Origin of the sequence: Neobacillus novalis NBRC 102450, from assembly GCF_001591805.1 — a bacterium.
In the GTDB taxonomy this organism is placed as follows: domain Bacteria; phylum Bacillota; class Bacilli; order Bacillales; family Cytobacillaceae; genus Neobacillus; species Neobacillus novalis.
Window position 1 is genome coordinate 1 of the sequence record NZ_BCVP01000012.1, and the last position, 56,581, is coordinate 56,581.

At 39.4% G+C, this 56,581-nt stretch carries 63 protein-coding genes, 2 tRNA genes and 1 other annotated feature (1 of these 66 cut by a window edge); of the genes, 20 read left to right on the top strand and 45 right to left on the bottom strand.

Annotation, left to right across the window (positions count from 1 at the left end; all coding sequences use genetic code 11):
• Window positions 1–31: 31 nt before the first annotated feature.
• A complete protein-coding gene (locus tag BANVL01_RS26710) occupies window positions 32–163 on the bottom strand; it encodes a YuzL family protein (protein ID WP_082804946.1) in 132 nt (43 codons plus the stop codon).
• 99 nt (window positions 164–262) lie between these two features.
• Here BANVL01_RS26710 and BANVL01_RS10230 point away from each other — a divergent pair, with 99 nt between their 5' ends.
• Entirely contained in the window at window positions 263–502 is a 240-nt protein-coding gene (locus BANVL01_RS10230; protein WP_066088744.1) for a YkuS family protein, read from the top strand.
• A 220-nt stretch (window positions 503–722) separates the two neighbouring features.
• On the opposite strand, the gene BANVL01_RS10235 is transcribed toward BANVL01_RS10230, so the two are convergent.
• Entirely contained in the window at window positions 723–1,130 is a 408-nt protein-coding gene (locus BANVL01_RS10235) for a hypothetical protein (protein ID WP_066088748.1), read from the bottom strand.
• A 94-nt stretch (window positions 1,131–1,224) separates the two neighbouring features.
• A complete protein-coding gene (locus BANVL01_RS10240; protein ID WP_066088751.1) occupies window positions 1,225–1,713 on the bottom strand; it encodes an Hsp20/alpha crystallin family protein in 489 nt (162 codons plus the stop codon).
• 174 nt (window positions 1,714–1,887) lie between these two features.
• Here BANVL01_RS10240 and BANVL01_RS10245 point away from each other — a divergent pair, with 174 nt between their 5' ends.
• Entirely contained in the window at window positions 1,888–2,145 is a 258-nt protein-coding gene (locus BANVL01_RS10245) for a hypothetical protein (RefSeq protein ID WP_066088754.1), read from the top strand.
• A 38-nt stretch (window positions 2,146–2,183) separates the two neighbouring features.
• Here the strand turns inward: BANVL01_RS10245 and BANVL01_RS10250 are convergent, their stop codons facing one another.
• Window positions 2,184–3,353: a D-alanyl-D-alanine carboxypeptidase family protein gene (locus tag BANVL01_RS10250; protein WP_066088759.1), complete on the bottom strand. Its 1,170-nt coding sequence runs from the start codon at window positions 3,351–3,353 to the stop codon at window positions 2,184–2,186.
• A gap of 144 nt (window positions 3,354–3,497) precedes the next feature.
• Window positions 3,498–6,023 carry a bifunctional lysylphosphatidylglycerol flippase/synthetase MprF gene (gene mprF / locus BANVL01_RS10255; protein WP_066088762.1) on the bottom strand — a complete coding sequence of 842 codons (2,526 nt, stop codon included), beginning with the start codon at window positions 6,021–6,023 and terminating at the stop codon, window positions 3,498–3,500.
• A gap of 265 nt (window positions 6,024–6,288) precedes the next feature.
• Between mprF and BANVL01_RS10260 the strand changes: the two genes are divergently transcribed.
• The 4 genes from BANVL01_RS10260 (at window position 6,289) to yidC (ending at window position 11,403) form a co-directional block, all read left to right on the top strand.
• A complete protein-coding gene (locus tag BANVL01_RS10260) occupies window positions 6,289–6,741 on the top strand; it encodes a cupredoxin domain-containing protein (RefSeq protein ID WP_066088765.1) in 453 nt (150 codons plus the stop codon).
• Between the two features lie 335 nt (window positions 6,742–7,076).
• Window positions 7,077–9,302, top strand: a complete 2,226-nt coding sequence (gene pflB / locus BANVL01_RS10265) for a formate C-acetyltransferase (RefSeq protein WP_066088767.1) — start codon at window positions 7,077–7,079, stop codon at window positions 9,300–9,302.
• A 67-nt stretch (window positions 9,303–9,369) separates the two neighbouring features.
• Window positions 9,370–10,122, top strand: a complete 753-nt coding sequence (pflA, locus tag BANVL01_RS10270) for a pyruvate formate-lyase-activating protein (RefSeq protein ID WP_066088770.1) — start codon at window positions 9,370–9,372, stop codon at window positions 10,120–10,122.
• Between the two features lie 489 nt (window positions 10,123–10,611).
• Complete coding sequence (yidC, locus tag BANVL01_RS10280; protein WP_066088775.1) at window positions 10,612–11,403, top strand: membrane protein insertase YidC; 792 nt, start codon at window positions 10,612–10,614, stop codon at window positions 11,401–11,403.
• Window positions 11,404–11,447: 44 nt separating this feature from the next.
• Here the strand turns inward: yidC and crcB (BANVL01_RS10285) are convergent, their stop codons facing one another.
• Window positions 11,448–11,807: a fluoride efflux transporter CrcB gene (crcB, locus tag BANVL01_RS10285; RefSeq protein WP_066088778.1), complete on the bottom strand. Its 360-nt coding sequence runs from the start codon at window positions 11,805–11,807 to the stop codon at window positions 11,448–11,450.
• Window positions 11,804–12,193, bottom strand: coding sequence for a fluoride efflux transporter CrcB (gene crcB / locus BANVL01_RS10290; RefSeq protein WP_066088781.1), 390 nt, complete (start codon window positions 12,191–12,193; stop codon window positions 11,804–11,806). Before crcB (BANVL01_RS10290) ends, crcB (BANVL01_RS10285) begins: the two co-directional genes overlap by 4 nt.
• A 144-nt stretch (window positions 12,194–12,337) precedes the next feature.
• Between crcB (BANVL01_RS10290) and BANVL01_RS10295 the strand changes: the two genes are divergently transcribed.
• The gene (locus BANVL01_RS10295; protein ID WP_066088784.1) at window positions 12,338–12,946 is read left to right on the top strand and encodes a YhcN/YlaJ family sporulation lipoprotein; all 609 of its coding nucleotides are present in this window, start codon (window positions 12,338–12,340) and stop codon (window positions 12,944–12,946) included.
• Between the two features lie 54 nt (window positions 12,947–13,000).
• Here the strand turns inward: BANVL01_RS10295 and BANVL01_RS10300 are convergent, their stop codons facing one another.
• Both BANVL01_RS10300 and BANVL01_RS10305 read right to left on the bottom strand, forming a co-directional pair.
• Window positions 13,001–13,204: a DUF6501 family protein gene (locus BANVL01_RS10300; RefSeq protein ID WP_066096684.1), complete on the bottom strand. Its 204-nt coding sequence runs from the start codon at window positions 13,202–13,204 to the stop codon at window positions 13,001–13,003.
• A 91-nt stretch (window positions 13,205–13,295) separates the two neighbouring features.
• Entirely contained in the window at window positions 13,296–14,933 is a 1,638-nt protein-coding gene (locus BANVL01_RS10305) for an AMP-binding protein (RefSeq protein ID WP_066088787.1), read from the bottom strand.
• Between the two features lie 238 nt (window positions 14,934–15,171).
• Between BANVL01_RS10305 and sda the strand changes: the two genes are divergently transcribed.
• Window positions 15,172–15,297 (top strand): sporulation histidine kinase inhibitor Sda, encoded by a 126-nt coding sequence (sda, locus tag BANVL01_RS10310; RefSeq protein WP_425311864.1) that lies wholly within the window; start codon window positions 15,172–15,174, stop codon window positions 15,295–15,297.
• Between the two features lie 63 nt (window positions 15,298–15,360).
• Here sda and odhB read toward each other — a convergent pair whose 3' ends face one another.
• The 10 genes from odhB to trpE form a co-directional block, all read right to left on the bottom strand.
• Complete coding sequence (odhB, locus tag BANVL01_RS10315) at window positions 15,361–16,620, bottom strand: 2-oxoglutarate dehydrogenase complex dihydrolipoyllysine-residue succinyltransferase (protein ID WP_066088793.1); 1,260 nt, start codon at window positions 16,618–16,620, stop codon at window positions 15,361–15,363.
• A gap of 2 nt (window positions 16,621–16,622) precedes the next feature.
• Window positions 16,623–19,475 (bottom strand): 2-oxoglutarate dehydrogenase E1 component, encoded by a 2,853-nt coding sequence (locus BANVL01_RS10320; RefSeq protein WP_066088796.1) that lies wholly within the window; start codon window positions 19,473–19,475, stop codon window positions 16,623–16,625.
• A 262-nt stretch (window positions 19,476–19,737) separates the two neighbouring features.
• Complete coding sequence (mnmH, locus tag BANVL01_RS10325; RefSeq protein WP_066088799.1) at window positions 19,738–20,811, bottom strand: tRNA 2-selenouridine(34) synthase MnmH; 1,074 nt, start codon at window positions 20,809–20,811, stop codon at window positions 19,738–19,740.
• Between the two features lie 109 nt (window positions 20,812–20,920).
• Window positions 20,921–21,706 carry a tryptophan synthase subunit alpha gene (gene trpA / locus BANVL01_RS10330; RefSeq protein WP_066088802.1) on the bottom strand — a complete coding sequence of 262 codons (786 nt, stop codon included), beginning with the start codon at window positions 21,704–21,706 and terminating at the stop codon, window positions 20,921–20,923.
• Window positions 21,703–22,908, bottom strand: coding sequence for a tryptophan synthase subunit beta (trpB, locus tag BANVL01_RS10335; protein WP_066088805.1), 1,206 nt, complete (start codon window positions 22,906–22,908; stop codon window positions 21,703–21,705). Before trpB ends, trpA begins: the two co-directional genes overlap by 4 nt.
• 12 nt (window positions 22,909–22,920) lie before the next feature.
• On the bottom strand, window positions 22,921–23,535 hold the full coding sequence (locus tag BANVL01_RS10340) for a phosphoribosylanthranilate isomerase (protein ID WP_066088808.1): 615 nt from the start codon (window positions 23,533–23,535) through the stop codon (window positions 22,921–22,923).
• Complete coding sequence (trpC, locus tag BANVL01_RS10345) at window positions 23,532–24,323, bottom strand: indole-3-glycerol phosphate synthase TrpC (protein WP_066088809.1); 792 nt, start codon at window positions 24,321–24,323, stop codon at window positions 23,532–23,534. The genes BANVL01_RS10340 and trpC overlap by 4 nt, the downstream gene beginning before the upstream one ends.
• Window positions 24,324–25,349 (bottom strand): anthranilate phosphoribosyltransferase, encoded by a 1,026-nt coding sequence (trpD, locus tag BANVL01_RS10350; RefSeq protein ID WP_066088812.1) that lies wholly within the window; start codon window positions 25,347–25,349, stop codon window positions 24,324–24,326.
• Window positions 25,321–25,932, bottom strand: coding sequence for an anthranilate synthase component II (locus BANVL01_RS10355; protein ID WP_066088816.1), 612 nt, complete (start codon window positions 25,930–25,932; stop codon window positions 25,321–25,323). Before BANVL01_RS10355 ends, trpD begins: the two co-directional genes overlap by 29 nt.
• Before the next feature lies 1 nt (window position 25,933).
• On the bottom strand, window positions 25,934–27,319 hold the full coding sequence (gene trpE, locus BANVL01_RS10360) for an anthranilate synthase component I (protein WP_066088818.1): 1,386 nt from the start codon (window positions 27,317–27,319) through the stop codon (window positions 25,934–25,936).
• A gap of 62 nt (window positions 27,320–27,381) precedes the next feature.
• Window positions 27,382–27,630, bottom strand: a binding site (T-box leader).
• 189 nt (window positions 27,631–27,819) lie between these two features.
• Here trpE and bcbE point away from each other — a divergent pair.
• The 3 genes from bcbE (at window position 27,820) to BANVL01_RS10375 (ending at window position 29,418) form a co-directional block, all read left to right on the top strand.
• Window positions 27,820–29,097, top strand: a complete 1,278-nt coding sequence (gene bcbE, locus BANVL01_RS10365; protein WP_066088821.1) for a bacillibactin exporter BcbE — start codon at window positions 27,820–27,822, stop codon at window positions 29,095–29,097.
• A 148-nt stretch (window positions 29,098–29,245) separates the two neighbouring features.
• Window positions 29,246–29,316, top strand: a tRNA-Gly gene (locus BANVL01_RS10370).
• Between the two features lie 13 nt (window positions 29,317–29,329).
• Window positions 29,330–29,418 (top strand) — tRNA-Ser (locus BANVL01_RS10375).
• 51 nt (window positions 29,419–29,469) lie between these two features.
• Here BANVL01_RS10375 and BANVL01_RS10380 read toward each other — a convergent pair.
• From BANVL01_RS10380 to BANVL01_RS10395, 4 genes are all read right to left on the bottom strand, one after another.
• Complete coding sequence (locus BANVL01_RS10380; protein WP_066147861.1) at window positions 29,470–30,372, bottom strand: 4Fe-4S dicluster domain-containing protein; 903 nt, start codon at window positions 30,370–30,372, stop codon at window positions 29,470–29,472.
• Window positions 30,373–30,435: 63 nt separating this feature from the next.
• Window positions 30,436–31,032 (bottom strand): DMSO/selenate family reductase complex B subunit, encoded by a 597-nt coding sequence (locus BANVL01_RS10385; protein ID WP_425311831.1) that lies wholly within the window; start codon window positions 31,030–31,032, stop codon window positions 30,436–30,438.
• Window positions 31,033–31,035: 3 nt separating this feature from the next.
• Window positions 31,036–33,429, bottom strand: coding sequence for a DMSO/selenate family reductase complex A subunit (locus BANVL01_RS10390; protein WP_066088828.1), 2,394 nt, complete (start codon window positions 33,427–33,429; stop codon window positions 31,036–31,038).
• Window positions 33,408–34,094 carry a TorD/DmsD family molecular chaperone gene (locus tag BANVL01_RS10395; protein WP_066088831.1) on the bottom strand — a complete coding sequence of 229 codons (687 nt, stop codon included), beginning with the start codon at window positions 34,092–34,094 and terminating at the stop codon, window positions 33,408–33,410. The genes BANVL01_RS10390 and BANVL01_RS10395 overlap by 22 nt, the downstream gene beginning before the upstream one ends.
• 246 nt (window positions 34,095–34,340) lie before the next feature.
• Between BANVL01_RS10395 and BANVL01_RS10400 the strand changes: the two genes are divergently transcribed.
• Window positions 34,341–34,634, top strand: coding sequence for a DUF6509 family protein (locus BANVL01_RS10400; protein ID WP_066088834.1), 294 nt, complete (start codon window positions 34,341–34,343; stop codon window positions 34,632–34,634).
• A gap of 40 nt (window positions 34,635–34,674) precedes the next feature.
• On the opposite strand, the gene BANVL01_RS10405 is transcribed toward BANVL01_RS10400, so the two are convergent.
• Window positions 34,675–34,878 carry a cold-shock protein gene (locus BANVL01_RS10405; protein ID WP_066088837.1) on the bottom strand — a complete coding sequence of 68 codons (204 nt, stop codon included), beginning with the start codon at window positions 34,876–34,878 and terminating at the stop codon, window positions 34,675–34,677.
• 275 nt (window positions 34,879–35,153) lie between these two features.
• The gene (gene ku / locus BANVL01_RS10410) at window positions 35,154–35,984 is read right to left on the bottom strand and encodes a non-homologous end joining protein Ku (RefSeq protein WP_066088840.1); all 831 of its coding nucleotides are present in this window, start codon (window positions 35,982–35,984) and stop codon (window positions 35,154–35,156) included.
• 129 nt (window positions 35,985–36,113) lie between these two features.
• Here ku and BANVL01_RS10415 point away from each other — a divergent pair, with 129 nt between their 5' ends.
• Window positions 36,114–37,952 (top strand): DNA ligase D, encoded by a 1,839-nt coding sequence (locus BANVL01_RS10415; protein WP_066096686.1) that lies wholly within the window; start codon window positions 36,114–36,116, stop codon window positions 37,950–37,952.
• A gap of 8 nt (window positions 37,953–37,960) precedes the next feature.
• Here BANVL01_RS10415 and dapF read toward each other — a convergent pair whose 3' ends face one another.
• The 6 genes from dapF to BANVL01_RS10450 form a co-directional block, all read right to left on the bottom strand.
• Entirely contained in the window at window positions 37,961–38,944 is a 984-nt protein-coding gene (gene dapF / locus BANVL01_RS10420; RefSeq protein WP_066088843.1) for a diaminopimelate epimerase, read from the bottom strand.
• Between the two features lie 77 nt (window positions 38,945–39,021).
• Window positions 39,022–39,813, bottom strand: coding sequence for a hypothetical protein (locus BANVL01_RS10425; protein ID WP_066088846.1), 792 nt, complete (start codon window positions 39,811–39,813; stop codon window positions 39,022–39,024).
• Between the two features lie 107 nt (window positions 39,814–39,920).
• On the bottom strand, window positions 39,921–40,700 hold the full coding sequence (locus BANVL01_RS10430; protein ID WP_066088849.1) for an ABC transporter permease: 780 nt from the start codon (window positions 40,698–40,700) through the stop codon (window positions 39,921–39,923).
• On the bottom strand, window positions 40,697–41,605 hold the full coding sequence (locus BANVL01_RS10435) for an ABC transporter ATP-binding protein (RefSeq protein ID WP_066088852.1): 909 nt from the start codon (window positions 41,603–41,605) through the stop codon (window positions 40,697–40,699). The genes BANVL01_RS10430 and BANVL01_RS10435 overlap by 4 nt, the downstream gene beginning before the upstream one ends.
• Window positions 41,605–41,802 carry a PLD nuclease N-terminal domain-containing protein gene (locus BANVL01_RS10440; RefSeq protein ID WP_066088855.1) on the bottom strand — a complete coding sequence of 66 codons (198 nt, stop codon included), beginning with the start codon at window positions 41,800–41,802 and terminating at the stop codon, window positions 41,605–41,607. The genes BANVL01_RS10435 and BANVL01_RS10440 overlap by 1 nt, the downstream gene beginning before the upstream one ends.
• A gap of 360 nt (window positions 41,803–42,162) precedes the next feature.
• Window positions 42,163–42,486 (bottom strand): DUF4870 domain-containing protein, encoded by a 324-nt coding sequence (locus tag BANVL01_RS10450; protein ID WP_066088860.1) that lies wholly within the window; start codon window positions 42,484–42,486, stop codon window positions 42,163–42,165.
• A 188-nt stretch (window positions 42,487–42,674) separates the two neighbouring features.
• Here BANVL01_RS10450 and BANVL01_RS10455 point away from each other — a divergent pair, with 188 nt between their 5' ends.
• A complete protein-coding gene (locus BANVL01_RS10455; RefSeq protein WP_066088863.1) occupies window positions 42,675–43,802 on the top strand; it encodes an amidohydrolase in 1,128 nt (375 codons plus the stop codon).
• 301 nt (window positions 43,803–44,103) lie between these two features.
• On the top strand, window positions 44,104–44,664 hold the full coding sequence (locus tag BANVL01_RS10460) for a GNAT family N-acetyltransferase (protein WP_066088867.1): 561 nt from the start codon (window positions 44,104–44,106) through the stop codon (window positions 44,662–44,664).
• A 34-nt stretch (window positions 44,665–44,698) separates the two neighbouring features.
• Here BANVL01_RS10460 and BANVL01_RS27755 read toward each other — a convergent pair whose 3' ends face one another.
• Entirely contained in the window at window positions 44,699–44,857 is a 159-nt protein-coding gene (locus tag BANVL01_RS27755; RefSeq protein ID WP_169803166.1) for a hypothetical protein, read from the bottom strand.
• 77 nt (window positions 44,858–44,934) lie between these two features.
• Window positions 44,935–45,723, bottom strand: coding sequence for an SDR family oxidoreductase (locus BANVL01_RS10465; RefSeq protein ID WP_066088870.1), 789 nt, complete (start codon window positions 45,721–45,723; stop codon window positions 44,935–44,937).
• A 201-nt stretch (window positions 45,724–45,924) separates the two neighbouring features.
• Here BANVL01_RS10465 and BANVL01_RS10470 point away from each other — a divergent pair, with 201 nt between their 5' ends.
• Both BANVL01_RS10470 and BANVL01_RS10475 read left to right on the top strand, forming a co-directional pair.
• Window positions 45,925–46,401, top strand: coding sequence for an Hsp20/alpha crystallin family protein (locus tag BANVL01_RS10470; protein WP_066088873.1), 477 nt, complete (start codon window positions 45,925–45,927; stop codon window positions 46,399–46,401).
• Between the two features lie 74 nt (window positions 46,402–46,475).
• Window positions 46,476–46,931, top strand: a complete 456-nt coding sequence (locus BANVL01_RS10475) for an Hsp20/alpha crystallin family protein (RefSeq protein ID WP_066088876.1) — start codon at window positions 46,476–46,478, stop codon at window positions 46,929–46,931.
• Window positions 46,932–46,966: 35 nt separating this feature from the next.
• On the opposite strand, the gene BANVL01_RS10480 is transcribed toward BANVL01_RS10475, so the two are convergent.
• Together BANVL01_RS10480 and yoyC are read right to left on the bottom strand one after the other, a co-directional pair.
• Window positions 46,967–47,446 (bottom strand): FixH family protein, encoded by a 480-nt coding sequence (locus BANVL01_RS10480; protein ID WP_066088879.1) that lies wholly within the window; start codon window positions 47,444–47,446, stop codon window positions 46,967–46,969.
• A gap of 12 nt (window positions 47,447–47,458) precedes the next feature.
• Window positions 47,459–47,737, bottom strand: coding sequence for a protein YoyC (gene yoyC / locus BANVL01_RS10485; RefSeq protein WP_235845532.1), 279 nt, complete (start codon window positions 47,735–47,737; stop codon window positions 47,459–47,461).
• 97 nt (window positions 47,738–47,834) lie between these two features.
• On the opposite strand from yoyC, the gene BANVL01_RS10490 reads away from it, so the two are divergent.
• Entirely contained in the window at window positions 47,835–48,080 is a 246-nt protein-coding gene (locus BANVL01_RS10490) for a DNA alkylation repair protein (protein WP_066088884.1), read from the top strand.
• A gap of 34 nt (window positions 48,081–48,114) precedes the next feature.
• Here the strand turns inward: BANVL01_RS10490 and BANVL01_RS10495 are convergent, their stop codons facing one another.
• The 4 genes from BANVL01_RS10495 to deoD form a co-directional block, all read right to left on the bottom strand.
• Window positions 48,115–48,936: a hypothetical protein gene (locus BANVL01_RS10495; RefSeq protein ID WP_066088887.1), complete on the bottom strand. Its 822-nt coding sequence runs from the start codon at window positions 48,934–48,936 to the stop codon at window positions 48,115–48,117.
• An 87-nt stretch (window positions 48,937–49,023) separates the two neighbouring features.
• Window positions 49,024–49,926, bottom strand: coding sequence for a CobW family GTP-binding protein (locus BANVL01_RS10500; protein WP_066096689.1), 903 nt, complete (start codon window positions 49,924–49,926; stop codon window positions 49,024–49,026).
• A 76-nt stretch (window positions 49,927–50,002) separates the two neighbouring features.
• On the bottom strand, window positions 50,003–51,451 hold the full coding sequence (locus BANVL01_RS10505; RefSeq protein WP_439951348.1) for a lmo1851 family serine protease: 1,449 nt from the start codon (window positions 51,449–51,451) through the stop codon (window positions 50,003–50,005).
• Between the two features lie 208 nt (window positions 51,452–51,659).
• A complete protein-coding gene (gene deoD, locus BANVL01_RS10510; RefSeq protein ID WP_066088894.1) occupies window positions 51,660–52,364 on the bottom strand; it encodes a purine-nucleoside phosphorylase in 705 nt (234 codons plus the stop codon).
• Between the two features lie 157 nt (window positions 52,365–52,521).
• On the opposite strand from deoD, the gene yoyE reads away from it, so the two are divergent.
• Window positions 52,522–52,647 carry a protein YoyE gene (yoyE, locus tag BANVL01_RS28585; protein WP_268874923.1) on the top strand — a complete coding sequence of 42 codons (126 nt, stop codon included), beginning with the start codon at window positions 52,522–52,524 and terminating at the stop codon, window positions 52,645–52,647.
• A 127-nt stretch (window positions 52,648–52,774) separates the two neighbouring features.
• Here yoyE and BANVL01_RS10515 read toward each other — a convergent pair whose 3' ends face one another.
• Window positions 52,775–53,086 (bottom strand): YodL domain-containing protein, encoded by a 312-nt coding sequence (locus BANVL01_RS10515; RefSeq protein WP_066088897.1) that lies wholly within the window; start codon window positions 53,084–53,086, stop codon window positions 52,775–52,777.
• A gap of 192 nt (window positions 53,087–53,278) precedes the next feature.
• Complete coding sequence (locus BANVL01_RS26715; RefSeq protein ID WP_066088900.1) at window positions 53,279–53,452, bottom strand: YozD family protein; 174 nt, start codon at window positions 53,450–53,452, stop codon at window positions 53,279–53,281.
• Between the two features lie 192 nt (window positions 53,453–53,644).
• On the opposite strand from BANVL01_RS26715, the gene BANVL01_RS27225 reads away from it, so the two are divergent.
• Window positions 53,645–53,812 carry a hypothetical protein gene (locus BANVL01_RS27225; protein ID WP_156482258.1) on the top strand — a complete coding sequence of 56 codons (168 nt, stop codon included), beginning with the start codon at window positions 53,645–53,647 and terminating at the stop codon, window positions 53,810–53,812.
• On the opposite strand, the gene yodN is transcribed toward BANVL01_RS27225, so the two are convergent.
• The 4 genes from yodN to kamA form a co-directional block, all read right to left on the bottom strand.
• The gene (gene yodN / locus BANVL01_RS10520; protein WP_066088903.1) at window positions 53,813–54,508 is read right to left on the bottom strand and encodes a germination protein YodN; all 696 of its coding nucleotides are present in this window, start codon (window positions 54,506–54,508) and stop codon (window positions 53,813–53,815) included.
• Between the two features lie 130 nt (window positions 54,509–54,638).
• On the bottom strand, window positions 54,639–54,866 hold the full coding sequence (locus BANVL01_RS10525; RefSeq protein WP_066088906.1) for a YozE family protein: 228 nt from the start codon (window positions 54,864–54,866) through the stop codon (window positions 54,639–54,641).
• Between the two features lie 117 nt (window positions 54,867–54,983).
• Window positions 54,984–55,268, bottom strand: a complete 285-nt coding sequence (locus BANVL01_RS10530) for a YokU family protein (protein WP_066088909.1) — start codon at window positions 55,266–55,268, stop codon at window positions 54,984–54,986.
• An 11-nt stretch (window positions 55,269–55,279) separates the two neighbouring features.
• On the bottom strand, window positions 55,280–56,581 hold the 3' portion of the coding sequence (gene kamA, locus BANVL01_RS10535; protein WP_066088912.1) for a lysine 2,3-aminomutase. 138 nt of this gene lie beyond the right edge of the window; only the last 1,302 of its 1,440 coding nucleotides appear in the window; the start codon falls outside the window, past its right edge; it ends in the stop codon at window positions 55,280–55,282.

Below are 56,581 nucleotides of genomic sequence, written 5' to 3' on the forward strand. Positions count from 1 at the left end.
GCCGCTGACCAGGGCGCTTGCGCTTTTCTTCTTAGTATCTTTTTTGTTTTTTTCTAGATGACGGTTCTGCTCTTGTGCCTGTTTCGGTTGTTGTTGTTCCTTGACCTTCTACTTGCGCAGAATTAAGCCCGATTGTCGATGCGTCTTTTTTACGCTTTCCCATATGCACACCTCCCCTATTAGCTTTTGGAAAATTATCTCTTTTATACAGAATATTTACCTTAAACTTTGGCATGATAATCTAGAGGAGGAGGTGTTTTGTATGGCAAAAGTTGGAGTGGAACAATCTCTTACAAATATTCAGCAGGCATTAAAGGAAAAGGGTTATGATGTGGTCGAACTGAAACACGAAGCAGATGCTCAAAATTGTGATTGCTGTGTTATTACCGGCCTGGATTCTAACATGATGGGAATGCAGGATACCTTCACAAAAGGTTCTGTTATTGATGCAAACGGGATGTCTGCAGATGAAGTATGTCAACAAGTGGAGAGCAGGCTGTAATAATTTTTTCAAAAGACTAAAGGACCTTCACTTTAGTCTTTTTCTGTGGAAAAAGGGCGGAGCGCCGCATAAACAAATCGCTATAAGCAGTCGAGGTGAAACTATGCATTTCGTACTTTGGATAAGTGAAGCCGAGCTCTGCTCACACCGCCTTTATTATGTTGGTGTACTACTCATATATAATACATTTCCATGCATGCGTTGGGAGTTGAAACTCATGTTAGTTTTTTCCTTTAATATTCACCTTCGGGCCTTTTTCTGTAAAGGGCTCTTGTTTTTTGTTGGTTCGGCTGTTTTCCTCTTTTTCTTCTTCAGCTAGATTAGGTGTATACTCACTGCCATATGTTGCCCCAATGTTTAATTTGCCTGTTAATTCTTTAATTCCCAGCTGGCCAAAATTATTATTGAGCTCATATTTATCCACTATTATCTTTTCAATATTAATTTTTTCGATGATAATCGGTGGTTCCTTTGTTTTGATAATCTTTTCTGTCGGAATTTGTTCTTGGAAGCTTTGCAGAGTACTTTTTATTTCCATTATATTTATTTCCAAGGAAGACAATTTTTTCTCTAATTCCTTTTCATATTCATTTTTCCGGAATATAAGGAATAAATTTTTTAATGACATGCTCACAAACGCTCCCTTATTTTCTACCATACTTCATTTATATGGGAAAAAACAGCTTAACATGTCCACTATAAAAAGGAGACGGTTAATATAGCTAATCGATGGGAATGATTTCTCCTTTTTCAATCGTGCGCTGATAACTTACAAACAATAGACCATTCCAAAATTTGGCGTTAAGCTGATTTGGACGGACGGTATCAGGTATTTTAATTTGACGCTGGAATTCTCCATAAAACCTTTCAGAATAGGTGACTTTAAATTGTGGATGGATTGGCAGGGCCTTGCCTTTAATGGTTAGGATATCGCCGTTGAGCCCTAATTCAATATTCTCTTTCTTAACCCCTGGAAGCTCCACTATGACCATTACTTCATGTTCGCTTTCTAACACATCGATAATCGGGAATGTCCGCGAATTTTTCTCTTCCCGAATCGACTGCCCATCGCCGCTTGAAAAAGGTGTTTTAAATTGTTGGTCATTCATAAATTGCTTGGTGAACTCTTGGTCAAATATATTACTCCAGAAATCTCCTCCATGCATATTCTTGGCAACATCCATCCATTGTTTTAATTTTTCCATATCCATCTATCCACACCCCCTTCGTCCCTTAAAAAGGGTACGTCACAACAAAGTAAAACATTTTTAACTTGCCTACTTCCATCTTACTAAACAGGTTTGTAATTTAATCCTTTTATTCCGCTTCTTCATAAACGTTCAAGAAACGCATATATTTAAAAGCAAGAAAAAGGAGGAGATGAAATGCCCGCTCCAACTCCATATATTAATATTAATATCTTTATGATTAAAATTAATTCCTTTGAAAATGCTTCTGCAGTAAATATCGGTCAAAATCTTTTAGCTGACTGGCATAACTATGATAAAAAAAATCAGGGCTTTGGGCAAAATTCAGCAGATAATAGTCATTTTATTGGAACACGAAGCTTCGTTGATGACAGAGATCAAATTGACTCCCCCGCCTCATTCGACTCACGTCCGCTTAATTTTGAAAAGAAATAAGTAAAGAAGCCGCGGAAAGAAATTCTTTCCACGGCTTTTTAATATTTGCTATTCATCTTTTTTCGAATACCGATAAAGATTCCTACAAATGCGATAATCATAAACCCAAAAATAACATTTACCTGTAAAAGCGGTTGTTTACTTTCTTTTTCTATTGGTTTTTCTTCCATTTTCTTAGCAGCTACCTTGGGCTTAGGGGGTTCGTTATACTTTAATTGAATCGACTGGATCACTTGGCCATTTTTATTCTCTATCGACAGTATCCCATTGCTATCCAGGTTTTTAATGCATCCATCGACATTTTCTGTAAAAAGTGTATCGTTTTCTGGATAAAATTCTTTATTATCCGTTTTAAAAATTTCACCCTGTTTGATTGTCCCATGCTGATAATCCTTAAACCCGTAATCCAACAAAAGAGCTGTGTCCGAATATTTTTCTATTTTTTGCTCAGACTTCAGAACAACAGCAGTTAACCTTATTTTCCCATTATCGGCAGTCGTGGCCAAGGTTTGTTTTGCTTCGGTTGTATAGCCTGTTTTCCCCCCAGTAATCCCCTCGTAAGGCAATTCACCTTTCAACATCCGGTGATGGGTGAAAAGCGTTGTTTTCCATGACTGCCCTTCCCACTCAAGTTTTTTTGTTCCGAAAATTTCAGAAAAAACAGGGTTCTTAATAGCATAATTCGTCATTAATGCTAAGTCCATTGCAGTTGTATAATGATTTTCGTCAAACAATCCATTCGGATTGATGAAATGGGTATTTTTGACCCCAATCGTTGTTTTTAGATATTCATTAAGATGTTCTGCAAACTGTTCAACAGTACCATCCATATACTCAGCAATCGCCACTGCCGCATCATTTCCCGAGTTAATTAGCATCCCTTGGATCAGCTTCTTTAACGGAACCTGTTCCCCTTCATTCAAATATACCCTGGTTCCATCTTGATTTACTGCATTAGCACTGACCGTAACGATACTGTCTAAATTCCCTTTTTCAATCGCATAAATAGCGGTTGCGATTTTAGTAGTACTTGCGGGATACATTTTTTCCTCCGCATTTTTTGCATAGAGCACAGCACCAGTATCTGAATCTAGCAAGACAGCGCCTTCACTTTTTAGAGCTAATTGCTGATTTTCCGCTGCATTGGCAGTTAATTGGTTCGTAAGTAGTAGGAGTACAACTGAGAGAAGAGAAATAAATTTATTCAATCTTAAACACCCTTTTACGTTTAATTCCTCTTTGATTTTACCAGATTTTTTGGAAAAATAAATAGTTTTTTCCTAAAGTTTGGTGCAAAGTGGAAATTATACAGGAAAAAAGCCGGTTTAGGAATATTCACAACCGGCGGTAAGCTAAGCTCTTTTTTTCGAAATTAATAACGTAATTTGTGTCATAAGGAGAGGTAAGGATGTTTTACGTCTGTAAGCCAAGTATTTCGGTTCCCATATATTTGTATATTTCGCTTTAAATTTTCTCAAGCTTTGAAAGTGGTAAATAAAGTGACCATGCAGGAAAATTTGCGCGGCAATTTTTTCACTTAAGAAGGAAAATCTTGATAGTCCCACATTTGCCAGCGGTGCCATTCCCATATTAAATCGGTGATACCCCTGATCCTTTGCCCAATCAATTAAGGAAAGGAACAGAAAATCGATGGTTCCTGATTCTGCTTCTGGCCTAAGCCTCATTAAATCAACGGAAATGGTTTGATAATCATCATACACAAACATGATGCTCATAAAGCCGATAATTCGATTCTCACCATCTTTAACAATCGCTATCGGCGCTTTGTTTAAATAGCCCCTATCAAAGAATCCTAATGAAAACCCCTTCTCTTTTCTCCCCTGGAGCCATTCGGTTGAAACTTCTTCTAGTTCAGCCAAGAACTCATCTGTAAAAGGTGGATGCAACACTTCAAAATAAAATTTTTCACGGTTAAATTTGTTTTTTATCGCACGCAGACTCTTCATTTTGTTTCCTGAGAGTGAAAAGGTTCTAAGATCGACAAAGGCCTCTTCTCCCAATTTAAAAAAAGCAAAGCCATGTCCGTGTAGATAGGGAAGCATCGCATCACTGACTTGGTAAAAAACAGGAGTAAATCCGTGTAAGTCAGCAATTTCCTGAAATTCATCGATTGCGTTAGATATTTCTCCCTGCTCACCAATGGGATCTCCTAGAATAACAAGCTTATCAGCGTATTGCTGGAAAGGGATTAAGACATTTTTCTTGCAATTCCAAAAGATATATTTGTCATGCAAGAACATCAAATGGGATAAAACCTTTCCTTGATATTTTGTCAAATGGGTTAAGATTTCCTTTTCACGACCCAGCGACTTCTCAAATTTCCATTTTTTGCGGAAGCTGATTAAATAGCCGGTAAATAGGATTAATGACGCAATAACCAACCCAATAAAGGCACTAGAAAATAAGTCACGGTAATCTACAATCACAAATGGTAACAATTTTTCCGGAATCGTTAATTTAGCAATTGGTAAATTTAAATAGCCAATTAAAATGTACATCGAAGTAATAATCAGAATGACTGTGACATCAAAAATGGTCTTCCCCCATGTCAGAACATAACTTTCCCGATAGAATTGTCCTTTTGATGTTCTAAGGATTAAGGCTACAATGATTAAAAAAATTGCTTCCTCATAATCTATTCCTTTAAAGATTGAGAATAGCGCCGCAAGAATTAAGGCGAACATTGTCAGCTCATATGTCCTTTTGACACTGTATTCAATTCCGCGGGATAAACCCAACAGTAAAAATCCAGCCGCCACCGATAATTGGTGGGAAACATTAATAATTGGAAAAGACAATAGTTCCTGGGCTATCTTTAGCCGGGACATGATTCCTGGAACACTAGCAGATAAAAGCAGAATTAATCCTGATAAAAAAACGAGCATCGTTAAAATGACATGACTTAATCCTTGGATAATTGCTTTAGGTAAATAATTCCAGGATTGATTCCACTTGTCCCAATATAGCTTTACAAAAAACACACAGCTGATGATAAAAGGGATGAAATAATAGCCAATTCGATAAATCAATAACAGGACCAAAACTTTCTCCTCAGGAACTTGTAAATCCTGCATTCCCCAGATAAAAACTAAATCAAACGAACCGAGTCCCCCAGGAATCATACTAATAATACCGGCACATGCTGCCACAATATAAACAGGAAAAAGATTTTTAAAAGAGATTGGGATGCCCAAAATCCTACTTAAAATATAAATAGCCATAAACACTGCCAGCCATTCTACTATGGAAACGATAACAAGTTTAATACTAACATTGGCCGTAATCAGGGTCTGATTTTTTTTCGACTTAAACGTATGGATAATTAAAAAAATCGGCAGATAAAGACCTACACCTAGTACAGCAAAGTAGAGCCACTTTACATCAGCAAACAATGGAAAGTGCCGGAATCCAAGCGTCACAATCCAGGTAAGCGCTGAAATCCCGGTTAAATAAAAAAGTGAAACCGAGGCAATGTTCCCAAGCAGCCTTCGTTTATCCTGTTCAAGTTTGTGAAAAAAGTAGGTTCTCAGCATAGCACCAATCAAACCGCCAAAACCGATTAAATTGGAAAAAGAATTAGCTATGAACGATTGTTCTAATAACTCTCTTTTTGGAACCTTTAATTTTAAGATGCGGACTAAAATAACATCGTAAAACAGCATTGGTAAAACCGCAGCAAAGGTAATCGTTAAAATCAGCAATAAAATCCAGAAGTTCAGTTGATTGATCTCATTTCTAAGCAACTGGACATTCAAATCTCCGGTAAACTTTTTAATTTCTATGATTGCAAAGATTAATAAAAACAATGGAAAAATAATTTTTGCTGTTTTTATTATTTTTTCTTTTCTAATCCCCAACAAAATAACCACCTATTTTTCATTCCTGATATAAATATAAACTTTTCGCCAGGAAAAACAAAGAGATATATTCGTTTAATAGACAATTCGTTATTTTCATTCTAGACATTTTCTAAGATGTTCAACCGTTGCATTCTTTACAACAAAAATGCTGCGATTCCCTTTACCGCTTATCCTATTAAAAAAATATATAAAAAAAGAGACAAGTTTCCTAACCTACTCAGCATAAGTATTAAATAGGACAAATTTATGAGGGGGTTATTGGGTGAGATTCTTAGTCTTAAAAAAAGAAACATTGCTTTTCTTTCTAGCGATAGGAGTTGTCCTTGCAAGTATTTCAGCATGGTTTATGTTAAAAGCAGGTGATTCTGCCGTATTTAATCACCAATCAGAGAAGGATACCCGTGAGATTCATATGGTAACAGTAGAATTCAAGACGAAAATGAAAAATGGTAAGGAATTAGAGGTATATCGGTGGGATCCTGGATCAATCTCTCTAAAACAGGGTGAAAAAGTGAATTTGTTTATTAGTGGGATTAACGGAGAAAAACATCCTTTCTATATTGAAGGCACAAAAATAAAAGGAACAGTAAAAAAAGGTGAGGAAACCGTTGTTCCACTTCAATTCGATAAAGCAGGTACTTACCGGATAATTTGTGAGGCACATTCAGATCGATCGCATAATGGGCCGATGATTGCTGATATTGTAGTCAATTAAGAGCAGGGGCAGTATCCCTGCTTTTTTCATTGTTCAAAGCCTGCTGTTTCATAGGTTATCACTATTAATATGTTAATATTGTCAACTTTTCTTTATATAACAGTTTTCAAAATCAACTGCTTTTATATAGTACAGTTCTCACTCCGTCGAAGAGAAGTTCATAGAATAGTCACATCCAAACCATTTAAAACCCTTAAACATCAACACTTCACAATATCTTAACAATTATCCCCTAATTTATGCCCCACATTTCAAAACTAACCTGTTATACTAAGTTTAAGATAAAAATATCTCATCTGTTATATATTTTTTAGAAACTTACGAGGTGAATAATAATGAAAGAATGGAATGGATTTATTAACGGGACATGGTCCAAGGAAGTTAACGTTCGCGATTTTATCTTAAAAAACTACACTCCTTTTGAAGGTGACGACTCCTTCTTAGCAGGTCCAACAGACGCTACAAACAAACTTTGGGAACAAGTAATGGAACTTACCAAGCAGGAACGTGAAAACGGCGGGGTTCTCGATATGGATACGGAAACGGTTTCTACAATTACTTCCCATGGACCAGGCTATCTTAATGAAGAATTAGAAAAGGTTGTTGGTGTTCAAACGGATAAACCATTTAATCGTTCGATGCAGCCCTTCGGTGGAGTTCGGATGGCCAAAGCAGCCTGCGAAGCTTATGGTTACGAATTAAACCCTGAAATCGAAAAAATTTTCACTGAGTTCCGAAAAACGCACAATCAAGGTGTATTCGATGCCTATACGGACGAAATGATGCTTGCTCGTAAAGCAGCCATCATTACCGGCCTTCCTGATGCCTATGGCCGTGGCCGGATAATTGGTGATTATCGTCGTGTTGCATTATACGGTGTCGATTTCTTAATCAAAGAAAAACAAAACGATTATAAAAATACCAGCAACGTTATGACAGAAGATAATATTCGGTTACGCGAGGAACTCGCTGAACAAATTCGCGCTCTTAAAGAGTTGAAAGAGCTTGGCACCAGCTATGGATTTGATATTTCCCGCCCTGCCGAAACTGCCCAAGAGGCATTCCAATGGTTATACCTAGGATATTTAGCAGCGATTAAAGAGCAAAACGGAGCTGCAATGAGCCTTGGACGTGTATCTACCTTCCTTGATATTTATATCGAAAGAGATGTGCAAAATGGTACAATAACAGAAACGGAAGCACAAGAAATCGTCGACCACTTTATCATGAAACTGCGCCTTGTGAAATTCGCCCGCACACCGGATTATAATGAATTATTTAGCGGTGACCCAACATGGGTAACAGAATCAATTGGCGGAATGTCTTTGGACGGACGTGCTCTCGTAACCAAGAACTCATACCGTTTCCTTCATACATTAGATAATTTAGGACCGGCACCAGAACCAAACTTAACCGTTCTATGGTCACCACAGCTACCAGAAAACTTTAAAAAGTACTGTGCGAATATGTCGATTAAGACAAGTTCCATTCAATACGAAAACGACGATATCATGCGCCCTGAATACGGCGATGATTACGGAATTGCCTGCTGTGTATCCGCGATGGAAATCGGCAAGCAAATGCAGTTCTTCGGCGCTCGTGCAAACCTTGCCAAAGCCCTTCTCTACGCCATCAACGGCGGTGTCGATGAAAAGTTAAAGATCCAGGTTGGGCCGCTTTATCAGCCAATCACTGCTGAAGTGTTGAATTATGAAGAAGTCATGGGAAAATTTGATCAAATGATGGAATGGCTTGCAGGTCTTTACATTAACACTTTGAACGTCATCCATTACATGCACGATAAATACAGCTATGAAAGAATTGAGATGGCTCTGCATGATACAGAAATACTTCGTACAATGGCAACAGGAATTGCCGGCTTGAGCGTTGTCGCTGATTCCCTCAGTGCAATAAAATATGGCGAAGTAAAAGTGATTCGTGATGAAAATGGATTGGCTGTAGATTTTGAAACAGCCGGTGACTACCCTAAATATGGGAACAATGATGATCGTGTTGACAGCATCGCAGTAGAAATTGTTGAAACCTTCATGAAAAAATTACGCAAACATGTAACGTATCGTAATTCTGTTCACACGTTATCAGTATTAACCATCACTTCAAACGTGGTGTACGGCAAGAAAACCGGTAATACGCCTGATGGCCGCCGCACTGGTGAACCATTTGCACCTGGTGCCAACCCAATGCATGGCCGTGATACGAAAGGAACATTAGCTTCTCTATCTTCTGTTGCAAAGCTTCCTTACAGCTATGCAATGGATGGTATATCCAATACTTTCTCGATTGTACCAAAAGCATTAGGTAAAGAAGAAGAAACACAAATTCGCAACCTAGTCTCCATCTTGGACGGCTATGTCATTAAAACTGGACATCACCTTAACGTAAACGTCTTTAATAGAGAAACATTAATTGATGCAATGGAGCATCCAGAACAATATCCACAATTAACGATTCGAGTTTCTGGCTATGCGGTAAACTTTATTAAACTAACAAAAGAACAGCAGCTTGACGTTATCAACCGTACTTTCCATGAATCATTGTAAATTGAAGTTTTGGTAAGGGGCCCCTTTCGAGGAGCTCCCTTCCAATAAACGAAAGGGGAATATCATCATGAACGGAAATATTCATTCCATTGAAACATTAGGGACTGTCGACGGACCAGGGATTCGGTATATTGTTTTTACACAAGGCTGCCTTTTGCGCTGCCAGTTTTGCCATAATGCAGATACCTGGGAAATCGGCACGGGCAAACAAATGACCGTTTCCGAAATCATGAATGATTTGATGAGCTATCTCCCTTTCATCCAAGCTTCCAAAGGCGGGATCACGGTTAGCGGTGGTGAACCTTTATTGCAAATTCCTTTTCTAATTGAATTATTTAAAGAATGTAGAAGCAAAGGGATTCATACAACCATTGATTCTTCTGGGGGCTGCTTCTCTCACTCTAAGCTTTTCACCGAACAGCTTGAAGAACTGTTGCAGTACACTGACCTAATCCTGCTTGATTTAAAACATATCAACCGGAAAAAGCATATCCAATTAACCGGAATGGCAAATGACCATATTCTTGAATTTGCAAAATTTTTATCAGATCGACGGATACCTATTTGGGTCCGCCATGTATTGGTACCAACTGTAAGCGATGATCCTGAAGACCTGCAAAAGCTGGGTGAATTCATTGGAACGCTGGAAAATGTCGAAAAGATTGAGATTCTCCCCTATCACAAACTCGGGGTCTATAAATGGGAAGCACTTGGACTTGAATATCCATTAAAGGATGTCGAGCCCCCAGCGGAAGATAACGTGGAATTTGCTTATCACATGTTGACTGCACATTGGAATAAACCACTACTTGAAAAATAATCGTTATTAACAGCACCGCTTCCAAATGGAACCGGTGTTGTTGCTTATTACCGCTGATACACATTTAGGAAAGTTTTCAAACACTGGTATTTTGCCATAGTTTAAATTGATTATTTGGCTGTTCTCCTATATACTCATATCATTGGTTACACAAGCGAGGTGATAATTTTTGTTTCAGTTACTTATCGATAATTCGGATATTAATACCCTGAACGCTCTTTATATCAGTATTTACTTTGGATTAATACTGAAATTTTTATTAGCTTGGGGTGTGGAATATTCATTTATTGGCTCCCTTTCAAATCCAGCGAACACAAAAATTATTCATCCATTATTTTTTTATAAGAAAAAAAGCTGTTTAAATGGCAGTTATATTCTAATCAGAATTGTAAAATATATACGAAAAAAAGAATATTCTCAGGATGATTCCGAAGAACCTATTTCCTTCCTTTTTACTTAACATTTCTATACAACATTTTAGGAGGAAATATGAAAACGAAACGTTCTTCAATAAATCTAATTGCTCTTTTATCGTTAACAACTTTATTGCTTTCTGGTTGCTCTTCACAGGATCCAAGCGGTACAAACGGAAACTTTTTCCATGATTACCTTGTTCATCCGTTATGGATTTTCATTAAATCTGTCGCTGAATTATTTAACGGAAACTATGGGATCGCTATTATCCTTGTGACGGTCATAATCCGACTTATCTTAATGCCCTTAATGCTAAAACAGTATAAAAACCAAATGGGCATGAAAGAAAAGATGGATGTCCTAAAGCCTGAGATGGATGTTATTCAAAAGAAAATGAAGACCGAAAAGGATCCAAAGAAAAAGCAAGAGCTTCAGGCTGAAATGATGGGTCTATATAAAAAGCATGGGGTAAATCCATTAAATATGGGCTGTTTACCACTGTTGATTCAAATGCCTATTCTTACTGCCTTTTATTATGCGATTCGCGGGTCTGAAGTGATTAAAACCCATGAATTTCTCTGGTTTAGTCTAGGAAAGCCTGATATTTATATTACCATTATCGCCGGGCTTATTTATTATTTTCAATTTAAGGTTTCGCAAACCAATATGCCTTCTGCGCAGCAGCAGCAAATGAAATTCATGGGATTACTTTCTCCATTAATGATTGTCATGTTTTCTTATACTGCTCCGGCTGCCTTGCCGCTTTATTGGGTAGTGGGTGGAACATTCTTAATTATTCAAACCATGATAAGCCATAAACTTTATCAAACGAAAAAAACAGAATTGGTACAGGCAAAGCAAAAATAAATAAATAAATAATTTAAAAAGAAGCGCCCGCTAGGCGCTTCTTTTTAAATCCTTCTTCCGATTATTATGCCTAAAAAGGCAAATAGGATACCTAATGTATAACTTAAGACTAAATATCGATAAAAGACCTTATATTTTTTATCCTTTCTGAGCTGTTCGGATTCAAGCTTTAAAGTTGAAAAGGTTGTAAAAGCGCCCATAAATCCAATTCCCAATAATGCATTAATATGCCGATTGATTTGCATACCAGTTAGCAAACCTAATAAAAAAGCACCAGTTAAATTGACAGCTAACGTCCCTAAAGGAAAAACCGTTGTTATTCTGCTTTGGATTCGCTTACTAATAACGAACCGGCTGATTGCACCAAAAAATCCCCCGATTGAAACTAATATGATTCCGCTCATCTTCGCACCTCGTTTTTCCCATTTCTTCCTGACTGAATTCCCAAATGAGTAAATAGAAGACCACCAAGTAAACTGAAAGCTATGTACAAGATCCCAAATAAATAGTCACTTTTTTCAAATAAATCAACAGTTTCCAGACAAAAGGTTGAAAATGTCGTATAGGAGCCAATAACCCCTGTTGAAAGTGCGGTTACTAAGTTTGGGTGAAGCTTTTTAGCATAGACAAAATGGCTTGTAATCCAGCCAAGGAAAAATGCACCGCTAAGATTAATAAGGAGCGTTCCAATTGGAAAGTCTTTCCCCCAAATATGTACGGCTAATAAAGATAAGCCATAACGGAGCAAACTTCCTGCTATCCCACCTATTCCAACTAAAAAATAAACCAAACATAACACCCCAATAAACAACTAAAAGTACCTACATTTTAACATAACCATTTTATTTTTTTCCATTTTGTTTGTCAGGATAGTTTGATTCAAATTTGGCATCCTAATCTTGTACGACTAAGACAAAAGGAGTGTTAAAACAACATGAAAAAAAGTTTATTTGTCATTTCAACCCTCATCTTTAGTCTTTACTTATCCGGTTGCGCACGGAATAATGTCAATGATAATGTCGCCCGCAACCGAAATGCAACAGAACCAACTAGGGTAAATTACACCAATCCTAATTACCCCGGCGGTCCTGCCATTACGGGTATTGATACAAGTGACACAGGGCTTGATCGAAATATGAATCGTAACAATGTAAGAGATGTACGTAATGATAATCGAAATAATGTTGGAAACAACGGAAACAATCAATCAAAAATGAGAGTGGCTGATAAGGCTGCAGATAAGGTAGCGGATTTACCTGAAGTGGACCGAGCAAATGTCATCGTAACCGAAAATAACGCTTACGTTGCTGCTAAGTTGGATCGTTCATCTCGTAACGAATTAACATCAACTATTGAAGATAAAATTTCCCGTGCAGTTAAATCAGTCGATCGCGATATCGACAATGTATATGTATCGGTTAACCCGGATTTTTATGATCGAATGAATAACTATTCAGGCGATATTCGAAATGGCAGACCAATCTCCGGTTTCTTTAACGATTTTACCGATACCGTCCGCAGGGTGTTTCCACACGCAAGATAATGGCAAAATTATAAAATAAATGCCTGGCTGTTTTTAGCCAGGCATTTATTGGATTTAGGCGTCTTGGAAATATTCTTTGTAAAAGCCGCCGATTTTTCCAGTATTATCGATAAGGTAATAAAACTCTTCTGTTTCATTTTTCACGTCATAGAAATTCCCCGCCGTTAAGGTATTACTGACAAGATATTTCTTCGCATCGGTGTGAACACATTTTACTTTCTTAACTGTTTCCCGTTCTCGCCAAGATAAATGAATCATTGCTGCCACCGTTCCTTTCGCTAGTTGTCCAATTACTAGTATAATCAATTGGAGCATTCTTGCGCAACAGTCCTTCCGCTCGAAACAGCTCTTAATTTTTTACACTTTCAACAGATTGTTCTCTAAGGCGGAATTTTTGAATTTTCCCTGAAGCCGTCATTGGATAAGAATCAGTAAAATTTATGTAACGCGGAATTTTGTGTTTGGAAATCTTCCCTCTGCAATATTCCTGAATTTCTTCAACTGTGGCTGATTCCCCTTCTTTTAAAATGATCCAAGCCATTACTTCCTCTCCATAAACTTCATTGGGAACACCAACAACCTGGATATCAAGAATTTTTGGATATGAATAGAGAAATTCTTCAATTTCACGGGGATAAATATTTTCCCCTCCCCTGATGATCATATCTTTTAAGCGTCCGGTAATTTTGCAATAGCCATTTTCGTCCATTACAGCTAAATCACCAGTATGCAGCCAGCCATCTTTATCAATGGCTTCCTTTGTGGCCTCAGGATTTTTATAATACCCCTTCATAACATGATAACCTCTAGTACACAACTCCCCCTGTATTCCCCGAGCCACTTCCTTACTCGTCCCAGGTTCAACGATTTTCACTTCAACTTTCGGAAGTGCCTTACCTACCGTTTCAACACGCAATTCAATCGGGTCATCTGTTCTTGTTTGTGTGATAACTGGTGATGATTCTGTTTGCCCGTATGCGATCGTTATCTCAGCAGCTCCCATTTTTTCGATAACAGCTTTCATTACCTCTATTGGACAATTCGAACCAGCCATAATCCCTGTCCTGAGCGTGGATAAGTCATATTTTTCAAAATCAGGATCATTTAATTCGGCGATGAACATCGTGGGAACACCATGCAGCCCTGTACATTTTTCATCTTGAACGGTTTGTAAAACTCTTTTGGGATTGAATTCTTGAACCGGAACCATTGTGGCACCAACAGAAACACATGCCATCGTTCCGAGGACACAGCCGAAGCAGTGGAAAAACGGTACAGGAATACAAAGCCTGTCTTCTGCTTCCAGCTCCATACAGCCCGCAATATTAAAGCCATTATTGACGATATTGTTATGGGTGAGCATCACCCCTTTTGGGAACCCTGTAGTCCCTGAGGTGTACTGCATATTAATGACATCTTCTGGGTCGAGAGAAGCCATTCGTTCATTTAATTCCTCATCTGTAATGGTTTCACCAAGTTTTAAAATGTCATCCCAGCAATAGGTTCCGGGATATTTTTGATTTCCAAGAACAATAACATTTTTTAAAAAAGGCAAGCGTCTGCTTTTCAACTTGCCAGGCTCACTACCTTTTAATTCCGGTACAATTTCATAAAGCATCTCAATATAGGATGAATCTTTCCAAGTATCCATTAAAATGATTGTCGTGGCATCGGATTGCTCTAACAGATATTCCAGTTCAGCTGTGCGGTAACTCGTGTTAACAGTCACAAGCACTGCACCCATCTTCCCGGTTGCAAATTGGGTGATCAGCCATTCTGGCGTATTTGTCGACCAGGCTGCAAGCTGTTCCCCTTTATCAATACCCAGTTTGATAAAACCTTTTGCGGCCCTTCGGCAAATATCATCAAATTCACGGTAAGTTAGGCGTAAATTGCGGTCTGAATAAACCACCGCTTCATGCTTTGGATGCGAATCTGCCTTTTTTTCTAATAATTCCCCAATCGTTACATTCAATAAAGTCGACAAACTTATATCCCCCTTTGTCCTTTTTAAATGAAATAGTTAATAAAACGCTGTCAAAATTATGTTACCATATTTATATGAATATTCAATATTTTTAAAATATAATTACTCTTTGTGAAAAATGTGTGAATCTTTTTTTAATTGTTAAATAGGGGTTCTCAAAACCAGAGAAAACCATTACAATAATTAAAACTGAATATTCAATCCACTTTCCAAGGAGGGCATTCGCAAATTGAAAATTATGAGTAACGAGCAGTTGGTTGTTTCGTATCGGGATGCATTAAAGACTGGAAAAGAAAAGGAATGGATCAAGATTTTAAAGGATGAAATCAGGCGCCGCGGATTAAGGCCGATCAAGAATCGTTAGTCATTTATACATGGAAAAACCGCTGAATAGAGATTCAGCGGTTTTTTTAAAGCATAGATCATTTTATCCCTCAAGAAGTAAATTCTCCGGGTCCTCCAATAATTCTTTTATTTTACTAAGGAAGCTGACGGCCCCCTTCCCATCCACAATCCGATGGTCATAGGAAAGCGCCACATACATCATTGGCCTGTTTTCCATTTTCTCTTTATCTATCGCCACAGGGCGAAGCTGAATTTTATGCATTCCGAGGATTCCGACCTGCGGGCCATTTAGAATTGGCGTAGAAAATAAGGAGCCAAACACTCCGCCATTAGTAATCGTAAACGTTCCTCCTTGTAAATCCTTTAACGCTAATTTATTTGTTCTTGCCTTTTCAGCAAGCTCCATAATATCCATTTCAATTTCAGCAAACGATTTTCGGTCGGCATCTCTAACAACAGGTACGACAAGTCCTTCCTCAGCCGCAACAGCGATACCAATGTCATAAAACTTTTTAACCAGCAACTGATCCCCTTGAATTTCAGCATTAATATAAGGGTATTTCTTTAAGGCGGCTACAACCGCCTTGGTGAAAAAGGACATAAAACCAAGCCGGACATCATGCTCCTCGAAGAATTTGTCCTTTCTTCGTTTCCTCAAATCCATTACAGCTGTCATATCAATTTCATTAAATGTCGTCAGCATCGCCGCCGTTTGCTGAACCTCTACCAGCCGTTTTGCAATGGTTTGCCGGCGTCTTGACATCCGTTCATAGATGATTGGTTTTTCACTATCTTGTGTACTTTCTCCTTTTGGTTCCACTTTCGGCACGGACTTATTGTTTGGATTGGGGTTCGGTTGAAAAGACGTGACATCCTGTTTCCTAATTCTTCCTAGTGGATCCGTTGTCCGAATCTCATTTAAATCGAGCCCCTTCTCCCTTGCAAGCCGTCGTGCTGCCGGAGAAGCGATTGGAGGCAACGTCTTATTTTCGCTATTTTCCGCCGACGGATTCTCTAAATGGGTATTGGCACCAGCATTCTTTGAAGAAGTTTCCATATTTTCATTTTTAGTTGATTCGGCCTGTTTAGTTTGCGAGGCAGTCTGAGCACTTTCCTCCACAGTGGCAATTGTCTCACCCACTTTAACAGTATCGCCTTCTGTAAATTTCTGTTCTGTAAGAACCCCGGAAAAGTCTGAGATAATTTCTATGTTTACTTTATCGGTTTCCAGTTCTACTAGATAATCACCTTGCTCGACATGTTCCCCGACATTCTTTAACCATTTCGCAATCGTTCCTTCTGAAATCGATTCTGCTAATTCTGGCACTACTATATCAGCCATAATTAATTACCTCCTTCTTCAACTTCAACCCTCGTTAATGCCAATTGAAGAATTTTTGATTGAACTAATTTATGAACATTTGGATCACCTTCAGCAGGACTTGAACGGCGTCGACGTCCAATATAATCAACCTTTATTCCAGTAGAAACTATTTCACGTATTCGTGGTTCAACAAAATTCCAAGCGCCCATATTCTTGGGTTCTTCCTGAACCCAGAGCACCTCTTTTATATTGTTAAATTTAGAAAATATAGTCGTTAATTCCTCTGTAGGGAATGGATAAATTTCTTCCAGTCTAATAACCTGCAGCCATTCAAAACCATTTGCCTCTTTCAGTTGTTCCGCAATATCAATCGCAATTTTACCAGAACAAAGAACAACCCTCTCAACCTTTGCCTCTTCCCTGGAAGCGGCGAAATGTTCAATCACCGGCCTGAATTCTCCCTCACTTAGATCACTTGCTGAGGAAGAAACAAGTGGATTTCGTAACAGGCTTTTTGGCGCCATAATCACAAGCGGTCGTATCTCTTCTCTTGTAAGCATCGCGGCTTGACGTCTGAGGAGATGAAAGTATTGGGCTGCACTAGTAAGGTTTACAACCGTCCAGTTCTTTTCAGCTGCTGATTGTAAAAATCTCTCCAACCTGGCACTAGAATGTTCTGGACCTTGTCCTTCGTATCCATGAGGCAGGAGCAGGACAATCCCGGATTGTTGTCCCCATTTGGCTCTGCCTGCAGCAATAAACTGGTCAAACATAACCTGTGCCGCATTAGCAAAATCACCATATTGTGCCTCCCAAATCACTAATGTCTCCGGGGAAAAGACATGATATCCATAGTCGAATCCAACTACTGCTGCTTCTGTTAACGGGCTATTATAGACCGCAAACGATACCTTAGCATCAGAAAAATGATGCAAGGGCACGAAGGTTCCTCCCGTTTTGCTATCATGAAGGACAAGATTTCTTTGCGCAAATGTCCCGCGTTCAGTGTCCTGCCCAGATATCCGAATCGGGGTGCCATCCGCTAATATCGTTGCAAAAGCAAGCGTCTCGGCTAATGCCCAATCCACGTTTCCTGATTCATCAAGCATAGCGGCCCGTCTGTTTAAAATTTTTTCAAGCTTATTAAACACATTAAAATCTTCTGGCCATTGAAGTAATTCACTGTTTATCCTTTTTAAAGTTTCTAAAGGAACCTTGGTTGAAATTAATGCCTGCTCCTTATTGAATTTAGGAGCTTCCGGAATCTTTAACTCTTCCTCTTCCTTTTTCTTTAGCATTGTAACTTTACTATTGGCTGCCTCTAGTTTTTGCAGGATCTCGTTATGAATATCCGTAAGCTGTTCCTCAGTGACAATTCCCTCCTGTTTCAAGCTTGTGGAATATATTTCTTTTACAGTAGGGTGCTTTTGAACAAGTGCATACATTTGCGGGCTCGTTGTCATCGGCTCATCCATCTCATTATGGCCAAATCTGCGATAGCCCACTAAGTCAATGAGAAAATCCTTATGAAAAACAGAGCGATATTCGGCCGCTAACATGGCGGCAGCAATACATGCCTCTGGATCGTCGGCATTTACATGAAGAATAGGAATCTCATATCCTTTTGCAAGATCACTTGCATAACGAGTTGAACGGGAATCCCAAGATTCAGTTGTAAAGCCAATCGTGTTATTAGCAATAATATGAATAGTCCCACCCGTACGATAGCCGCTAAGCCTGCTTAAATTTAACGTCTCAGCGACGATGCCCTCGCCTGGGAATGCTGCATCTCCATGGATTAATATCGACAGGGCTGATTTGAAATTTTCAATTGGATATCCAGGCTTCTTCCTATCATCCTGTGCAGCACGTGAAAATCCTTCTACAACTGCTCCCACAAATTCAAGATGGCTGGGGTTATTAGCAAGGGTTACCTTTACACTTCCTGAATGGTCAGCTGTGAGCTGACGATTCAATCCCAAGTGATACTTTACATCCCCTGTCCAGCCAAAGTTAATTCCAATCGACCCTTCCGATGGGACGAGTTCTTTATTGGGTGCATGCTGAAATTCAGCAAAAATCTTTTCATACGGTTTTCCTAGTACATGTGCCAGAACATTCAATCTGCCTCTGTGTGCCATCCCAATGTTTATATATTCCGCTCCATCTTGAACGGCCCCCGAAATAATTTCATCAATGAGCGGAACCATTATATCTAGTCCCTCAATCGAAAATCGCTTTTGGCCAACAAAGGTTTTGTGCAGGTACTTTTCGAATTCTTCCACTTCAAATAGCCTCTTTAAGATTGTAAGCTTTTTATCTCTTGATAAAGGCGAAAGAAATTGCCTGCTTTCAATTCTTTCTAACAACCAATTTTTCTCTTTCACATCATGGACATGATCGAACTCATAGGCAATTTCCTTGGTATAGATTTCCTTTAAATAGTTATAGGCTTCCAGTGCTGTTTGATGAGCTGACAGCCCATTCCTAGAAAGAATGGCGGCAGGCAGCTTTGTTAAATCCTCTTCACTAAGTCCATAGCTTTCAAACTCAAGGTGGCTTATATCTGGTTGATGATTTCCTAATGGGTAAATATTTGCCGCAAGATGCCCATAGGTACGAATATTCTCAGCAAGCTTAGCTGCAGCGACTATTTTTTCGTATTGGACAGGACTCGATTCTAAACTTGCTGGAAGATTTGGGACTAACGTTGAAAAGTCAGCCTCATTCATCCCCTCAAAGAATAAACCTAAATCGTGTTCAACTGTAGCCGGGTCTTGTTTATACCTTTCAAATTGATCAATCAAATAGCCAAGATTGGGGCCAATAAAATCTTCCAATCGAGCTTTTTTATCTGCAATCGGCTTGTTCATTCATCTTTCCCCCTTAATCCATATGTATCTTTACATCACCATTATTCCTATCATTTCACAAAAAAATGAATCTGGAATTGACCTAAATCAATATATTTTTATGTAATGAATATTGTTTAGTGTGTGTTAATTGCGAACAAAAAATTTCCTAGTGTACTATTAATTTTCCAATTAAAATGGCCTTATATGTGTGTATTCCCCATAACACAAAAAAACACACATATAATATATGTGTGCTTCAAAAAGGAAATAATTTTGGCTGCTATAATTTTAGCGCTTTTGAAACTGGTTTACGCGCTAACTCTTCTAGTTTAGCTGCAATTTTTTGAGCTGCATCAATCGGGTTATCCGCAAAAATATCAAAAAATTCTTCTTCGTACTCCAGTCTGGCATGATCGTAACGCGGGTCATAATAGGATTCAAGTAAAACCTGGATCATGACGCGATAATTCCGTTCTTTCAATGCTTCGATAAGGATTTTTTTAATCTCTACATCTTTTACACGTTTCAAAACCTTTTCAATTCCAAGCGAGATTTTATCGTAATACCATGGTTCTCGTTCATATGGGATCACATATTCCGAAACAAGATGGGTAACCCGTTGTTCAAGTGGTGTATGAATATAGATGTTAGTACCTTTGAACTTACAATTCATTAATTCCTCTGACTGAACGGCTTTACCAATCCGTTTGCTTTCAGCCTCGACGAGAAAATATTCTGACCCTTGAATTTCCTGAAGTCCTTTAAATAAAAGCGAGTCAAATGTTTTTTGGTTATGCCCTTCGCTAAGTCCGATTGTCCCAAAAATCGATCCACGATGACCAGCCATTTCTTCAAGATCTAAGATAGGATAGCCCTTCTTTTTCAATTGCTTTAACACCTCGGTCTTACCAACACCGGTTAATCCATGGAGGACGATTGCTTTATTCGGAAGCATCGTTGGTAATTGTTCGAGGATATAATGCCGGTATGCTTTATAACCACCGATTAAACGCCAAGCGTAAATTCCCGCAAATTCCAAAAAGGTGATCACCGCTTTACTGCGCATCCCCCCGCGCCAACAATGAACCACAAGCTCACCACTTGTATGATAAGATTTAATTGTCCGCAGTAACTCCGGGATTTTAGGTGAAACAAGCTCCATCGCTCGCCATTTTGCTGCTGCCTGTCCTTGCTGCTTGTATATGGTTCCGATTTCTTGACGTTCTTCATCTGAAAAAATCGGAATATTTATTGCTCCCGGAATTGCACCATCCTTAAACTCAATGGGAGAGCGTATATCAATAATTATTGGTTCCTTTAGTGTAAAAAGTTCATCAACAGTAATTTCCTTCATAATTAAACTACGCTCCTTGAAAGACTATAAACACATTATATAGGAGATATCCATAGCCATCAAGAAGTTGAAATCACGTCACTTCCGTGGAACGGAGCAAACTGTTGAACTACACGATCTTTGCTTCTTGCTTGAATACCGACATCAATTTTTCCATTTCAAAAAGTTTATCTTTTTCAAATAATTCAACGATTTTACTACCGACAACAACACCATCACAATTTTTGGTCAATTCTTTTATTTGGTCTTCATTTGAAATCCCAAATCCGGCTAAAACCGGAATTGGACTTAGCATTTTTACGGCTTTTAAAAATTCATTTAAGTCATTGTCGAACAAATTTCTCGTTCCTGTTATCCCTTTTACGGTAACCGCATATAAAAACCCTTTTCCTCTGCCAGCAATCTCCTTTATTCTTTCAAGTGGGGTGGCAGGTGTAACCAGGCGGATTAATTCCACTTGCGCATCAGCAAGCTGTGGTGCAATTATATCCTCTTCTTCAAGCGGCAGATCTGGAATAATACAACCATCCACCCCGGCTATTTGAATATCTCGGGCGAAGTCGTCAATCCCGTAAGCATAAATGGGATTAAGATAGGTCATCAGGATAATGGGAATCGTAACGACCTCACGTGCTTTTGCTAGTTCAGTTATGATTCCCTTTAATGTTGTCCTATTTTCAAGCGCCCTAATCCCTGCACTTTGGATCGTTGGGCCATCAGCCACCGGGTCTGAAAATGGAACACCGACCTCAATGGCAGCAGCTCCGAATTTTTCGAGAAGCACCAATCGTTCAACCAAGCACGCTAAACCGCCATCCCCCGCCATCATGTAGGGAACAAAGGCTTTCGCATTATTTTCATTTAGTAATTTAAAGGATTGTTCTAATCGGTTCATTTTCCTTCTCCCCCTTTTAGCCTTGCTTTCACTGCATCAACATCTTTATCACCGCGGCCTGACAAGCAAACAACAATATTTTCCGAATACTTCATTTCAGAAGCCAGTTTTACGGCATAAGCGATGGCGTGCGCACTTTCTAGTGCAGGTATGATTCCTTCCAGCCTTGATAAAAGCTGAAAGGAATCAAGTGCTTCTTCATCCGTAATTGAGAAGTATTTGGCTCTGCCGACTTCCTTTAAATGGCTATGTTCAGGACCGACTCCAGGATAATCTAGACCGGCTGAAATCGAATGGGCTTCTTGAATTTGCCCATCATCATTTTGGAGTAAATACATTAACGCGCCATGTAAAACACCTGGTTTCCCTTTTGTCAGTGAAGCGGCATGATAATCCGTATCCACGCCTTGTCCGGCAGCCTCTACACCATATAAACTGACTTCCTCATCCTCGATAAATGGATAAAACATTCCCATCGCATTGCTTCCGCCGCCGATACAAGCCACGACTGCGTCTGGAAGGCTGCTATTGCGAAGTTGAAATTGTTCTTTTGTTTCCTTGCCAATTACACTTTGAAAATCCCTTACTATTGTCGGAAATGGGTGTGGACCCATAACAGATCCTAATAAATAGTGGGTATCATCCACATTAGCAACCCAGTACCTTAGCGCTTCGTTAACTGCATCCTTTAAAGTCGCACTTCCAGCTGTAACACTGACTACCTTAGCACCGAGCAATTCCATCCGGAAAACATTCAGCGCTTGGCGTTTAATGTCTTCCTCACCCATAAAAATGATGCAATCAAGGTTTAAAAGCGCACAAACCGTTGCGGTCGCAACCCCATGCTGGCCGGCTCCAGTTTCGGCAACAATCTTCTTTTTCCCCATTCGAACGGCTAAGAGCGCCTGCCCAATTGCATTATTGATTTTATGAGCACCGGTATGATTTAAATCCTCTCTTTTGAGGTATATATTTGCTCCCCCGGCATGCCTGCTAAGATTCTCAGCAAAATATAACGGGGTTTCCCTGCCCACATATTCTTTTAATAATCGATCGATTTCTGCTTGAAAGCTAGCGTCCTTTTTAGCATTGTCATAGGCCTGCTCTAATTCCAAGACGGCCTTCATCAATGTTTCCGGAACAAATCTTCCGCCGAACATGCCAAAATGGCCTTTTTTATTTGGTAATGTATATGTCGTCATGTCCTTCTCCTCCTAAACTAATAGAATCCCTTTTGCCTTTTCGATAAATGACTTTATCTTTGTGAAATCCTTTACCCCATCGGTTTCGACTCCTGAGCTAACATCCACCATATATGGGCTGATTATTTTGATCGCTTCTTCAACATTATCTGCATTTAATCCTCCTGCAAGGATGATTTTTTTTTCTTTTAGAAGATTGGTATTAACGTCGGTCCATTCAAATGCCGTTCCATTTCCGCCCCTATATTTTCCTTTTGGGCCGTCAAGGAGCAGATATTCACATGGATATTGATGATAACTTGCCAAAGCATCATTGCTCTGAAAACTTACCGCTTTGATCACCGGTAAGGATAAAGCCGAACTGAAAACCGCTGTTTCGTCACCGTGTAATTGGATATGAGTCAGGCCAGCAATTGCAGCTATCCTTTCAATTTCATCTTCTGTCTCGTTAACAAATACGCCTACCTTGATGACTTCCTTAGGTAACTGTGAAATAATTACTCCGGCTTTTTCCGGTGATATCTTGCGTTTACTTTCTGCAAACACAAACCCGAGGGCATCTGCACCGTAATCTATTGCAACTTTTGCTGTATTAACATCCATTATTCCACAAATCTTCACCCTCATTGTCTTATCTCCTTACTAATCGGCATACGAATATCGCTAAAAGTTTGTTTTACGTCTAGGCTCATCATTAAGGCTTCACCGACTAAAATCCCGTTTGCACCAGCATTTCTAACTCGTTTAACATCCTCCTGAACATGAATGCCACTTTCACTAATCAAATAAGCGCCAGAATTCTTTACCAGGGCGGCCAATTTTTCTGTGACTTCAAGTGACACTTCAAAGGTTTTCAAATCGCGATTATTAATGCCAATCAGCTCAGCACCCATTCTGATTGCCTTTTCTAACTCGTTTTGATTATGGACTTCCACCAATATTTCCAATCCCAAATCTTTTGCATACTGATGCAGGTCAATTAATCTTTTGTCCTCTAACGCCGCGACGATTAACAGAACCAAATCAGCTCCCTGTATAGCAGCTTCATCGATTTGAATCCGATCAATAATAAAGTCTTTGCAAAGAATTGGCAGTTCCACAGCCTCACGGACGGACTTTAAATCGGCAAAAGATCCTTTAAAAAAAGTTTGATCTGTTAAAACAGATATCGCACTAGCACCAAACTTTTCGTAAGCTGCAGCTTGCTCAGCTGGATTCACATTGTTATTGATGATTCCTTTTGACGGTGATGCCCGTTTGAATTCGGCAATAATCGCTAATTCCTCGGCTGTTTGCAGCTTTTTAATAAATGAACGTCTTTCATCGTGTTGTTCCGGGATGAAACTCTTGTTTTCACGAAGAAAATTGACTTCCTGCTTTTTTTGTTCAAGAATCTGCTCAAGTATCGTTCCCACTTAGATCGCCTCCCTTTGCACCGCTTGGGATTTTTCAATTAGGGCTATTAGCTTTTCATACGCTGCCCCTGAATCAATGATGTCCTTAGCTGTTTGAATCCCGTCTTTAATCGTGTCTGCCTTGCCAGCAGTGAAAATTCCGATACCTGCATTTAGCAATACCGTGTCCCGGTATGCTCCTTTTTTCCCTTTTAAAACGTTCATCAATATTTCGGCGTTATCCTTAGCATCGCCGCCCTTAATACAGCTATTTTCATATTGCGGCAGGCCTGCCTCTTCGGGATAGAAGGAATGATTGGTAATCATTCCATTGTCCAAAATGGTAAGATGGTTTTCGCCCTGTAGTGATGCTTCATCCATAAAACCCGCACCATTGATGACCGTTGCTCGCTTTCGTCCCAATTGTTTTAACACCTCAGCAAAGACATGGATTAAATCCCTCCGATAAACCCCAAGCAGTTGGTAATCTAATTCAATCGGGTTTGTCAGCGGCCCGATAAAATTAAAAATGGTTGGTATTTTAAGTTGTTTACGAACGGTCATTATCTTTTTAAGTTTCGGATGAACATGTGGGGCAAATAGAAAGGCGATTCCGATATTCTCGAGAATTTCTTCCGTACATTCAGCCGGTAAATTTAGATTTACACCCAAATGCTCAAGGACATCGGCACTTCCCGTTTTACTTGAGATGCTTCGATTTCCATGCTTGGCAACGGGGACTCCAGCACCTGCAATGACAAAGGCGGATGTAGTGCTGACATTAAAACTTGATGAACCATCTCCCCCCGTCCCGCAATTATCAAGAACATTCGCAAAATTCCTCTTAAATGGCAGCGTATTTGCCTGTAGCGCCCGTACAATACCGACAATTTCGTCAACTGTTTCCCCCTTTGATTTCAATCCCATTAAAAAGGCGGCTATTTCCGACTCAGAAACCTCTTCCCCCAAAATAAAATCAATCGCATCCTTCATTTGATTTTCAGAAAATGACTTTTGCTCAGCTAACTGGAGTAAATAATTCTTCATCTGCTTCCTTCCTTTCTATCGCTCGTAAAAAATTTTTGAGTATTTGTTTTCCTGATGGAGTCCCAATCGATTCTGGATGGAACTGGAGCCCAAAAACGGGATATTGATTATGTTGAATGGCCATCACTTCTTGGTCTTCGATTGAATGAGCAATACATTCCAGCTCCACAGGGATCGTACTTTTTTCAATTGACAATGAATGATACCGCATGACCTCTAATGGTGACGCCAAATCATTAAATAGTTTGCTGTCCTTATGAATGATGAAGGAGGTTTTGCCATGCCTAATATTCTGGGCTCTTCTAATCTCGGAGCCAAAAGCAGCACCAATGGCCTGATGACCAAGACAAATTCCCAAAATCGGAAATCGCTGGTAAAAGGTCTGAATCAATTCTATGCATATTCCCGCATCCTCGGGTTTTCCGGGACCCGGCGACAGGATGATTGCTGTTGGATTCAGACTTTCTATTTCATCCAGCGTAAGCTGATTGTTACGATAAACAACTACTTTCTCTCCTAATTCCCCTAAATACTGGTATAGGTTAAATGTAAAAGAATCAAAGTTATCAATTAATAAAATCATCCTAAGGTCCCTCCAAAAAGCCTTTTAACTTGCTTACGGTTTCCTCATATTCTGACTCTGGATGGGAGTCAAAAACAATACCCGCTCCAGCTTGAATATAGGCTGTTCCTTCTTTCAAAATCATCGTGCGAATCGCTAGGGCAAAATCCATATTTCCGTTTACTGATAAGTAACCTATTGCTCCAGAATAAAGCCCGCGTTTTGACTTTTCTAAGGAATTAATAATTTCCATTGCTCTCACCTTTGGGGCTCCTGAAACGGTACCGGCTGGCAGGCAGGCAGCAAGCGCATCTATCGCTGTTTTATCATGCTGAAGGCGGCTGCTGATTTCTGAGACAAGATGGATGACGTGGCGGAACTTTTCTACTGCCATGTACTTCTCAACCTGTACGGAACCAAATTCACTTACTTTGCCTAGGTCGTTTCTGCCAAGATCAACCAGCATTTTATGCTCGGCAAGCTCCTTTTCATCCTGTAATAATTCATTTTCGAGCTGCAAATCTTCCGCAGCGTTTTTCCCTCTTCTTTTTGTACCAGCGATTGGATTTGCGATTACCGTTCTCCCTCTTGTTTTAATTAAACTTTCGGGCGATGAGCCGATAACGGTATAGGACTCGAAATCGATATAAAACATATATGGTGTAGGATTATGGGAGCGATGCTTTCGATAAAGCGATAAAGCTGAGCCTTGGAATACTGATTTCATCCTTCTTGAAAGCACCACCTGAAAAATATCGCCTGCTACGATATGCTCCTTTGCGGCTGCTACATTTTGAACAAATGCCTCTTTTGTTATTTCTGAGCTAAATCCTGAAAGCGAAAAAGGCTCCTCTTCAGGAAAATCGTACGGCCGTTTCAGCTCCGTCACCCTTTGGTTTACTTTGCTTTCGACACTTTCCAGATTACTTTCTTTTAAAAGCGGAAGACCAAATATCAATACCTTTTCCTCAAGATGGTCATACACAATGATTTCCTCATAAAACATTAAGTGGACATCAGGCATATTTAGGCCATTGGGGTACTCTTCCCCTATGATTTCGTACTGTCTGATGATGTCATAGCCTGCATACCCGACTGCGCCGCCAATAAAAGGAATCGGTATTTCGTCGCACTCCATTATCGGCAATAGGTTTTTTACTATTTCTAAAGGATTTCCTGTTAACGTCTTTTTTTCGCCATTTCGATTGATAATTTCGTTAACAGCCCCATACGAAATTAGTTCAAACGCTGGATCTGCTCCAATAAAGGAATAGCGGCCAGAATCATTAAATTTATGAGAACTTTCCAATAAAAACTTCTTTTTCCCATTAATTTTTTGCAAAATCGAGATTGGCGTGTGGATATCCCCGCGAATTTCTTTTTTTATAAAGTCAGTTTTGACAGTCATTTCTTTACTCCTTTCTAAATAAAAAAAAATCGTCCTCTATATGCATAACAAGCGTTACGCATATAGAGGACGATTCTGTAATCGTGGTGCCACCTCAATTTGAAGCAAAAATAAATTGCTTCCTCAATTTCAGATACAGAGCTATCGCTCGATATCCTATCCTTTTAACGGTGGAACTCCGTGTATCCCTACTTTTGTTCAAGATACCTCTCACAAGTCCATTCCACAAATCCTTTCCTATCGGGCTCTCACCACCCCCGACTCTCTGCAAAGAAATAAATATGTGTACTCCTCTTGTTCAACAATTTGCACTATTTAGTTTGATATTGTTTTCAATATTATTAAATTTAGCTGCAACTGTCAAGAGATATTTTTAGAATTTTAAAAATCGGTTATCCCCCTTGCTGCCATTAAAAGGATTCATTTCCCTAAGTTTTTTTTATATCGAAAAAAGCCATATTAACAGTACAAATAAAATAAAGGCGGGATAGAGAGAAAAAATGGATCATATTGAGCAATTATCGAAAAGCCCACCTGCAGCAAAAAAGAAAAGGACTAAAGCAGGAAATAAACGTTCGGATGAGATTTCAAAGCAAAAGTGGGCAATTCTTTCACTTTCTTCGATTCCATTAGTAATGACATTGGGAAATTCTATGTTGATACCTATTTTACCTTCCATGGAAAAGAAATTAGATATTTCATCGTTACAAACCAGTATGATTATTACGGTTTATTCAGTCGTCGCGATTTTTTTAATCCCAATCGCCGGCTATCTATCAGACCATATCGGCAGGAAAAAGGTCATCATCCCAAGCCTCATCATTGCAGGAATTGGCGGACTTATTTCCGGCTGGGCAGCATGGAAATTGGATAATGCTTATTGGGTAATCTTAGCGGGTCGTGCTCTTCAAGGAGTTGGCGCCGCCGGGGCTTTTCCAATCGTACTTCCATTAGTTGGGGATATGTTTAAAAATGAGGATGATGTTAGTGTTTGTTTGGGACTTATCGAGACATCTAATACGTTTGGAAAGGTCTTAAGTCCCATTTTCGGGGCATTTCTGGCAGGATTTATCTGGTTTTTGCCTTTTCTTTCTTTTCCAGTCTTTTGTGCTGTTTCTATTGTGATGATGATTTTTCTAGTTAAATCCCCAAAAAGTTCTCAAAAACCGGTCCCGTTTAGGGATTTCTTTAATGGCGTTAAGAAGACCTTTAGCGAAAAGGGTCGTTGGCTTTATGCCATCTTTTTTATTGGCGGTATCCTCATGCTCGTCCTATTTGGAATTCTGTTTTACCTTTCGGAAATATTCGAAAAAGAATATGGAATTAAGGATATGAAAAAAGGTTTCTTTCTTGCGTTACCGCTTGGAGCACTTTGCCTTTCATCCTTTATCGGCGGAAAAATCATCAAAAAAAATAAAGTATTGATGAAATGGTTAACTTTTGGAGGTATACTGGCTGCCGCTCTTTCGATTGGAGCTTTATGGTTTTCCATTAAGTTGTGGTATATGATTACTATGTTTTTAATCAGTGGAATTGGAATCGGTATTGGGCTTCCTTGTCTTGATACACTTATTACTGATGGGGTAGAAAAAAAGGAACGTGGAACTATCACATCGTTTTATGCGTCGATGAGGTTTATTGGGGTCGCAGCAGGACCGCCAATTATTGCTATGCTAATGAAAGTTTCAAACCAGTGGATTTTTATCGTCATGAGCAGTCTCAGCATCCTGGCAGCTATTGTCGCTCTGTTTGCGATTAAACCCAAGGCACAGGGCTAACACACCTATGTGCGACCGTACCTTTTTTCCTGCTTCACGATCGCTTAAATTTTTCTAGATAACATGCTGTCTGCCCCTTAAAAAGCTATTTTTTTCTACCGCATTCGAAGTTATTATGGTATAATAATTACTGTATTAATTAGGTATTGCGGGTGTGGTTTAATGGTAGAATTTCAGCTTCCCAAGCTGACGGCGGGGGTTCGATTCCCCTCACCCGCTCTTTACAATACTTGGAGAAGTACCCAAGTGGTTATAAGGGGGCGCACTCGAAATGCGCTAGGGCGGGCGACCGTCGCGTGAGTTCGAATCTCATCTTCTCCTTCATCCAATTAAAACATAAAAAACGCCAGAGCTTCTGGCGTTTTTTATGTTTTAATATGGACTTAACCACTCAGGGTCCCTGTTTACACAAATATGACATTTCTCTTTTCCCTTCTTAAACGAAGAAAATATTTGCCCGCAATCACGGCATTTTTTTGTAAAAAAACTCTCAACCGTCACACTTTTTCCCTTTATTTCTGGCCTTATTCGGATGGCCTCTTCTGGACAAATATCTGTGCAGGCAGTACAATTCACACATTTTACATGATGAATCTGCAAAACAGAATCTTCTAAACGAAACACTTTTTGCGGGCAAAAGGAAAAACATGCCTGGCAAAGTGTACATTTATGTTGATCCATTTCAACAAAGTAAAATTGAAAATCTTGATAATACTTTGTTAGATTCCATTCATCTTCTTCCATCTTCCACGAAACTGGAGCCATACTTCTAGCTAATTGTTCCCCCTCTTTTTGCAGTGAGGAAAACAAGGCTCTCCGCGATAGCTTCTCCTCCTTACTATTTTGCACAACTTCAATCGGTTTTTCACCTAAGAGCTTCAATATTCGATTTGTTTCATTTAGAGCCAAAACCCATTGTTCATTTAGTGGAATATCGGTTATCTGAATAGCGTTCAGTCCTCTTTTTTTATAAATCAACAATTCCTTTTCCGTTGGTGTATAGGCCTCGCTATAAATGAGACTGGTATGAACAAATTCTCTTGTTACTGCTAAGCCTTTCATGGCTGACAATGGACAGGCAATGATACAATCTCCACAGGAATTGCAGCGCTGTGAATCTATTACCAATGTTCTTTCAATGAATGAAATTGCTTCCAATTTACATGCCTGCGCACAAACAGTGCAGGTGGACCTATAGTTTCTCTGCCTTGAACATTTTTCCGTTATTTTCACATCGGCATGCAGACTTTCTAACCAATTCAGAATCAAAGACATAGAATCACCCGGATAATTCAGTTGCGGCACCAATAATCCTTTGGCGCGGCAACTGATTATTTTTTATGAGCTCGACAATTTCGCATCTTTATGGGGTGTAATGACAATATTGGGATGGGTAATCGAATTACTTGGCATCCCTTTAATTTGGCTGACACTCCCATATTTTTCTCGCAGCTTTTCAACCGGCCCAAATTCAATTGCCCTCATTGGGCAAGTTGCCACACACACTGGTTCCTCGCCTTTTTCTTGAAGGTCGATACAAAAATCACATTTATTCGATTTAAACTTCTGTTTATTATATTGCGGGGCACCGTAAGGACAAGCCTTAACGCAAAGCTGCGCTCCGGCACAAATTTCTTGATCAATGGTCACTACCCCATTTTCTTTATTCTTTAAGATTGCTCCTGTTGGGCAGCTGGGGATACATCTTGGTTTCGTACAATGATTGCAGGCAATGGTGAAATAATAAGCTTTTATGTTATTCACAAAACCGCTCGATGGCTGCTGGATAAAAGTTCCTTCCTCATTGGTGTAAACCCGGCGAAAATTCAAACCGACATCAAGATTATTTTTATCCTTACATGAAACACTACAGGCTTTACAGCCAGTGCAAAGACTTTGATTAATATAAAACCCTAACTGTGCCAACGCCCTCACTCCTTACGCTTTTTTCACTTCAACAAGGTTTGTTAGTTGCGGAGTCGCTTTTGCAAGAGGTGTTGGCCGCTGTGATGTCAGCACATTAACCGAACCCCGTTGATCTTGTCCATTCGTGTCAGGGGTATACCAGGCACCTTGAGGGATCCCTGCTACACCTGGAGTGATTCTTGGTGTCACCTTTACATCAATCAATAAACTGCCTCGCTCATTAAACACCTGCACACGGTCACCATTTTTTATTCCGCGCTTGTCTGCATCTTTAGGATTCAACCACATTTCTTGCTTTGCAGCTTCCTCCAGCCATTCTTGATTGTCATAGGTGGAATGACATCTCCGCTTATAATGCCAGCTGATAAGCTGCAATGGATATTGCGCCTTTAATGGGTCCTCTGGGCCTTCCCAAGATGGTATATATTTGGCGATTGCTGGAATTTCGTCATGCTGATTCATATCCCACAAGGTCTTTGAGAATAATTCAATTTTTCCGGAAGGTGTTTCAAATCGGTTGTTCTCAAAGTCGTCAATTTGCTCTTTAAATCCTACAAGTGGGCCATCGTATTTAAAATGATGGACCCCCTTTTGACGGAAATCCTCAAAGGTTGGAAAGGTTGCATCCAGTTCTTTTCTTGTCCTCTCCACACTCTCCTTCACCAAGTCGAGGATGGTTCTGCCCTCTGTATACTTTTCTTTCACACCTAATTTATCTGCTACTTCTGCAAAGACATCATATTCATCACGGCATTCATAAAGCGGCTCAATTGTTTTTTCGCCAAACACAACGTAATCCCCAAAACACCATGGAATCCCAATATCATAGCGTTCAAAGAACGTCGTTCCCGGTAATAGAATGTCAGCAAACTTAGCACTTGGAGTCATAAAAATATCACTGACAACAATAAATTCTACTTTACTTTCATCCTCCAGAAGTTTGCGTGTCTTATTAATATCCGCATGCTGGTTGATAAGCATATTTCCGGCCATGTTAAAAATTAATTTAATATTCGTATTTAATCGTTCTGTTCCTTCTAGCCCATCAGCTGCAGTCATTTCTGTTCCCATTTCGACTGCTTTTGTCCAAAGGAAACAGGGAATAGACGCTTTTACTGGATTATCATAGGAAAATGGAAAAACGATATTCGAGCGATTCCAATAGCCAGTACCGGCAGCCCAGCCGCCAAGCTTGCCAACATTTCCTGTAAGGCAGGCTAACTGTGCACCACCGCGCATAATTTGTTCTCCATACGCATGACGCTGCGGTCCCCAGCCTTGAATAAGAGCTGCCGGTTTTGTCTTTGCGTACTCCCGGGCAATTTCACGAATTTTATTAGCTGGTATCTGGCAAATTTTTTCGGCCCATTCCGGAGTTTTTGGGGTACCATCGTTTTCCCCCAGTAAATAGCTTTTCAACGACTCTACCTTCGCTACTCCATCAGGCATGTGCTCACCATCAAAGCCAAGACAGTATTTATCAAGAAATGCTTGATCTTGCAGGTTTTCGGTAATAATGACATATCCCATCGCATCCATCATCGCATTATCCGTTGTTGGCAGAATCGGAATCCACTCATCTGCGAATACGATGGCTGTATCCGTATAACGCGGATCAATGACAATTATTCTTGCGCCATTTTTCTTTGCCTGCATTAAATATTCACGGTATGGTGTCGAGAAAATCATTTCAGAAGGGTTTTGCCCCCATAAAATAATGTACTTGGAGTGTAAAAGCGAATCAAAGCTGCTCCCTGAATTGTTTGTTCCGTACGTAAAGGGCGTTGCTACATTACCCGCACCGGAACTATAATCATTACGATAATTTAGAAAGCCGCCGGTAAGCGATAATAATTTCCTTACTGAAGCACTGCCGCCATGAAGTCCCCAGCATTGTCCCGAGGCATAGTTATCATACCTGGATTCTGGGCCGTATTTATCACCGATTCGCTTCACTTCTGATGCAATGGTCCGGGTAGCCTCATCCCATGAAATCCGTTTAAATTTTCCTTCGCCCCGCTTGCCAACCCGTTTCATTGGGTATTTTAAACGATCCGGATGATAAAGCATCCGTCGGTAGTTTCTTCCTCTGACACATGCCCTCAATGGCGGAGTAGACAAGTCTCCGCTTTCTTGTGAGTCGGTACTGACCCGCACAACCACCCCATCCTTAACATGCGCCTTAATTACACAGCGCCCGCCGCAGTTATTCACGCTGCAGGTAGAAATAATTTTCTCATTGTCTTTCGTACTTACTGCCTTTGCCTCTTTATTCCGTTCAACGAGCATCTTTGTGCCGATTCCACCAGCAATCACAGGTAAACCGATTGCCCCAGACCATTTCAAAAACGTACGCCGCTGCATTTTATTGGCTAACATATTCGTTAATGGATGTTTTTCAGACATAATAGTAAACCCTCCCTTACTTCCACTAATGATTCCAAATCAAAGCTCAAAAAATCTTCAAGCAGCATCGCTGCTCCCAAATATAATTGACTACTTGTATTTTCAATAACTTTTTCGCAAAAATATGGAATCCAGATCAGTAAATGTTCTTCAAGGAAGCTAATCTGGGTGGCTAGCAATTTGTCTAACCTGTGATCCTTCGTTGCGAACAAACATAAATCAGAAAGATAGACCATAAATTCCAGTTCAAGTAGAAGATGGTCGTCTGGTTCATTATTCTCTTTGCAATATTGGAGACCAAATCGGTGGTATCGCTCCCTAATTTGATAGGTCCATTCTTCAAACAAGAGTTGTTCTCTGCTCCTGTAGTACGATTCCCATGGAGGTGCACCTAATGGACCCGGGCCAATGAAGAGCCTTTGGAACTCTTGCTGCTCCCTTTTGATTTGCTCCAAATTCAGGTGTTGAAAAAAGTCATCAAGGATTTTTCCTCCTTCATGGAGTTGCCCTAATAATTCTTTAAAGGTTACTTCTTTTTTGATTTCAAATAATGCATCTACATTTGCTGGCATAGAAAATAACAAGTGTAATAGCTGATAAAACTTTTTTCTAGCTAACAAATACGGCTGTAATTGAATATGTAATGGTTCTATCGTTACAGTCAATTCAATTTCTCCTCCTTGTGAAATACTTCACATTATTAGTCGCCTTTTTTCACCTGCGCTTATTTCATAATTTATTACATATTTATATTACCGCATTCTCCCATATTTGTTATCTCTTTTGTGCATTTATTCACATTAAATTCAAATAAGGATCGCTAATTTAGCCATAAATTGATTAATCTGATGCTAATTTTTCTTAAAGCACAAAAAGAGTGTATAATAAGACGATGAAATAATATGTAAAGGATGATCCGCTTGAATATTACTAGCTATTTAGTTGATAAACTAGAAGATCCATTTGGTTTATTATCAGGTGACCGCTATGAGTTTTTTCTAGATCTTGATGTCGATGTGGAAGATGAACTTTATTCTGATAAAGGTGTTGGATTAAAAATAATTTTTGTAAGCGATGAGAAGGGACAAAGACTTTCCCAGTACCATTTTTTTGAAAAAGAAACTGAAAAAGTGTTAGACTTTGCACTCGAAGAGGATGAAGAAGAGTTAGTCCTGCAGTTTTGCAAGGACCATTTGGAAGAATAAAAAAAGCAGGGGACAAATATCCTCCTGCTTTTTCATATACCTACATAAAATTTTTACTATGATTATGAATCACTTGAAGTTCTTTTGTTGATTCACTCATTTCACTTTTGCAAATTGGACATAGGGGCACATCACTGCTTTTAAAATTGTCACGAATCCAGGATTTACAATTCTCTGAATTACATACCCAAATTTTGGTTTCTTCTAGTTTGATTTCTTCATCATTTTTTCTGCCAAACGCCAAAACTCATCACCCCTTGTACTTAGTTAGGACTGTTTTTGAACACTAGTTTGTTTGCTTCCATGCTATTTCTAGCAAACTTATAACTATAAATAGATAAAAAGGTGATGCCAAACCACGTGCATCCCCCTCCATATCCAATAAATATTTAATATAGTTCTATTTTATCGCAATTCCAGCATTTAGTCAAACCCATTTCTAAAACTAGGAAATTCTGAAAATATGTGGGCCAAAGTATAAAACCGATTCGGCAGTTTCGAATCGGTTTTATATTTTTTTTATGCTTCTTTCTTCATTTTTGCTGCAGCTTTCTTCTTTGGTGCTGCGGCTTTTTTTGGTTTTGTGCGGTCGATTGATGCCTGTAAGGCAGCCATTAAATCGGTAACATTTGAAGGTGTTTCTTTTGTTGCAGCAGTTACTGTTTCTTTTCCATTGCGTTTTGATTCAATCAGTTCAAGCAGTGCTGTACGGTACTCATCCGTATACTTTTCCGGCTCGAATTCCGATGTCAATTGGTCAATAAGTAAGATAGCCGTGTCCAGCTCTTTCTTGATCACTTTATTTTCTGCCGGAACATTGGGTACGTCTCCTGACTTACGCACTTCATCTGGATAATGAATCGTTTCCATGACCAACGTATTTTCATAAACACGGATGACCGCCAGCTGCTCTTTTGAACGGATGATTATTTTCGCAAGACCCACTTTTTGTGATTCCTGTAATGCTTTTCGTAACAAAGAATATGCCTTACTGCCTCCTTCATTCGGGGACATATAATAGCTTCGGTCAAAATAGATTGGATCAATTTGTTCGATTTTGACGAAATCAATAATTTCCACTGCTTTCTCTTCGTTTTCCTTTTTCAGCTTTTCAAGGTCCTCTTGATCAAGGACAACAAATTTTCCTTTCGTGTACTCATACGCTTTGACAATGTCATCCGGTTTTACTTCTTCTTCACAAACTGAACAGATTTTTTCATATTTAATCGGGGCATTGCACTTATTATGGAGCGTACGGAGCTTGATATCTTTATCTTCTGTTGCTGTATGGAGCTTAATGGGAATGTTTACAAGCCCAAAGCTGATACTGCCCTTCCACATCGTATGCATAAAGTTATTCTCCATTCTTTTTTATTTATATTTTGCGTCACCTTATCAGGGACATTCCTTAAAACTTTTGGAAAAGAATGAAAAAGCGCAAAAATAAACAAAATATAGAAAAGGTGGGGATATACTATGATGAAACCGATGCTCCCAAGTCTTACCTTTGATCTTCCCGTTCGGCCTGGTTGGCTGTACGAGGTTAAATACGATGGATTTCGAGCACTATTAGAGTGGACCGTTGACGGAATAACGTTAACAAGCAGGAACGGAAAGCCGCTGCTCCCTCAATTTCCTGAAATCGAAAAATTTTTGCGTAATTATGAGGAGCAATTTAACGCTTTTTTACCACTTCAGCTTGACGGTGAACTTGTTGCCTTGGAAAACCCTTATAAAGCCAATTTCTCCGCCATCCAGATCCGGGGTCGTTTAAAGGCAGTAAAAAAAATTTCCGAGCAGGCAGAGAAGTCTCCTTGCCGGATCATGGCCTTTGATTTGTTGATGTTCAAAGGTAAACCACTGCTAAATCAGCCCTTCCTTAAACGAAAAGATCAGTTAATTAACTTATTTCAACAACTTGACCTAGATTTAAATTCTAATCCCTATAATCGCCAACTACTTCAACTTGTTTATCCCTGCGAGGATTTTAATGACCTATGGGAAAAAGTGGTGTTATACGATGGCGAAGGAATTATTGCTAAATCTAGAAATAGCCTTTGGGAGGAAGGGAAACGCACTTTACAATGGTTGAAATATAAAAATTGGAAATATGTAAGCTGTTTTGTCACTTCATTTGATAAAACAAACGGCTATTTTTATGTTAGCGTGTATAAGGAAAAAAACATTCATGTGGTTGGTCAGGTTCTATTCGGATTTAAACCGGAAGAAAAACAAGCATTACAGCAAACGATAAAACAAAATATCATTCGTGAAGAGGGGCCATTAATTTATGTAAATCCGGCCATCTGCCTTGAAGTGAAATATTTAGAGCTCTACGATAATCAACTTCGAGAGCCGCATTTCGACCATTTCCGCTTCGATTTGGAACCAGCCGAATGTACATATGAACAATTTATGATTCAACAAAAAAATTTACCGGCTGATTTAGCTATCACCCATCCTAATAAACCGCTTTGGGAGAATCATCATATCCAAAAGATTGATTATATTTATTATTTACGGGAAGTTTCTCCCTTTATGCTGCCGTTTTTAGAAAATCGCCTGCTGACTGTGATTCGTTATCCGCACGGGATGTTCGGGGAGGCTTTTTATCAAAAAAACTGTCCGGATTATGCACCGGAATTTATTCGAACTCAATCTGCTGACGGAATTGATTATATTTTATGCAATGATTTGAAAACCCTCGTTTGGCTGGGAAATCAATTAGCGATTGAATTCCACGTTCCCTTTCAAACCATCCACAGCAAGGGGCCAAGTGAAATTGTCTTTGATTTAGACCCGCCTTCAAAGGATGCCTTCCATTTGGCTGTTAAGGCGGCATTATTGATAAAAGAAGTGCTTGACCACCTTAATTTGATTGGCTTTATTAAGACCTCGGGCAATAAGGGCCTGCAAGTTTATCTGCCATTACCGGAAGGAAAATTCTCTTACGACGATACAAGACTGTTTACAAGCTTTATGGCTGAATATTTAATTGCACAAGACCCTGATTCCTTTACGATCGAGAGAATGAAAAAAAATCGCGGGAACAGACTTTATGTTGATTATGTCCAGCATGGGGAAGGGAAAACGATTGTTGCCCCCTATTCAATGCGCGGGAATGAAGCTGCGGGAGTTGCTACACCACTCTATTGGGAGGAAGTAGATGAAAAACTTAGTCCTATCACCTTTAATATGGAAAACGCATTAAAGCGGCTGCAAAAACATGGAGATCCGTTTCGGGACTATTTCCAAACAAAACAAATTCAGCCCTTTGCACCAGTCCTAGAGGTCCTGAAGAAGGGAAAAAAAGGATAAGGTCCTCCTTATCCTTTTAACATCTCAGTTATTATTTGCTGTGCCTCGGATTGCAGTTTTTCATAAACGTCCTGCTCTGTTAATTCTTCTTTATCGGAAATTTCAACTAATTCGCGCTCAAGATTTACCTCAACCGCTGCTTCGTATAGATAGGTAGCATTTCCGATTAGGTCAATCTTGTAATCCGCGGCGATTTTATGAACCACACATAGGACTTTCCCGCCATTATTATAAACCGTTATCGGTTGTTCAAATGGGTTTATTTCTTGTAAGCAGGTAACAAGGGAGGAAGCTGACATTGCTGTACCGCAGGCATTTGTAAAACCAACACCCCGTTCAAACGTTCGTACGTATATCGCCCCATGGTCTAATTGCTTAACAAAACTGACATTTACACCGTCTGGAAATAATTCATTGGGGCCATTTACTTTTTCACTAAGCTGCTTTTGGATATCACTTTGAAGCTGCTCCGTCGTTACTAACGCAATTAAATGCGGGTTAGGCACTGCCACCGCTGTAAATCTTAACTCCGCTGACAGCTCTTTAATTCTCTCGTTGTAAAGTGTCGGCTGGTTTAACTTTAAAGGCAATGCCTTTAATTCAAACAGTACCGGAGAAATTTCCACTTGATAAGTGTGGACATCCGGAAACAGGTCATTCTGTTTACTAACCTTTAAGTCTGCCTTCATGGTTTCAATGACAGCTTCACTGCGCCCATACAATTCACAAATATATCTTGCAACCAGCCGAAGTCCATTTCCACACATCGAAGCCTCAGAACCATCCGCGTTAAATACGCGCATCCTTGCATCTGCATGAACGCTATTCATGACAAAAAGAATCCCGTCAGCCCCTAATTCCGATTCACGATGGCATAACAAACGGGCAAGCTCTGCCCGATTCTTTTCCGTGAAAGTATACGCATTCGAAATTTCATCGATTAACAGAAAATCATTCCCAGACCCATGACCTTTTATTACCTTGATTTGCATGATTTGACCCCCAGATGTGATGTTCATTTTGTTATTATCATATCAAACATTCATCATGAGGGGAACTGTACAAACCTCTACCTTTCGATAAAGTATTCATTTATTAAAAATGACATTCGCAAAAGCTTCTCTTTGTCCGATAAAGTTCCCGAAAACGAGAGTACAGGTGTATTTGGTTCTGGGAAATAACTGCTCCACTCCACCGGCATCCATCCTCTGCGAAGCCGCAAAACGGGCTGATTCTCCGAATGAATTACCTTCTCATCCATAAATACAGACGACCCTTCTACTGCGCCGATAGATTTTCCAGCCGCGTCGAGCAATTGTTTTTTATTTTTTCGCCACGTAAGCTTCTTTTTTTCAAAGCAGCCTAAATAGCGCCTTTCTTGGTCGAAGGCTCCAATCTTGATATTACCTTTCCCTTTCACCTCAAAAAAACCAATGGCTTCTTCCTGTGGATTGTAAAGGGCATACATTTTCGAAGGCCGTATTCGACTTAAACCCTTTCGACGGTACCTCTTTATCCTTCCTGCCAAATCACCATTTGTAAAGTAAAACTGTAAACTTGGCGTGTGGGTATTTAGGGAACATAGTAGAAGATGCCGGGCTGCAAATAAAGAATCATTACCGCTTTTATGTCTAGCATGAACCATGTTTCTAGCAATTAATATCGACTGCTTCATCCTAAAAAGATAGAAATGAAAGCAGATAAAACTATAAGCTAGAAATGGGATTGTTAATAACATTATTTCTTGACTTTTATAGAAAGAAAGATTTCCAAAGACAATAATGACTGCTGGAACTAACGCAGCAATACTGCCATTTAAGCTAATATTGGCTGAGTCATCGTAATATTCGTTGATTTTCATCTAGAAAACTCCTTCTCCATTCCTCTTATACTAGTTTATTTACTATAAAGAAAAAAATGATAGAAGATTTTCTAACAGAAATAATTTCACAAAACGAAAAGATTAAATTACGCCGCAAGTTCTTTTTTCCTAAAAATAAATACACTTAACGATAATAGGATTATTATACAGATTACGGCCAATATGCCGGCTGGTAAGGTTTGGTCCGAAATTCCTTGATTAATAAGAACCTCGTTGCCATAGGTAGTTAACTGTGCCGGGCTCCATTCAAGCCAGTTAGAAAGGGTGCTGCTCACTAGACTTATAACAATCGCAGCTGCAAGCGAAATAAACCCAGCCATTCCTGGACTCGCAAGCGATGCACTACAAAAGACCGTAATCGTTAAAATAACCGTCAGCCATAGGCCATAAAAGAAAAAGGTTTGGAGAAATTGATCAAATGGAACCCATTCAAATAATAGACCCGTATAATACCAGGTTGCCAGATAACCGATAAAAAAGGAAACCCACATTAATAAAGCACTTCCAGCCCATTTAGCGGTAATAAACGATTGAAAGGACACAGGCTTTACTAAAATCATCGCAGCCACACCGCTTTTTCTTTCAGCGGCAATAATCCCCATCGTTGTTAGGACGATGATTAGCACACCAAGGGTTGTATATTGACCTAAACCACTTATTAACACCTCAGCAGCAGATGGGGTAGGAATTTGTATGACTGCACCCTCTGGGAGCCCGCCAACTGCATCGAGGATTTGCGGCATATAATAGGCGGTTAACGGTTCCTTTACCCCTAATAAAATAAAGGTAATCGGCACCCAAATCCACTTGAAATTTCTCCACATCTCTAATGTCTCTTTTTGTAACAACGTCAGCCATTGGTTCATTTCCCCACCACCTTCATAAACACGTCTTCAAGGGTCATGCTGCTTACTTCAAATTTTTCAAGCGGCCAGTTTTGTTCTGCTATCACTTGCAGGAAGGCCCGTCTAGCAAGCGCTATATCCTTCACAAAAATACTAACCCGACTTCCTTCTAGCATCACCGATTGTGTTAATTCATGGTTTTCAAGAAAACTAGCATATTGAACTGCTTTTCCCCTAAAAAATAAGTCGATTTTAGCCTGCTGGTGCCGTTCACGAAGCTCTGTCATCGTTCCTGATTCGACAATTCCCCCATTATGTAAGAACAAAATTTCGTCACAAACCTCTTCAGCATCACTTAAAATATGTGTCGAGAATAGAATCGTTGTTTCTTTCTTTAAACCTTCAAGAAGATCTAATACTTCCCTCCTGCCAATTGGGTCAAGAGCAGACACCGGCTCATCGAGCATAATCAGCTTTGGCCGATGGATCAGTGCTTGGGCAATGCCTAATCTTTGCTTCATCCCGCCTGAATACTTAGCTGTTTTTCGGTTTTTTGCATCTAAGATTCCAACTAGCTTCAGGAGCTCTAATGATCGATCCTTTGCTTCCTTAGCTGGTAATCCAGCTAATCTGCCTACATAGGATAAAAATTCAAGCCCTGTCATCCAATCGTAAAACACAGGAAACTGCGGGAGGTATCCGATTAAGTCGCGAATATCCTCCCCTTTTTTCGCCTCAGTAAAGGTAATCTTTCCTTCAGTCGGATTCATCAAGCCCGAAAGCATCCTCAGTGTTGTCGTTTTCCCTGCTCCATTTGGCCCCAATAGGGCAATACACTTCCCTTTGTCTAAGCTGAAATCAAGCCCTTTTATCACTTCAGTCCCTTGAAACTGCTTCTTTAAACCGCTTATTTGAATAAGGGACATCAGTTACTTCTCCTTCCAATCACAAAATAAAGGATTGGTCCGATAATATTAATAAACAAAATAATAAGGGCCCATAACCACTTCGGCCCATTGGTTCTTTCAATTCTAACGAGATCAATGATGGCTACTATCAGTAAAATAAGCTGAATAATCAGGATTGGTGCTAAAATAGGCATATAATTTGCTAGTTGATCCATGTTCTTTCCCCCTTGGTTTGTTAATCTGACTTCAATCATATGACGTTTGAACGATAAAAACGTTCAAAAACTTAGGCAAAAAACTTGAGGGCACTGAAAAAGTCCCTTAAATTTTGGATTGTGTGTCTAAATTGGCTGTTGATTTCCGCTCCAGGCGGCTTCGCGCACCATAGGGCGTGCCGGGGAGCCTCCTCGGCGCTTTGGCGCCTGCGGGGTCTCCCCTGCCCCGTACTCCCGCAGGAGTCTTCGCCGCCTTCCGCTCCAATCAACAGAGTTCTTTTACTTAGAATAAAAATTAAAAAGGTATAATTCCTCATTATTAATGTAACCTCAAAAAACTTTGAAGGTTTTTTTTGGTCATTACTTTATCAATCTGAAAATCAATGGAATGCGATATTCGTTCCCTTCGTAGGCCTTGATGGCGGCAATAATAGTAAACACAAACAGCATAACTGCTAAAACCGCTATTGCCACAAAGCCGATTATGATAATCGTTAATAACCCGCTAATAAAGAAGTAAACCGTATAAGAAATTAAAAAGTTAAAATATTCCCGGCCGTGATAATCTATAAAGGCTGACTCATCCTTTTTTATTAACCAAATGATTAATGGGCCTAAAACTGGAAAAAATAAGCTTAATACATAAATCCCAGCAGCTAATAATCTTTCGTCATTATTTATCATTTCTATTTCCTCCTTAGAAAAAATTTCTTAACCCTACCTACTATTTACGCTTTACGCATTTAAAGGTTTCGGTTTTTATGAAAATTCCGCCAATTTATTCACCAGGCTAAGATTAGCTCCTTTTCCTTTGGCACGGAAGTTGATAAAATAGATAAAATACTATTATCAACGTACAGAAAGGTTTTATTATGACAAAAATACTGTTAAAAAACGCTTTTGTTTATCCGATTACTTCCAAACCGTTTAAATACGGTGATGTTCTCATTGAAGGAGGGAAAATTAAAAAAGTAGGAAGGAACATTACGACCGATTTACATGTAAAAATCATTGATTGCGGGGATTTATATCTTTTTCCCGGCTTTATCGATGTTCATACCCATTTAGGTCTGTATGATGAAGGCACCGGCTGGGCCGGAAATGATGCAAACGAAACCTCTGAAGCACTTACGCCCCATATTCGGGCAATTGATGGCGCTTATCCGCTCGATCCAGCCTTCACCGATGCCGTTAAAAGCGGAATCACCACCGTTCATATCATGCCAGGGAGCGCAAACGTAATCGGCGGTACCACCTCTGTCATCAAAACCACAGGTAAAAATATCAAGAAGATGATTGTCCAAGACATAGCCGGATTAAAAATAGCGTTAGGGGAAAATCCAAAAAGAATTCATAGCAATGGCAACAGCGACTCGCTTACTCGGATGGGAATCATGGGGATGCTAAGGGAAGCCTTCTATCAAGCAATCCATGCTGATAACCCTGAAGACCTACGAATTACTCCGCTTGTGATGGCGCTAAAAAGAGAAATTCCCGTAAGAATTCATGCCCACCGTGCAGACGATATCATTACGGCCATTCGATTAGCCGAGGAATTTAATCTTGATTTACGGATTGAGCATTGTACAGAAGGACATCTTATTGCCAGTGAACTGGCTGGGATGAATCTAAAAGTTTCAGTAGGCCCGACGCTGACGAGAAGATCAAAGGTCGAATTAAAAAATAAGACGTGGAAAACCTATCAGGAGCTGACAAACCACGGCGTCGAAGTGTCGATAACAACTGATCATCCGTATACGCCTATTCAATATTTAAACATTTGTGCAGGCATTGCCGTAAGAGAAGGGCTTTCAGAGCAAAAGGCTCTTGAAGGGATTACGATTCTCCCTGCTAGAAATCTAAAAATCGACCAATTGGTTGGAAGCATTGAAGAAGGGAAAGAAGCTGATCTAGTCCTTTGGAGTCATCATCCTTTCCATTATTTAGCGAAACCGAAATGGACGATGATTGGCGGGGAATTGATTTATTTAGAGGTGTAGAATTTTGTAGAAAAATGATAAAAAATTTTTACAAAAAATCAACAAAAAAACTATTTATTTTTCTCTTTTTTTCTTGTATTATACTCTAAGTGAAACTGTTTTAGACCTAAATACATGGGGGTTTACGAACATAACCTATTAGCAAAAAATGATATAGGGAAGGCAAATGGTGCGCCACCAGTTTACTGGTTCTAGTGGGTTCGATTCCCACCCCGAAATTTTTTAGTACCTATATAAAAAATTTCGAGGGTGGTCCGCTTCTTTTGACACGGGATCGGAATGCCCTAATGGAGGGATAATCATGCTGAAGAAACGCGATCTTCATGACAGCCACACATTGTACGAACTAATGACGCACCCTGATGTCTTCCCTTTTGTACGACATAAAGCTGACTCATATGAAGAATTCTTATTTATTACAAAACAAACAATTGAAGCTGAGGAGCACGGTGAATTAATATCCCGGACTATTCTAGATGAATGGGGCGCACCAATCGGCACGATTAATTTGTTTGATATTGAAGATAATGCAGGATTTTTAGGGACTTGGCTCGGAAAAGAATATCACGGCAAGGGCTATAACAGCCCAGCTAAAGAAGCCTTTTTTCAGGAGCTCTTTTACGAAATGGGGATTGAAACTGTTTTTATGCGGATTCGCAAGGTTAATATCCGCTCCATAAGGGCAGCGGAAAAATTGCCGTATGTTATTAAAGCAAACGAGACCAAACCATCAATCTATCAGCAATTAAACGCAAATGGCGAAATATATGATTTGTATGAAATTCCGAAAGACCTTTACACCTTCCATTTTCTCCGGAAGGGCTCAATGCAAACAGATACGTCCCACTTGCTGGAAGCATAAAAAGCAATCGGTCAACGACCGATTGCTTTTTTATTTAATCCGTCACATTTTGTTCCATGCTTTCATTTACTTCACTTAGACCCATTTGGAGCAAAAATTCTTCTAGTTCCTCGTCGGTTAATGTTTCAAAGCGGCCATCATGAAAAAAAACTTGGGTTTGATTAGGGTTAATTCTGTTGATGTTAAAACTCATTTTCTTTGCTCCCTTCATAGATGATTACTAGCTATTATCCACAAAAGAAACAATTTTCATACAACACTAATTAGGCCTTACTCGGCACCATCTACGTTTTTAAAGGCTTTCCCTAATACATCTATCCCCCCTGTTACGGGAATAATGCTTCCGGTAATAAAGTCGGATCTATCATCTATTAGGAAGGCAATAACCCTGGCAATATCTTCCCCAGTGCCCTGTCTTCCTACCGGAACAATTCCCTCTAGCGCAGCAAACGATTCTTCGATGTTTTTTTCCTTCCACTCGTTGATAATATCACCGGGACAAACCATATTTGCAGTTATCCCATGTTCCGCTTCTTCAATTGCCAGTGTCCTGGTTAGTGAGGCCAATCCCGTTTTCGCTGCTGCAAAGGCGGAACGATAAACCCAGCCAGGTGCCGTTTCCACCCGATCATACCCCAGGGTAATAATTCTTCCCCACTGTTGTTGTCGCATTAAAGGAATAATCAACTTCGTCAAATAAAATACAGCACTTAAATTTCCTTGGATTAGGTAATTCCATTCTTCAAAGCTGTAATCTGTCATTTTTTTTCTTTCATGTATGTATGGACCAGCATTATGTACTAAAATATCCACGGCTGTATAGGCTGAAAGAGTTTCCTTTACAATTCGATTGCAATCATCGTAATTTGCAACATCCCCCTGAACAGTGATGATTTTCGTACCAAAACAATCCGTTAATTGTTTTGCCAAAGAAACTGCTTCTGATTCACTATTGCGATAATTAATCGCAAGCTGATACCCTTTTTCTGCAAGCTGGATTGCTGTTTGTTTACCAATACCAGTAGCTCCCCCTGTAATCAAAGCCATCTTTTTTCTCACAAACATTACCTCTCTATAGTTAGAATTCCTCTCTATACTATATGTTAAAAAGAATCAAATATATATGCAAATAATTAACTTCCAGCCTTAATTAACGGAAAGGATGTGAATTGCATACTATGGGATATCACTGATATTAGTTCGAATCAATCCTTCTTAGACCAAATTCGGATTTACGGACGCCTGAAAGGATGAAAAGGAATGTTCCCTTGGAATATGCTACCCTTTGGTAAAGATATGAAGGACTCAATGAAAAATATGAAGCCGGAGGAAATCAACAATTATGTCCAGGATATCATTGGAAAAATCATGCCTGGAAATATGCAGGGAATGATGAACCCGCAGGAAATGTTCAACGGGTTTCAAAATACTGCCTCCCAGCAGCGGCCTGCCTCAGGGGTGTTAGATTCGACTGCTTTTGAGACACACGATTATGTTTTCGTGAGAATTCCGCTAAAAAACGAAGAATGGATTAAAAAGCTTCGTCTTTATCATACTTCTAATCAACTTATAATCGAGCACATCCCTGAACATGAAGATACAAATACCATCACCCTGCCGGCTATTGTCAAAAGGAAAGGGGCAATCGCAAATTATAAAGATGGCATCCTTGAAGTGAAAATCCCCAAGAATATTGATATGCAGTACTCGCAGATCGATGTGACGGAAATTTTGTAATTGTGTTTTTTTTTGCATGTTTTTCCTGTTAAAAAATATGATGAATTAACTGCTCTTAAGGAAGGAGTGAATTGATGGAAATCGATCGATTAAAAAAATGGATGGAAACTGCGCAGCAATACCAATCGGAAAAGTTTTGGAATAATGTATTCGATAGCCAAAATAAAAGTTCACCATCCCTAAACCCAATAAAGACTGTTTCAGAACTATTTCCGAAATGCGATTTATATGAAACAGAAAATGAGCTTGTTGTCGAGGCTGAAATTCCGGGGGTATTGAAGGAAAATCTGCATATTTCCATTCATCATCATCTGCTTACGGTCACTGGTGAATATAAAACTTTGGTGCAAAATCGAAAGTATTTTATAAAAGAGCGGCCAAATCGTAAGTTCACCAAGGAAATAACACTGCCTTATCCTGTTAACATTCAAAAAGTGAAATCTGAAATGCGCTATGGGGTTTTATCGATTGTCATGCCGATTAACCGCGAAAAAATTGAGGATATCCCCATCACCTTCAATAGGGAATGAAAGACAGCCGCTGGGCTGTCTTTTTCACTTAATGATTAATGACCATCACCTTCATGGTTGTTATCTTTTTGATGATCACCCATGTCCATATTTTCCATCGAATCTTTTGCTTTAGGGTCTTCCGGTTCACTTGGAGTGCCGACAACGAATTCTTTCTTTGGCATATTATGCATATCCCTAGCGGTTACGTGAGAAATGATGTAATAGGTTCCCTCTTGTGAGAATGACTTTTCAAGGTGATAGATTCCGTTCTTAGCCTGTTTAATTTCAATTTTTTCGTGTTTTTCATCCTTTGCCCGCCAAATTTCAAATATCACCGATTCGGCATCGTTCACCATTTCTTTCCCTTGACTTACCTTTGCCTCAAATGAAATCGGTTGATCTACTTTCCCTGTCCCAGGTTTAACCGATAAATCCACTTTTATCATTTCTGGTAAAGCATCATTTTGTTTACTGCAAGACACAGCTACAATTAGTAGCAGGACCGAAATAAAAACAACTAAAAGCTTCCTCACAATTATTCTCTCCTAACTTAGTTCATCCAGTATTTCGACATGAATTTTTATTAATAGTAATTTTGTTTCTGACGAAACCGAAGCATTCATCACTCTTTTACTAGCAGAAAAATATTTTTCAAATGGGCTTTTTCTGACTCTTGGATGTGAGTTTTCATCTAACAGCTCTCTCTTTATTGCCTCAATTAACTTTTCTTTGCTGCCCTTTTCCTCTGTAAGCAAAATCCGATTGTTCCAAATCGAGCGGTATTCCGCTAATAAAACATCAAAATTCACTTGATCATTAGCCAAATCCATCCCCCCCTTTTTTCCTCCATCTGAATTGTTACATATTTGCTAGCGTTTTTGCAAAAAATAGACGTTAACAATACTAAGGAAGGAGGATCCTATGTCTACTCCATACAAATGCCCAAACTGCAAAACGAATCGAAGTCGCTTTAATATCGTCCAGCAAGTTTCCCAAGCTGTCAAGCTCGACCCCCACTCTGGTGACATCGTCAGGGAATATCAAGAAAATGAATTAGAACCCTTTCACCTTCCATATAACGGACCAGACTATCGTGTTCAATGCGGTGCTTGCGGCTTAATAGAGGATGAACGAACCTTTATCAAATTTGGTGAGCAGCCCCGATAATCCATTAAAAAACACCTTTTCAAAGAGGTGTTTTTTAATGGAGATTATTTTCTTTTAAAAAATTCTGTGAATCCACTTTCCAAGCATCGATAGGTGAAAACCGCACCAGATGTATGTTTCCTTTAAATTGTTGCCCGCCTCTGTTTTCTATGTACCAATCTACTTCAACAGGAACATCTAAGCTGATTTCCTCGGTTAAGTCCTCAGGGGGGAGCATTTCCATCCGGGAAATGCTAATATTTTCTACACTTGCTAAAATGGGTTTCCAGTTTATTTTTTGTAAGGAAACCTGTGAAGTAATCCGTTTATCCTGCTGTTTAAAGCCTGTTACATAGGCATTAATCACCTCGTATGGATTCGCTTTCCCCAGATATTCCTCCAATTTTCCAGCTGCTTTCAAAATCATCAGCATATGAGATAAGTCCATTGTGTTTGTCCGATGAGTGGTACTCCCATAGAAATGAATACAAAAATGGCCGGGAAAATTATTTTCTAATGCCCCTGCACCATGCGGCATTCCGTGCATCGATGCAGCAATCCATTGATCTTTATGAATAACGATGATCGCCCGCCGTTTCCAGCTCCATTCACCGCCATATATTTTTTTCATTATTTTCGTATCTTTTTTTGTTAACGGCTGTACATCGGCATGGTTACTTCCTGCTCTTCTTTGGACTTTGAAGCGTTTGCCTGTTTCAACATCGAGGACGGTGAATTTTGTGTATTTCGGTACTATGTGATTAACTTCTTTCCAATCCGGCATTTCAATTTTATAGCTTATATCAGATGCAGCTTGAACCCCTTGTCCATTTAGGAGGAAATGGATTAACACCAAAAAACAAGCTAACTTCTTCATTACAGACCCCCTCTTAATGGTTTTTAAGCCACATTAAAAGAGTTACCTGAATATCTGCTTATCATTCATTCCAAACTGATTATTTTCTCATTTACCAATATTTTCCAACTGTTTCCGAATCCGATTCCAATCGATATTTTCACCGATAAATACGAGATTTAACGGCAAATTCATCTCTTCCTTGATGTAAAGCGGCATTCCATATGAAAATTGAAATAAAAACGGCTGTACCGCGTAATCAAATTTCACATATCCTTTTATTCGATAGATGGTATCTGGCAGTTCTTTTAAGAATTCCTCAAACCTAGTATGATTAATTGCGGTTTTAAATTGGTAGACAAAGGTGGATAAATTTATATCAATTCGTTGTGATGCCTTTTCAAAGGAAACAGATAGACTTCTAAGCTGTTCAATCGAAACCTGAGAATAATTCGTTAGCAAGCATTTTGCAGTTTGATTAACGGCTTGAATTTCATAGGATATAGCCGCTTGTTCTGAATCCTTCAAGTCATTCATTTTGTTAATAATGATAAAGTCAGCATGTCTAACTTGCTCAAGGACAAGCTGCTGAAGCTGGGGACTTAATGATTTCCTGTCCTTCCATCTCGTGCCATCAACCGTTGTAATAATACCTTTAATATTCAATTGATCCGCAAACAACGGAGAAAGAATAGCGTCCAACACTTCAACAGGATGGGCAGCACCAGTCGTTTCAATATATATGACATCCGGCTTTTCTTCCATTAATAGCCCTTGAAGCTGGGCTTCAAGCTTATCCTGGATCGAGCAGCAAATGCAGCCGCCTAATAATTCTTTTAACGATACATCTTCTTCAACAGCATTAGAGTCAATCGATACTTTTCCTAATTCATTCATCAAGACTGTGACTTTTCTCGCTGATTTACGTTCATCCTCTAGTAAACGTTTTAAAAGAGTTGTTTTTCCACTGCCTAAAAACCCTGATAAAATATAAACTTCCGTTTTTTTCAACGTCATTTCCCTCCACTCCTCTTTCCGATAAGACATAAGAAACGAACCCGATTCATTTGAATCGGGTTCGATTTTGTTATTTCATTCGTCCTTTTAAAACCTCAACCGCTTTTAGCATTTGCGTATCATTTGTTTTTATTTTTTCTCTTAAAAGATCCATCAGTTTCAAGGTTGATTCGCCTTTTAATACTCCATTAACCGGAAGCTTTTGCGCGGTTTGAAATTGAGTAACAGCTTCTTTCGTTTTCTCGTCGAAGAAGCCATCTTCTCTGCCTGGGTCATAGCCAATCGCCTTCAACATCTTTTGCGCTGTCTCCACTTCCGCAGATGATGTCGACAAGGCAAGCTCCTTATCCGGATTAATAATCGGCAATGATGCATAGTCAGGGAGAGCAACCTCTGCATCCGGGGTAATTCCTTTTTTATGAATCCACGTTCCATCCGGCGTCAGCCATTTGGCAATGGTATATTTAATGTTGGAGCCGTCTTTGAAATCAGATGTCGTCTGCACAGTACCTTTTCCAAACGATTTCTCACCAACAAGCGGGATACCGGCGGATTCTTTTACGGCGGCGGCAAGAATTTCGGAAGCACTTGCACTGCCTTTATCAATCAACACCACTAATGGCAGGTCTGGATTGCCCGTATTCTTAGAAGGAATTTCGGTAATCTTGCCATTCCGATCTTCTTCTTTGACAATGATCTTTCCTTTAGGGACAAACATACTTGATATGTCAATCGCTTGGTTTAATAAGCCCCCAGGATTTTGCCGCAAGTCTAAGACTAGACCTTTCATTCCCTTTTTCTGTAAATCATTTAAGGTATCAACTAATTCTTTTGAAGTATTGGTTGAAAAGCTTGTAATTTGAACCTTTGCGATAGACTCATCGACCATTTCACCATAAACAGTTTCAATTGGGATTTCATCGCGAATAATTGGCACGGTCATCGGAGCATCTATGCCCGGGCGTTGAATCGTTAATTCGACCTTCGTTCCCTTTTTCCCTCTGATTAGGGTAACTGCTTGGGTTGAATTCATTCCCTGCAGGCTTTTTCCATCGACTGACGTAATCATATCATGAGGCTTTAATCCGGCTTTTTCAGCAGGAGAGCCTTTTATCGGGGACACGATGACAATATGCCCGTCCTTTTCTTGAATTTCGGCACCAATTCCTTCAAACGAAGAAGAAATACTGCTATGAAAGCTTTTAGCTTCCTCATTACTCATATAATCGGAGTATGGATCATCAAGCGAATCCACCATCCCGTTTATCGCACCATTTATGAGTTTTTTTTGATCCAAGTCCTTGTAATAACCATTTTTTAATGTATCAAAGGCTTCATAGAGTTTATTAAATTCTGTCCTTTGAGGAGCAACTGTTACGACCTTTTCTTTTCCAAACGCCAGGGCAAATGTCGTAATCCCCGCAGATAGAAATACAATGAAAAATAACAGCATGATAAAGTGAAACTTCTTCAATCGAATAAAACTGGATTTGCTCTCTGTTGCTTGCTCTTGTTCCATGTTTCCTTCTGCAGTCTTCTCTTGTTCAACATTCTCTTCTTCCAAAGCCTTCACCACTTTCATTAACCATAAAAGTAAACCCTTAGTGATTAGAATAACATCTTTTTTATTAAAATACACAAGAAAAGTTACTGAAATTAATAATAAAAGACAATGCCCTTCAAAAAGATAGAAAAAACCCCTTCCTTTTGGGAAGAGGTAGGAAGTATTATTCCTTGATGGCTGCTTCTAAGGCCACTTCTATCATATCATTAAAGGTCAATTGTCTTTCTTCAGCAGTAGTTTCCTCACCTGTTAAGATGTGGTCACTGACAGTTAGAACGGAAAGTGCTCTGCGGTCAAATTTAGCTGCTAATGTATAAAGCGCCGTTGTTTCCATTTCGATCGCAAGGATTTGATATCTGGCCCATTTTTCAAGTTCAGCATTATCATTATAGAATGAATCTGCTGTAAAAATATTTCCTACTTTCAAATTAAGCCCTTTGGCAACACCTGCATCATATGCTTTTCTAAGTAAATCAAAATTAGCAGCAGGAGCAAAGTCAACATGCCCGAACGTAAGACGATTCATATTCGAATCTGTTGAACTTGTCATCGCCAAAATTACATCGCGAACTTTAACATCTTTTTGAATCGCGCCACACGTACCAACCCTAATTAAATTTTGCACTTGGTAGCTTTGGATTAATTCATTTACATAAATAGAAATGGAAGGAACACCCATTCCAGTTCCTTGAACAGAAATCCGTTTTCCTTTATATGTTCCAGTAAATCCAAACATATTCCGGACTTCGTTATAACATTTTGCATCCTCTAAAAACGTTTCAGCGATATATTTCGCTCGAAGCGGATCTCCCGGAAGCAGGACCGTTTCGGCAATTTCATTTTCCTTTGCACCAATATGTACACTCATTAATAGACCTCCAATCAAATATAAGGACAGGATAGTAGTTATTCTGTACCATAGCCACTATATCATAATCACTTTTAAAGCAAAACCTTTCCGATAAACTAAAGGACATGATTTTATGTTTTTGTGGGAAGCTACTTGTATAAGGAGGGAGTTAACGATGGGAAAAAAACACCGAAGCCGAATAAATTCACCAAAGAAAAACAATCACATCCCTGCTGAGGCCATTGTCGCGGAACATGAAGCACACGCAAAAGAGCATAACGCAGCAGGAAGGAAAGAATAATAAAGAAAACTCGCCGTTAGGCGAAGACAGAGGCGTAGTTGCACTTATGCCTGATAAGAAAGTTATACTTTCTTATCAGCTGGAAATAAACCTAAGGGTATTTCCTTAGGTTTATTGAATGTTCATTTTAGAGCAGGATGATTCGATTAATGGGGAACCAGCCGCCGGGCTTTAATTGATAATAATACTGGCCGCTTCGAGCTTCATCAATCAGGATGATATCGCCGGTTGCGAGAAATCTTCCTTTATAATTTGCCGGTATTCTGTCGGTTACGTTAAAGGTGCTGAAGGTTTCCCGCAAACACTGTTCACGGCTATTTGCCGAAATAATCGTACGGTAAACCTCTTTGTAACCTTTATTTTCACGGTACTTTGGAGTTTGAAAGATCGTCACATCATACTTGATACTGGCTCTTTTTGTTAATACCTTGATCATCATTTACCTCCAATTATTAGAATTAATCACCTATTCTAATAATTAGCCATTCACCTTGTCGAATCCTCCATAGAAACTCCACTATTTTTGTCGAATACCATTATTTTTATCTAAAAAAGATGTTTCAAGGGAGAAAAAAAACGAATGAGCTGCTCCCATCATCTATCGTAAAAGGAATCTAACGCTAATAGATTCTTATTCATCTTCTACCTCTTCGTCAATAATGCTCTTTTCAATTAAATATTCAAACGTTATATCTGCAAGCTCTTCTAATTCTTCTTCACTAGGAACGTATCCCCTTTTCACAAGCTCATGAAAGAAAAATTCGGCAATCTCTTCTGTATCGATAAATACTTCAATTTCTCTCATTAGCATCGCCCCCTTTTTAGAGAATGTATGATGAATATAGCTTTTTCATGCCATTTACGTTTTGTAATGAACAGGTATACCTCTAAGGCTATATAGATAGTTTTTTAGAACCTTTTATTTAACAAGAGACCATGTCTATTTTCGCATGGACAAGCATAGGATGATTGAAAAGAACATTATGAGGTGATGAGGATGTCATATTTTCAATTAAAGCTTGAGGCATGGATAGAAGATGTAAATCGGGAGGATGGGTTCACCCTCCGTCTGTTTGAAAAGATTACTGACACGATGTTTTTTCTGATTAAATGGGCCGGAATTCCCTTTGTTTTGTATTTATTTATTGAAATATCCAGATGGTAACTATACATGGCTTTTGCCATCATTGCTTCCTAGACTTTCTAATTTCCGGAGAATCACCCGCATTACTTGATAGTATTCCTGATCCTGAAACATTTCATATAATATCCGGTAATCATTAAATATGTCCAAAAGGTTGTCAATTAATTCCTTTTTCTCTTTCTTTCGTTCAATTTCTTCGAATTCCGCTTTTCTTACCATGTTTGGTGTTGTAGGTATACTTGCTGCCTTTTCCTGCTTATTCACTAAGTATAGGAGTCCCAGCTTTTGAATAAATGTATCAGCATTCTCCGCATCTGCTACAAGTGTCAGTTCCTCTTCACCTGCTTCGAGCCATTCCCCATCACTTACCCTAGATAACTCATAAATGACATCTTCCCAGGCGTCTTCTTTGTAACGCCAAATCTCTGTTCGAAAGCCAACCACTTTAAATAAATCTGCACCATACCCACTGACTTGAACTAAATCTCCAAAGAAAAACTTATATTCGATATCAATTTGTTCTTGCTCCAATACCGTGCCTTCATACTCCGAAAGTAATTGTAAGGCGGATTCAATGAACAGACCATCACTTTTATTTACTTCATACACGTACTTTCCGTCGAGCCATTTGACATCAGTTATCCTGCCGACAGTACCATATATAGTAATCACGACCGTATCACCGATCTTATAATTCGGTTTTTTCCTCTTTGTCATGTCCTCCCATCCCCTCAAAAAATAAGCCGTGAATTTTGATTACAATAGTATATGCACCGCCTGAAATAAAAGCGCATGGCATTTATAAAATGGAAAAATCGCCTCCGATAATGAGGCGATTCATACTCACTTATATTTTGTTTTCTGAACTCAGATAGAGCTGCCAAGCTTCGTCAAAGACAGTCATCGAATCTAAATAATGTCCATTTAGTTCTAGGTATGAACTAAGTTCATGGTAATCATCTGCCGATTTCGGAAAGGCAACATCCAAAAAAGCCGCATTTGCAAATAAACTTATGGTATCCTTTGGGGCCGGGTGTCTATAGTTCATTAAAAAGTGATAAAAAGATTTCCTCATCGTAAATCGCCCTTCTCAGCCAATTTCGTTTTTTCTTAGGACTACTATAACGAATCAACAAGTTATCGTCCAGTAATTTAAATACAAAAGGCAGCCTTAAATTTCAGGCTGCTTCCATTATGATGAGAAGTCAAAATAATTCTTTTTCAGTAATCTCGGTATTTTCATTAGCTCTTCAAAGGAAATCACCTTTCCAATTTGCTTACAATCAATTAAATACAAATGATTTTCTATTTCTTTTATTATTGGTTTGCTCTGATAAATCATCTCACAGTCCCGGCAGCAATAAGTGGGAGTTGCGCTAATTTCAATTGCCCGCGAGCCATCAGGTAATTCCCAGAAAACGGAGTCAGTAGTATGATTGACATTTATCCCGCTGCACCATTCACATGCAATTTCCACCAAGTCCACCCCTATTCCTTAATTGGCTCTGCCGAATTGACTGCATTTTTCGTTTCTTGGCTGTCCTTTTCTTTCTCTTTCAATGCCCTAAATTTCTTATCCTTTAATTCATCGCGCTTACCTCGTTTATCCTTTAAAGTCGTATGGTCAGGATTTTGATTGTAGTCCTTGCGGCGATTTAGCCTTGTCAACCCTTCAGGTACAAGATTAAAATGTTGATCATTCATGATACCGGCAATGCCGGCAAGCGACCGTTTCTCTTCCATATCAGGATAAATTTCTTGAAAATAGCCTTCTGCTCTGCCGGGCAGATAATTTTCAGGCTCCGGATAGGAGGTAATCACCCCTTCAAAATTACGAAGGACGACCTTTTCAGGACTTTGCGAAATTAAATAGTTCGGCTGCAGGGCAATTTTTCCACCGCCGCCAGGGGCATCAACAACAAAAGTAGGTACGGCGTATCCAGACGTATGGCCGCGAAGCCCCTCAATAATTTCGAGTCCCTTTGAAACTGGAGCCCGAAAATGGCCAATTCCTTCTGACAGGTCACATTGATAAATATAGTATGGGCGGACACGAATTTTCACCAAATCGTGCATCAGTCTTTTCATAATTGGCACACTGTCATTGATTCCTGCTAGGATAACAGACTGATTGCCAACCGGAACGCCGGCGTTAGCGAGCATTTCACATGCCCTTTTCGAATCCTCGGTAATCTCGATTGAAGTATTGAAATGGGTATTTAGCCAAATCGGATGATATTTTTTCAAAATGTTACAGAGGTTTTCTGTAATTCTTTGCGGGAACACCACTGGTGCCCGTGTACCAATCCGGATAATTTCAACATGGTCGATTTCACGTAAATTTTTTAGGATATATTCCAAAATATTATCGTTGATTAACAGGCCATCTCCCCCGGAAATTAATACATCGCGGACCTGTGGTGTCTGCCTTATATAGGAGATGGCGGCATCAAGCTGTTTCTTTGGCACCCCCATTCCAATTTGTCCGGAAAAGCGTCTTCTTGTACAATAACGGCAATACATCGAACATTGATTAGTAACTAGGAAAAGGACACGGTCAGGATAACGGTGCGTTAAGCCTGGTACCGGCGAATCCTCATCCTCATATAATGGGTCTTCAAGGTCATATTTTGTTTTATAAATTTCCTTTGAAATCGGCACGGATTGCATTCTGATTGGGCAGCGCGGATCGTCAGGATTCATTAACGAAGCATAATAGGGTGTGATATTTAAGGGAATTGTTTTCGTCGAAATCCTGACACCCTCTTCTTCATCGGGAGTTAAGTTAAT

Bases quoted from the DNA above. Each gene is read 5' to 3' on its own strand.
- BANVL01_RS26710 (WP_082804946.1), bottom strand. From the start codon at position 163: ATGGGAAAGCGTAAAAAAGACGCATCGACAATCGGGCTTAATTCTGCG.
- BANVL01_RS10230 (WP_066088744.1), top strand. From the start codon at position 263: ATGGCAAAAGTTGGAGTGGAACAATCTCTTACAAATATTCAGCAGGCA.
- BANVL01_RS10235 (WP_066088748.1), bottom strand. From the start codon at position 1,130: ATGTCATTAAAAAATTTATTCCTTATATTCCGGAAAAATGAATATGAA.
- BANVL01_RS10240 (WP_066088751.1), bottom strand. From the start codon at position 1,713: ATGGATATGGAAAAATTAAAACAATGGATGGATGTTGCCAAGAATATG.
- BANVL01_RS10245 (WP_066088754.1), top strand. From the start codon at position 1,888: ATGCCCGCTCCAACTCCATATATTAATATTAATATCTTTATGATTAAA.
- pflB (WP_066088767.1), top strand. From the start codon at position 7,077: ATGAAAGAATGGAATGGATTTATTAACGGGACATGGTCCAAGGAAGTT.
- pflA (WP_066088770.1), top strand. From the start codon at position 9,370: ATGAACGGAAATATTCATTCCATTGAAACATTAGGGACTGTCGACGGA.
- yidC (WP_066088775.1), top strand. From the start codon at position 10,612: ATGAAAACGAAACGTTCTTCAATAAATCTAATTGCTCTTTTATCGTTA.
- crcB (WP_066088778.1), bottom strand. From the start codon at position 11,807: ATGAGCGGAATCATATTAGTTTCAATCGGGGGATTTTTTGGTGCAATC.
- BANVL01_RS10295 (WP_066088784.1), top strand. From the start codon at position 12,338: ATGAAAAAAAGTTTATTTGTCATTTCAACCCTCATCTTTAGTCTTTAC.
- BANVL01_RS10300 (WP_066096684.1), bottom strand. From the start codon at position 13,204: ATGATTCATTTATCTTGGCGAGAACGGGAAACAGTTAAGAAAGTAAAA.
- sda (WP_425311864.1), top strand. From the start codon at position 15,172: ATGAGTAACGAGCAGTTGGTTGTTTCGTATCGGGATGCATTAAAGACT.
- odhB (WP_066088793.1), bottom strand. From the start codon at position 16,620: ATGGCTGATATAGTAGTGCCAGAATTAGCAGAATCGATTTCAGAAGGA.
- BANVL01_RS10320 (WP_066088796.1), bottom strand. From the start codon at position 19,475: ATGAACAAGCCGATTGCAGATAAAAAAGCTCGATTGGAAGATTTTATT.
- mnmH (WP_066088799.1), bottom strand. From the start codon at position 20,811: ATGAAGGAAATTACTGTTGATGAACTTTTTACACTAAAGGAACCAATA.
- trpA (WP_066088802.1), bottom strand. From the start codon at position 21,706: ATGAACCGATTAGAACAATCCTTTAAATTACTAAATGAAAATAATGCG.
- trpB (WP_066088805.1), bottom strand. From the start codon at position 22,908: ATGACGACATATACATTACCAAATAAAAAAGGCCATTTTGGCATGTTC.
- BANVL01_RS10340 (WP_066088808.1), bottom strand. From the start codon at position 23,535: ATGAGGGTGAAGATTTGTGGAATAATGGATGTTAATACAGCAAAAGTT.
- trpD (WP_066088812.1), bottom strand. From the start codon at position 25,349: ATGAAGAATTATTTACTCCAGTTAGCTGAGCAAAAGTCATTTTCTGAA.
- BANVL01_RS10355 (WP_066088816.1), bottom strand. From the start codon at position 25,932: ATGATTTTATTAATTGATAACTTTGATTCTTTTACATTTAACCTATAC.
- trpE (WP_066088818.1), bottom strand. From the start codon at position 27,319: ATGACTGTCAAAACTGACTTTATAAAAAAAGAAATTCGCGGGGATATC.
- bcbE (WP_066088821.1), top strand. From the start codon at position 27,820: ATGGATCATATTGAGCAATTATCGAAAAGCCCACCTGCAGCAAAAAAG.
- BANVL01_RS10380 (WP_066147861.1), bottom strand. From the start codon at position 30,372: ATGTCTTTGATTCTGAATTGGTTAGAAAGTCTGCATGCCGATGTGAAA.
- BANVL01_RS10390 (WP_066088828.1), bottom strand. From the start codon at position 33,429: ATGTCTGAAAAACATCCATTAACGAATATGTTAGCCAATAAAATGCAG.
- BANVL01_RS10400 (WP_066088834.1), top strand. From the start codon at position 34,341: ATGATCCGCTTGAATATTACTAGCTATTTAGTTGATAAACTAGAAGAT.
- ku (WP_066088840.1), bottom strand. From the start codon at position 35,984: ATGCATACGATGTGGAAGGGCAGTATCAGCTTTGGGCTTGTAAACATT.
- BANVL01_RS10415 (WP_066096686.1), top strand. From the start codon at position 36,114: ATGAAACCGATGCTCCCAAGTCTTACCTTTGATCTTCCCGTTCGGCCT.
- dapF (WP_066088843.1), bottom strand. From the start codon at position 38,944: ATGCAAATCAAGGTAATAAAAGGTCATGGGTCTGGGAATGATTTTCTG.
- BANVL01_RS10425 (WP_066088846.1), bottom strand. From the start codon at position 39,813: ATGAAAATCAACGAATATTACGATGACTCAGCCAATATTAGCTTAAAT.
- BANVL01_RS10430 (WP_066088849.1), bottom strand. From the start codon at position 40,700: ATGAACCAATGGCTGACGTTGTTACAAAAAGAGACATTAGAGATGTGG.
- BANVL01_RS10435 (WP_066088852.1), bottom strand. From the start codon at position 41,605: ATGTCCCTTATTCAAATAAGCGGTTTAAAGAAGCAGTTTCAAGGGACT.
- BANVL01_RS10440 (WP_066088855.1), bottom strand. From the start codon at position 41,802: ATGGATCAACTAGCAAATTATATGCCTATTTTAGCACCAATCCTGATT.
- BANVL01_RS10450 (WP_066088860.1), bottom strand. From the start codon at position 42,486: ATGATAAATAATGACGAAAGATTATTAGCTGCTGGGATTTATGTATTA.
- BANVL01_RS10455 (WP_066088863.1), top strand. From the start codon at position 42,675: ATGACAAAAATACTGTTAAAAAACGCTTTTGTTTATCCGATTACTTCC.
- BANVL01_RS10460 (WP_066088867.1), top strand. From the start codon at position 44,104: ATGCTGAAGAAACGCGATCTTCATGACAGCCACACATTGTACGAACTA.
- BANVL01_RS27755 (WP_169803166.1), bottom strand. From the start codon at position 44,857: ATGAGTTTTAACATCAACAGAATTAACCCTAATCAAACCCAAGTTTTT.
- BANVL01_RS10470 (WP_066088873.1), top strand. From the start codon at position 45,925: ATGTTCCCTTGGAATATGCTACCCTTTGGTAAAGATATGAAGGACTCA.
- BANVL01_RS10475 (WP_066088876.1), top strand. From the start codon at position 46,476: ATGGAAATCGATCGATTAAAAAAATGGATGGAAACTGCGCAGCAATAC.
- BANVL01_RS10490 (WP_066088884.1), top strand. From the start codon at position 47,835: ATGTCTACTCCATACAAATGCCCAAACTGCAAAACGAATCGAAGTCGC.
- BANVL01_RS10495 (WP_066088887.1), bottom strand. From the start codon at position 48,936: ATGAAGAAGTTAGCTTGTTTTTTGGTGTTAATCCATTTCCTCCTAAAT.
- BANVL01_RS10505 (WP_439951348.1), bottom strand. From the start codon at position 51,451: ATGGAACAAGAGCAAGCAACAGAGAGCAAATCCAGTTTTATTCGATTG.
- deoD (WP_066088894.1), bottom strand. From the start codon at position 52,364: ATGAGTGTACATATTGGTGCAAAGGAAAATGAAATTGCCGAAACGGTC.
- yoyE (WP_268874923.1), top strand. From the start codon at position 52,522: ATGGGAAAAAAACACCGAAGCCGAATAAATTCACCAAAGAAAAACAAT.
- BANVL01_RS10515 (WP_066088897.1), bottom strand. From the start codon at position 53,086: ATGATGATCAAGGTATTAACAAAAAGAGCCAGTATCAAGTATGATGTG.
- BANVL01_RS26715 (WP_066088900.1), bottom strand. From the start codon at position 53,452: ATGAGAGAAATTGAAGTATTTATCGATACAGAAGAGATTGCCGAATTT.
- BANVL01_RS27225 (WP_156482258.1), top strand. From the start codon at position 53,645: ATGTCATATTTTCAATTAAAGCTTGAGGCATGGATAGAAGATGTAAAT.
- yodN (WP_066088903.1), bottom strand. From the start codon at position 54,508: ATGACAAAGAGGAAAAAACCGAATTATAAGATCGGTGATACGGTCGTG.
- BANVL01_RS10525 (WP_066088906.1), bottom strand. From the start codon at position 54,866: ATGAGGAAATCTTTTTATCACTTTTTAATGAACTATAGACACCCGGCC.